At 38.7% G+C, this 46,415-nt stretch carries 40 protein-coding genes; 34 read left to right on the forward strand and 6 right to left on the reverse strand.

The window, feature by feature from the left end:
- Window positions 1-31: 31 nt before the first annotated feature.
- The 3 genes from HMPREF2961_RS15505 to rpmB all read right to left on the reverse strand — a co-directional run bounded on the left by HMPREF2961_RS15505 (window position 32) and on the right by rpmB (window position 3,276).
- A complete protein-coding gene (locus tag HMPREF2961_RS15505) occupies window positions 32-172 on the reverse strand; it encodes a hypothetical protein (protein ID WP_016628843.1) in 141 nt (46 codons plus the stop codon).
- Between the two features lie 7 nt (window positions 173-179).
- Window positions 180-2,849 (reverse strand): YfhO family protein, encoded by a 2,670-nt coding sequence (locus tag HMPREF2961_RS02875; RefSeq protein ID WP_002315507.1) that lies wholly within the window; start codon window positions 2,847-2,849, stop codon window positions 180-182.
- 238 nt (window positions 2,850-3,087) lie between these two features.
- Window positions 3,088-3,276 (reverse strand): 50S ribosomal protein L28, encoded by a 189-nt coding sequence (gene rpmB, locus HMPREF2961_RS02880; protein WP_002290463.1) that lies wholly within the window; start codon window positions 3,274-3,276, stop codon window positions 3,088-3,090.
- Between the two features lie 269 nt (window positions 3,277-3,545).
- Here rpmB and HMPREF2961_RS02885 point away from each other — a divergent pair, with 269 nt between their 5' ends.
- The 17 genes from HMPREF2961_RS02885 to gshAB all read left to right on the forward strand — a co-directional run bounded on the left by HMPREF2961_RS02885 (window position 3,546) and on the right by gshAB (window position 27,356).
- The gene (locus HMPREF2961_RS02885) at window positions 3,546-3,908 is read left to right on the forward strand and encodes an Asp23/Gls24 family envelope stress response protein (protein ID WP_002290464.1); all 363 of its coding nucleotides are present in this window, start codon (window positions 3,546-3,548) and stop codon (window positions 3,906-3,908) included.
- Between the two features lie 51 nt (window positions 3,909-3,959).
- The gene (locus HMPREF2961_RS02890; RefSeq protein ID WP_002290465.1) at window positions 3,960-5,642 is read left to right on the forward strand and encodes a DAK2 domain-containing protein; all 1,683 of its coding nucleotides are present in this window, start codon (window positions 3,960-3,962) and stop codon (window positions 5,640-5,642) included.
- 117 nt (window positions 5,643-5,759) lie between these two features.
- Window positions 5,760-7,796 (forward strand): ATP-dependent DNA helicase RecG, encoded by a 2,037-nt coding sequence (recG, locus tag HMPREF2961_RS02895; protein WP_002315509.1) that lies wholly within the window; start codon window positions 5,760-5,762, stop codon window positions 7,794-7,796.
- 48 nt (window positions 7,797-7,844) lie between these two features.
- Window positions 7,845-8,846: a phosphate acyltransferase PlsX gene (gene plsX, locus HMPREF2961_RS02900; RefSeq protein ID WP_002315510.1), complete on the forward strand. Its 1,002-nt coding sequence runs from the start codon at window positions 7,845-7,847 to the stop codon at window positions 8,844-8,846.
- A 120-nt stretch (window positions 8,847-8,966) separates the two neighbouring features.
- Window positions 8,967-9,209 (forward strand): acyl carrier protein, encoded by a 243-nt coding sequence (acpP, locus tag HMPREF2961_RS02905; protein ID WP_002294295.1) that lies wholly within the window; start codon window positions 8,967-8,969, stop codon window positions 9,207-9,209.
- A 267-nt stretch (window positions 9,210-9,476) separates the two neighbouring features.
- Window positions 9,477-10,481 (forward strand): ABC transporter ATP-binding protein, encoded by a 1,005-nt coding sequence (locus HMPREF2961_RS02910; protein WP_002309832.1) that lies wholly within the window; start codon window positions 9,477-9,479, stop codon window positions 10,479-10,481.
- Window positions 10,482-11,426 carry an ABC transporter ATP-binding protein gene (locus tag HMPREF2961_RS02915; protein WP_002315511.1) on the forward strand — a complete coding sequence of 315 codons (945 nt, stop codon included), beginning with the start codon at window positions 10,482-10,484 and terminating at the stop codon, window positions 11,424-11,426.
- Window positions 11,426-12,388, forward strand: coding sequence for an oligopeptide ABC transporter permease (gene opp4B / locus HMPREF2961_RS02920; RefSeq protein WP_002290474.1), 963 nt, complete (start codon window positions 11,426-11,428; stop codon window positions 12,386-12,388). The genes HMPREF2961_RS02915 and opp4B overlap by 1 nt, the downstream gene beginning before the upstream one ends.
- Before the next feature lie 26 nt (window positions 12,389-12,414).
- A complete protein-coding gene (locus tag HMPREF2961_RS02925) occupies window positions 12,415-13,329 on the forward strand; it encodes an ABC transporter permease (protein WP_002290475.1) in 915 nt (304 codons plus the stop codon).
- Window positions 13,330-13,355: 26 nt separating this feature from the next.
- The gene (locus tag HMPREF2961_RS02930; RefSeq protein ID WP_002315512.1) at window positions 13,356-15,137 is read left to right on the forward strand and encodes an oligopeptide ABC transporter substrate-binding protein; all 1,782 of its coding nucleotides are present in this window, start codon (window positions 13,356-13,358) and stop codon (window positions 15,135-15,137) included.
- A gap of 511 nt (window positions 15,138-15,648) precedes the next feature.
- Complete coding sequence (locus HMPREF2961_RS02935; protein WP_070703931.1) at window positions 15,649-17,631, forward strand: DUF1430 domain-containing protein; 1,983 nt, start codon at window positions 15,649-15,651, stop codon at window positions 17,629-17,631.
- Complete coding sequence (locus tag HMPREF2961_RS02940; protein ID WP_002315514.1) at window positions 17,624-18,244, forward strand: ABC transporter ATP-binding protein; 621 nt, start codon at window positions 17,624-17,626, stop codon at window positions 18,242-18,244. The genes HMPREF2961_RS02935 and HMPREF2961_RS02940 overlap by 8 nt, the downstream gene beginning before the upstream one ends.
- Before the next feature lie 542 nt (window positions 18,245-18,786).
- Entirely contained in the window at window positions 18,787-19,473 is a 687-nt protein-coding gene (rnc, locus tag HMPREF2961_RS02945; protein WP_002287896.1) for a ribonuclease III, read from the forward strand.
- Window positions 19,474-19,492: 19 nt separating this feature from the next.
- On the forward strand, window positions 19,493-23,074 hold the full coding sequence (gene smc, locus HMPREF2961_RS02950; protein WP_070703933.1) for a chromosome segregation protein SMC: 3,582 nt from the start codon (window positions 19,493-19,495) through the stop codon (window positions 23,072-23,074).
- A gap of 8 nt (window positions 23,075-23,082) precedes the next feature.
- Entirely contained in the window at window positions 23,083-23,892 is an 810-nt protein-coding gene (locus HMPREF2961_RS02955; protein ID WP_002287898.1) for a Cof-type HAD-IIB family hydrolase, read from the forward strand.
- A gap of 11 nt (window positions 23,893-23,903) precedes the next feature.
- Window positions 23,904-24,902 carry a signal recognition particle-docking protein FtsY gene (ftsY, locus tag HMPREF2961_RS02960; protein WP_002287900.1) on the forward strand — a complete coding sequence of 333 codons (999 nt, stop codon included), beginning with the start codon at window positions 23,904-23,906 and terminating at the stop codon, window positions 24,900-24,902.
- Between the two features lie 186 nt (window positions 24,903-25,088).
- Window positions 25,089-27,356, forward strand: a complete 2,268-nt coding sequence (gshAB, locus tag HMPREF2961_RS02965; RefSeq protein WP_002315516.1) for a bifunctional glutamate--cysteine ligase GshA/glutathione synthetase GshB — start codon at window positions 25,089-25,091, stop codon at window positions 27,354-27,356.
- An 87-nt stretch (window positions 27,357-27,443) separates the two neighbouring features.
- On the opposite strand, the gene HMPREF2961_RS02970 is transcribed toward gshAB, so the two are convergent.
- On the reverse strand, window positions 27,444-27,896 hold the full coding sequence (locus tag HMPREF2961_RS02970; protein ID WP_002315517.1) for a YueI family protein: 453 nt from the start codon (window positions 27,894-27,896) through the stop codon (window positions 27,444-27,446).
- A 149-nt stretch (window positions 27,897-28,045) separates the two neighbouring features.
- On the opposite strand from HMPREF2961_RS02970, the gene HMPREF2961_RS02975 reads away from it, so the two are divergent.
- Genes HMPREF2961_RS02975 through HMPREF2961_RS02990 form a run of 4 tightly spaced genes read left to right on the forward strand, consistent with a single transcriptional unit; the run spans window position 28,046 to window position 31,670 of the window.
- Window positions 28,046-28,996, forward strand: coding sequence for an ABC transporter permease (locus HMPREF2961_RS02975; RefSeq protein WP_002315518.1), 951 nt, complete (start codon window positions 28,046-28,048; stop codon window positions 28,994-28,996).
- Window positions 28,989-29,945: an iron chelate uptake ABC transporter family permease subunit gene (locus HMPREF2961_RS02980; RefSeq protein WP_070703935.1), complete on the forward strand. Its 957-nt coding sequence runs from the start codon at window positions 28,989-28,991 to the stop codon at window positions 29,943-29,945. The genes HMPREF2961_RS02975 and HMPREF2961_RS02980 overlap by 8 nt, the downstream gene beginning before the upstream one ends.
- Window positions 29,942-30,697: an iron ABC transporter ATP-binding protein gene (locus HMPREF2961_RS02985; RefSeq protein ID WP_002315520.1), complete on the forward strand. Its 756-nt coding sequence runs from the start codon at window positions 29,942-29,944 to the stop codon at window positions 30,695-30,697. The genes HMPREF2961_RS02980 and HMPREF2961_RS02985 overlap by 4 nt, the downstream gene beginning before the upstream one ends.
- A gap of 22 nt (window positions 30,698-30,719) precedes the next feature.
- Window positions 30,720-31,670, forward strand: a complete 951-nt coding sequence (locus HMPREF2961_RS02990) for a siderophore ABC transporter substrate-binding protein (protein ID WP_002315521.1) — start codon at window positions 30,720-30,722, stop codon at window positions 31,668-31,670.
- Window positions 31,671-31,809: 139 nt separating this feature from the next.
- On the opposite strand, the gene HMPREF2961_RS02995 is transcribed toward HMPREF2961_RS02990, so the two are convergent.
- Entirely contained in the window at window positions 31,810-32,106 is a 297-nt protein-coding gene (locus tag HMPREF2961_RS02995) for a hypothetical protein (RefSeq protein ID WP_002315522.1), read from the reverse strand.
- 229 nt (window positions 32,107-32,335) lie between these two features.
- Between HMPREF2961_RS02995 and HMPREF2961_RS03000 the strand changes: the two genes are divergently transcribed.
- The 3 genes from HMPREF2961_RS03000 to HMPREF2961_RS03010 all read left to right on the forward strand — a co-directional run bounded on the left by HMPREF2961_RS03000 (window position 32,336) and on the right by HMPREF2961_RS03010 (window position 34,246).
- A complete protein-coding gene (locus HMPREF2961_RS03000; protein ID WP_002315523.1) occupies window positions 32,336-32,917 on the forward strand; it encodes a GNAT family N-acetyltransferase in 582 nt (193 codons plus the stop codon).
- Window positions 32,918-32,980: 63 nt separating this feature from the next.
- A complete protein-coding gene (locus HMPREF2961_RS03005) occupies window positions 32,981-33,337 on the forward strand; it encodes an iron-sulfur cluster biosynthesis family protein (protein WP_002315524.1) in 357 nt (118 codons plus the stop codon).
- Window positions 33,338-33,346: 9 nt separating this feature from the next.
- Entirely contained in the window at window positions 33,347-34,246 is a 900-nt protein-coding gene (locus HMPREF2961_RS03010; RefSeq protein WP_002315525.1) for a metallophosphoesterase, read from the forward strand.
- Window positions 34,247-34,398: 152 nt separating this feature from the next.
- Here HMPREF2961_RS03010 and HMPREF2961_RS03015 read toward each other — a convergent pair whose 3' ends face one another.
- Window positions 34,399-35,184: a DeoR/GlpR family DNA-binding transcription regulator gene (locus tag HMPREF2961_RS03015; RefSeq protein WP_070703937.1), complete on the reverse strand. Its 786-nt coding sequence runs from the start codon at window positions 35,182-35,184 to the stop codon at window positions 34,399-34,401.
- Between the two features lie 172 nt (window positions 35,185-35,356).
- Between HMPREF2961_RS03015 and HMPREF2961_RS03020 the strand changes: the two genes are divergently transcribed.
- The 10 genes from HMPREF2961_RS03020 to HMPREF2961_RS03065 all read left to right on the forward strand — a co-directional run bounded on the left by HMPREF2961_RS03020 (window position 35,357) and on the right by HMPREF2961_RS03065 (window position 46,321).
- The gene (locus tag HMPREF2961_RS03020; RefSeq protein ID WP_002315527.1) at window positions 35,357-35,668 is read left to right on the forward strand and encodes a PTS sugar transporter subunit IIA; all 312 of its coding nucleotides are present in this window, start codon (window positions 35,357-35,359) and stop codon (window positions 35,666-35,668) included.
- A 15-nt stretch (window positions 35,669-35,683) separates the two neighbouring features.
- Window positions 35,684-37,345: a lactose-specific PTS transporter subunit EIIC gene (locus tag HMPREF2961_RS03025; RefSeq protein WP_002315528.1), complete on the forward strand. Its 1,662-nt coding sequence runs from the start codon at window positions 35,684-35,686 to the stop codon at window positions 37,343-37,345.
- 11 nt (window positions 37,346-37,356) lie between these two features.
- Window positions 37,357-38,760, forward strand: coding sequence for a 6-phospho-beta-galactosidase (gene lacG, locus HMPREF2961_RS03030; RefSeq protein ID WP_070703939.1), 1,404 nt, complete (start codon window positions 37,357-37,359; stop codon window positions 38,758-38,760).
- Between the two features lie 17 nt (window positions 38,761-38,777).
- Window positions 38,778-39,206: a galactose-6-phosphate isomerase subunit LacA gene (lacA, locus tag HMPREF2961_RS03035; RefSeq protein ID WP_002315530.1), complete on the forward strand. Its 429-nt coding sequence runs from the start codon at window positions 38,778-38,780 to the stop codon at window positions 39,204-39,206.
- Between the two features lie 13 nt (window positions 39,207-39,219).
- Window positions 39,220-39,750: a galactose-6-phosphate isomerase subunit LacB gene (lacB, locus tag HMPREF2961_RS03040; protein ID WP_002315531.1), complete on the forward strand. Its 531-nt coding sequence runs from the start codon at window positions 39,220-39,222 to the stop codon at window positions 39,748-39,750.
- Window positions 39,747-40,673, forward strand: coding sequence for a tagatose-6-phosphate kinase (gene lacC / locus HMPREF2961_RS03045; protein WP_002315532.1), 927 nt, complete (start codon window positions 39,747-39,749; stop codon window positions 40,671-40,673). The genes lacB and lacC overlap by 4 nt, the downstream gene beginning before the upstream one ends.
- A 12-nt stretch (window positions 40,674-40,685) precedes the next feature.
- Window positions 40,686-41,663, forward strand: a complete 978-nt coding sequence (lacD, locus tag HMPREF2961_RS03050) for a tagatose-bisphosphate aldolase (RefSeq protein ID WP_002315533.1) — start codon at window positions 40,686-40,688, stop codon at window positions 41,661-41,663.
- 537 nt (window positions 41,664-42,200) lie between these two features.
- Entirely contained in the window at window positions 42,201-42,929 is a 729-nt protein-coding gene (locus HMPREF2961_RS03055; RefSeq protein WP_033705012.1) for a WxL domain-containing protein, read from the forward strand.
- 146 nt (window positions 42,930-43,075) lie between these two features.
- Window positions 43,076-45,103 (forward strand): lectin-like domain-containing protein, encoded by a 2,028-nt coding sequence (locus HMPREF2961_RS03060; protein WP_025477287.1) that lies wholly within the window; start codon window positions 43,076-43,078, stop codon window positions 45,101-45,103.
- Window positions 45,104-45,223: 120 nt separating this feature from the next.
- Complete coding sequence (locus tag HMPREF2961_RS03065; protein WP_002315536.1) at window positions 45,224-46,321, forward strand: WxLIP family cell surface protein; 1,098 nt, start codon at window positions 45,224-45,226, stop codon at window positions 46,319-46,321.
- Window positions 46,322-46,415: the final 94 nt, after the last annotated feature.

A 46,415-nucleotide genomic window follows, 5' to 3' on the forward strand; every position in this document is an offset into this window, starting at 1 on the left:
GTCACAAGGAGCAATTTCAAAAAACAGCTTCTCACGTTTGATGAATATCGCGACTTGTGAACGAAGCATGGATAAGTGAACCTTCTTTTTGCCACACTACTTTTTTGTAACCAAAAAACGATGGAACGTTGTTTTGATTGCCCTTGATGCGGACAGTCTGAACAGGTTCCATCGTTTCTTTATTTTCTTCGTCTTCTTCTGTGTGTATTTCGCGGTTTTTCTTCTATTGTTGGATCAATCGTGCCATAAAAGGGACGATTGCGGTCAAGGTACCAGACATAAAGAATAAACAATGCAATACATAGTACAAAAAGGATTGCACCTATCATAAATCCTTCAGGCAAGTAGCTGAAAGTAACCGTGTGTTTACCTGCTGGAACTTTTAGCATCAAGAATGCGTTTTTGAAGTTGCTGACTTTGACTGGCTTCCCATCGATCTCGGCTTTCCATCCTTTGTCGTAAGGAATAGTTGTCACCAACATAGAATCTTCTGCGGTATCTACAGTTCCAGAAGCTTTTCTGCCAGAGGCTTCCATTTCGACACCTTTTTCTTTGATCTGATTCATTGCGGCTTGATAGGCTACAACATCTAGACCAACGACTTTCGGCTCCATGAAACTTACTTCTTTCGTCCCATAAAAACTTGCAGTAAATGTCACCGTTGTCTCTTGGGGGTAATAGCCAAGATCATAGTATTGTCCAGAAATATTGATTTGCGTTTTCCTTGATGTACCATTGACAGTGATCGTTGCACTAGAACTTTCTAATTGTGCAAAATTGGTTGGGAATAAGCTTAAGTAAGCTTGTGTATTTGCAGGTACATGGACTTCCCATGTGAGCTCTTTTGGTTGATTATCTGCCGTCTCTGAATAAGTCACACCAGTCGTTGTTTTTGTGATCGTCGTATTTAACTGATTCTTCAAAGTAGGCGTATAGAATGTAAAATACTGTTCATTTAGACCAGATAATGTATTGATCAAATTTGTCTGACTAGTTAAATTATCTGTTACGGGCTGCTCAATATCATTAACGGATAACGGTGCGGTAAATGCCAGTGGCAATGCATTGACATTCTGATACAGTGTATAGTCGCCGCTTTGACCAGCTTGGCGGAAGCCATATTTGCTGAACGTGCTTTCGTTCTTAGAAATGTTGTATTTGATTCCTGTAAAGCCATCCATCAGCAAAGTATTATTATTGTAGCGGATATTCAAATTTGTTCCTCTTGAACGGAACCCTAATGTATCCAGATAAGAGGAAGAATTACGATTTCTTATAGAAGAAAACAAGCTGATGCCGCTGTAACCGTAGTTGATCGAATCATTTGACGATACCGGATCCAGATTTTCCAAGCGGTAAAACGAGTCAGAATCTTCTTTTGTTTCATTTACAAGAGCTTTCAAGTCAGGATAAGGATCCGTATACAAACTGCGGGAAGCATAATTCCAATCATCAAGGATACCATGGATCATGCTGTTCGTATTGACTAATGCCTCAGCGGACATGATCAATAACAACAATATACTTAGATGGTTGAAGGAAAGTTTTTTATGCTGATAAAATCCCACAGCAAAAGCATAGATCCCTAAGAAAACAACTGTCAATACAAAGGAAGTCATCGTCACATAGGTGTAGCTTCCTTCAGGTTTGATGCCCCATGCCACCGCAAAGAGAGCAGCTACGACCAAAATGATTCCTAACAACAGCCCACGATCGTCTTGTTCTATCCTTTCCCATCCTTTTCCTGCAAGCAGGAGAACTAAGAAAGAGAACAGATAGGCATAACGGAATAAAAACATATTCGGTGCATGCATACCATGCCAAAACAAATTCAATGGAACAAGATAAAAACTTGCGATAAGTATGGCGAAAAGACCACCGTACAAAAACTTATTTTTCAACGGTACTTTCCGACTGGCAAAATAAAACAAGCAAAGGACCAGCGGAAGCAGACCTGCGTAAATGAACGGAATCGAACCGTATTTTGTGGTGTCATAAACACCAATCATGTTTTTCATGATCAGATCCAGATAAGAAGTCGCTTCTGTTTTCAACGTAGTGATTTGACTCAATGCTTCGCCATTTGACCGAAGATCCAGTACTGCTGGCAATACAATGATCATTGAAGCGCCGCCTGCCAGTAAAGAAGTGATCCCATAAGGAACAATCGATTTTTTGTATTCTGACCAGTTTGTCAATAGACGGGCAATAAAATATAAGAAAGAAAAGACACCAATCATGAAGCCCATATAAAAACTGGATAGAAACAAGAGCAAATAGCTGATGAATAAAAGTTTCGGCCGTTTCAGATCCATGACACGATGAATCCCCAAAATCACTAATGGAAGATAAACAAAAGCATCCAGCCACATGATGATCTCCGAATGTGCAGTAATGAATGAGATCAATGCGTAACTGACGCTAAGTGCAACATGCCCCCAGCGAGGAATCTTGAACGTGCGTGCAAGAAACCAAAAAGCTAATCCGGCGCAGCCGACTTTAAGCAAAGTCAGAACATAAAGTGCATCTGGCATCATCTGGTTTGGAAAGAAGAAAACCAGTGGCGTGAAGATCCCGCCGAGATAATAAGAAATCAAAGACAGATAATTCAAGCCCAGAGAAGCATTCCATGTATAGAAAATACTTTGCTTTCCAAGAAGGACATTTCGGAAGCTTGCATGAAAATTAGAAAATTGTGAAAAGGCATCACTTGCCAAAATACTTCTGCTGCTCCCGGGATAGATCCCGATACTTAGATAAACAAGTGCTAAAATCAAAAACGGAATCAGGAAACTAGCTGCTGCGTAGCGTCCGTTTTCTCTAAAAAATGACTTTAATTTTTTTTTCATATTTATTTTCCACCAAATTTCTATGAAGTTGTATTTAGTTTATCATATCCTTGTTTTTCTCTGCTTAAAAAGAGTCTAGTTTTCATAAAAAAATAAAATTTGGGAATAAATAACTTCATAATTTGTTCGTATAACAAAAATAAACACAAAAAAAGGGGAGGAATCAAAAATTCCACCCGCCAAAATTTTTATTAAATAAAAAACCGTTCACTATCTGAACGGTCCAAGTATCATTCAATTAAACGCGTTCAACTTTTCCTGATTTCAAAGCACGAGTTGACACCCAAACTTTTTTAGGTTTTCCGTCGACCATAACGCGAACTTTTTGTAAGTTAGGTTTAACAGTACGTTTTGTTGAGTTCATAGCGTGTGAACGGTTGTTTCCACTTTTTGTCTTGCGACCTGTAAAGTAACAAACTTTTGCCATGGTAATTTCCTCCTTTGCCTTGATTTGGAGCAATAGAATAATTCAGCTCATACCAGACTAACATATCATATAGATTGGAAATTTGCAAGTACATTTTCATGGATACAATTGACATTTGTGAAGAATAATTGTAAATTAAACAGGGTTATACCTGAAATTTTGCAAGGTTTTTGAGTACTTTGGGTAACTGCCTTTTATTTCAAGTTGCGCTATGATAAAATATGATAGAAGAAAAATGGGAGTATTTTACCCGTTAAGGAGGCTCATTCATGGCTGTAAAAATTCAAACGTCAGCTGGAACCATTGAAATTACCAATGATGTAATTGCAACAGTTGTTGGTGGCGCCGCGACAGATGTGTTCGGTGTTGTAGGAATGGCCAGCAAAAATCAAATTAAAGATAATATTACTGAGATTTTGCGTAAAGAAAATTACTCAAGAGGAGTAGTTGTCCGCCAAGAAGATAATGGTATTGCTGTAGATGTTTATACGATTATCAGCTATGGTACGAAAATCTCTGAAGTTTCTCGCAACGTCCAAGAAAAAGTGAAATACAATCTAGAGGCATTATTAGGCGTAGCTGCCAATTCAGTTAATGTCTTTGTACAAGGTGTTCGTGTACTGCCAGACTAGGCAGGAGACTGGCTGATAACTCAGCAGTCGATCTGAAGGAGGATTATCTAGGTGAGTGTAACAGAAATAAGTGCAAGCCAGTTCCAGGAAATGGTGCAGGCTGGTGCGAATCGTCTGCAAGTAAATGCAGAATACGTCAATTCATTAAATGTATTCCCTGTGCCAGATGGCGATACGGGAACAAATATGAATCTATCTATGACTAGTGGAGCGAAGGCAGTAGTAGATTCAACCTCAGAAAAAGTAGGAGAATTAGCAGCAATGCTTTCAAAAGGATTGCTGATGGGTGCGCGCGGAAATTCCGGCGTTATTTTGTCTCAATTGTTCCGAGGATTTTCTAAGCAAATTCCAGATGTTGTCTCATTAAATGCTTCTGATCTTGCTGCAGCATTCACTCATGGTGTTGAAACTGCGTATAAAGCAGTAATGAAACCAGTAGAAGGAACGATTTTGACAGTAGCTAGAGAAGCAGCAAAAGCTGGAGAAAAGAAAGCGAAGAGTACAGACGATGTCGTTGAAGTGATGACAGCTGTTGTAAAAGGAGCAAAACGTGCTTTAGCTAAAACCCCAGACTTGCTTCCAGTCCTAAAAGAAGTCGGTGTTGTAGACAGTGGAGGACAAGGATTACTGTTTGTTTATGAGGGCTTTTTAAGCGCATTGAATGGAGAATTCCAAGCGGATGAAACATATGAACCTTCTCCAGCAGAAATGGATGATATGGTCAATGCAGAGCACCATCGCAGTGTCCAAGGACAAATGGCGACAGAAGATATCCATTTTGGTTATTGTACAGAGATCATGGTGAAAATCGGTGAAGGGCCTACTGTTGATAGCACGTTCGACTACGAAGAATTCCGTAACTATTTAGATGGTATTGGAGATTCTTTACTTGTGGTCAATGATGACGAGATCATCAAAGTCCACGTGCATACAGAAAACCCAGGAGAAGTCTTGAACTATGGACAAAAATTCGGTTCATTAGTCAAAATCAAAGTCGACAACATGCGCTTGCAGCATGAGACGATTTTGGAACACGATGAAGAAGTGAACGAGTTTGCGAAAAAAGAAACACCACGTATCCCGTATGGTATCGTAGCAATCGCTGCTGGTAAAGGCGTCCAAGAGCTGTTTGAAAGTTTAGGCGCTAATTATGTTATCAGTGGTGGGCAAACAATGAACCCAAGTACGGAAGACATCGTTAAAGCGATCCAAGAAGTGAACGCAGATAAAGTGATTGTCTTACCGAACAACAAAAACATCTTCATGGCAGCTGATCAAGCGGCAGAAGTAGCAGATATCCCAGTAGCAGTTGTTCCTTCAAGAACGATTTCTCAAGGATTGACGGCTATGCTTTCATTCAATGATCAAGCTTCTTTAGAAGAAAACAAAGAAACGATGACAGAAATGTTGTCTAGCGTCGTAAGTGGTCAAGTCACTCACGCAATCAGAGATACCTCAATCGACGGTGTAGAGATCAAAGAAGGCGACTTTTTAGGCATGATCGATGGAAAAATCATGATCTCTAACCCAGATATCACAGCAACAGCGTTAAGCACACTAGAACAAATGATCAATGAGGACACAGAGATCGTAACGATCTTAGCAGGTGATGAAGGAACAGTTGAACAAGCAAATGAATTTGCTGAGAAACTAACAGAAAAACATCCTGATTTGGAAATCGAGATCCACCAAGGAGATCAGCCTGTCTATCCTTATCTATTTTCTGCTGAATAATTCCTGTGACAGAATATCTTTCTAACACAGTATTCATTCATAAAAGGCCTTCGGTTAGTGATCAGGTATGATCACTGACCAAGTCCTTTTTTTGTTAAAGGAGGGAGGAAAAAATATATGCGTTCTTTAGATGATCCAATCACTATGCTGGCAGGAGTCGGAGAAAAAAGAGCGGCTAGTCTTGCCAGCTTGGGCATCCAAACGATTGAAGACTTACTGACTTATTATCCTTTTCGCTACGAAGATATTCAGGAAAGAAATCTAAACGAGATCCAAGATCAAGAAAAGGTTACTTTGAAAGGAATCGTAGTCTCTCCTCCTGTGATGAATCGATTTGGTTATAAAAAAAGCCGATTGCAATTTCGAATGATGCAAGAACATGATGTGTTCAACGTTTCTTTTTTTAATCAACCTTATCTAAAAGAAAAAGTCATTTTATCGGAGGAAATCGCTGTATACGGTAAATGGGATGCAAAGCGTAAAGCCTTGAACGGGATGAAGATATTAGGTTCTCAAACAATGGATGACTTTTCGCCGATATATCACGTCAACAAATCGATTCGTCAAACGACATTAGTTGATCTAATCAAAAAAGGGTTTCAAGAATACGGCACATTGATCGAAGAAAACCTGCCGAACAACCTTGTGGAGAAATATCGACTACTTGACCGAGCTTCTGCTGTAAGAAGTATGCACTTTCCGAAAAACCACGAAGAAAATCACCAAGCCAAACGACGTGTCGTTTTTGAAGAATTCTTTTTATTTCAAATGCGTCTTCAAGGATTGAAAAAAGCAGAAAAAGCAGAAACGAATGGCTTGGAGATCCTTTATGATGTCCAAAAATTAAAAGAATTTACTCAAAAGTTGCCTTTTGAACTGACAAATGCCCAAAAACGGGTAACGAATGAAATCTGTCGGGATCTTCGCAGTCCTCAACATATGCAGCGACTTTTGCAGGGAGATGTAGGTAGCGGAAAAACAGTGGTTGCCGCAATCGCATTATATGCCACCGTTATAGCGGGTTTCCAAGGTGCGTTGATGGTGCCTACCGAAATCTTGGCACAACAGCACATGGAAAGTTTGCAACAGCTGTTTGATCCCAATGAAGTAACGGTCGCATTGCTTACAGGGTCAACGAAAACAAAAGAACGACGGGAACTCCTTGAAAAACTAGAACGAGGAGAAATCAACGTCGTGATCGGTACACATGCATTGATCCAAGATGGAGTTGAATTTCAGAATTTAGGTCTAGTTATTACGGATGAACAGCACCGTTTTGGTGTGAATCAGCGGAAAGTCCTTCGTGAAAAAGGCTGGCGACCTGATGTCTTGTTTATGACAGCCACTCCGATCCCTAGAACGCTAGCTATCACAGCGTACGGTGAAATGGATGTATCGATCATTGATGAACTTCCAGCTGGACGTATCCCGATTGAAACACGCTGGGTAAGAACACCTCAATTAGACAGTGTACTGGATTGGACAAGGAAAGAACTGGCAAGAGGACATCAAATGTATGTCATCTGTCCACTGATCGAAGAATCAGAAGCATTAGACGTAAAAAACGCAGTGGAAATCTATGAAAAACTTCGTGAATTATTTGCACCAAAATATGAAGTTGGCTTGTTACATGGTAAAATGAAGAATCAGGAAAAAGAAGTGATCATGGAAGCTTTCAAAGATAACCAGATGCAGATATTAGTTTCTACTACGGTAATAGAAGTAGGGGTAAACGTGCCAAACGCAACCGTCATGCTGATTATGGATGCGGATCGATTTGGTTTGGCACAGCTGCATCAGCTTCGTGGACGTGTTGGACGCGGAAGTGATGCTTCCTACTGTATCTTAGTTGCTAATCCCAAAAATGAACTAGGCGTGGAGCGGATGAAAATCATGACAGAGACCACCAATGGTTTTGTACTAAGTGAAAAAGATCTGGAATTACGCGGTCCCGGTGAAGTATTCGGCTTCCGACAATCTGGTTTACCTCAATTTGCGATTGCTGACTTGGTGACAGATGGAAATGTTTTGGAGGTAGCCAGAGAAGAGGCTGCAGCTCTTTGGCAGATAAAGAATTGGCAGATGCTGCCTGAGTATCAGCCTCTAGCACAAAGCCTCCAGATAGAAAATCAGGATAATCGTTATTTCGATTAGCAGACTATGCTATACTTTATAATGATGATGGAAAAAGGAGTGGGAACAATGAAAATTGCCGTAGATGCAATGGGCGGAGATCACGCACCTCAAGCAATTGTAGAAGGCGTGGCTTTAGCGCAGCAAGATTTTCCAGAAGTAGAATTCTTACTTTACGGAAAAGAAGCAGAAATCAAGAAATACTTAATAAATGAAAAAAACATCACGATTATCCATACAGACGAAAAAATCAATAGTGATGATGAGCCAGTAAAAGCGATCCGACGGAAAAAGACTGCTTCAATGGTCCTTGCTGCACAAGCAGTGAAAAACGGCGAAGCGGATGCTATATTTTCAGCAGGGAATACAGGTGCGCTGCTAGCAGCGGGTTTGTTCATCGTAGGACGTATCAAAAATATCGAACGCCCTGGCTTGATGTCTACTTTGCCAGTAGTAGGAAAAGAAGGTGCCGGTTTCGATATGCTGGATCTTGGCGCTAACGCAGAAAACAAACCAGAACATTTGTTGCAATACGGTATTTTAGGTTCTTTCTATGCACGTAAAGTCCGAGGGATCGGACGTCCCCGCGTTGCTCTTTTAAACAACGGAACAGAAGCCACAAAAGGTAGTGAAGTGACGAAAAAAGCCTATGAACTTCTTCAGAATGAAACAAGTTTGAATTTCATTGGAAATGTAGAAGCGCGCGAGTTGCTCAATGGTGTGGCTGACGTAGTAGTCACAGATGGATTTACAGGCAATGCTGTTTTGAAATCCATTGAAGGAACGGCAATGAATATGATGGATCTATTAAAATCCGCTATTCTAAACGAAGGGATCAAAGGGAAAATGGGCGCCATGCTTTTAAAAGACGGCTTGCGTTCTTTGAAATCTGAAATGGATTATTCCAAACATGGCGGAGCTGTTTTGTTTGGCTTGAAAGCACCAGTCATTAAAACCCACGGAGCAACAGGTCCTGATGCTGTCCGCTATACGATCCGCCAAATCCACACGATGCTTGAAACAAATGTAGTAGGACAGTTAGTCGAACAATTTGAAAAAAGCGAAGAATAATATTCAGATAGCTGAGGCAATCCGATTCGTTAAAAAAAGGTGGACATTCCTGAAAAATGTCAGTAAAATTAGCCATGGTGTAGGTAATTGACAAGTGTATGATTCTTGGAGGTGAAAAAGTTGACTCGCGAAGAAGTATTTAACAAAGTAGCGAAAATTATTTCAAATCATTTTGAGATAGATACCGATAAAGTGACGGATGAATTGAACATCAAAGATGATTTAAAAGCTGATTCAATTAGTATTATGGAGTTCGTTTTAGAACTTGAAGATGAATTCGGTACAGAAATTTCAGATGAAGACGCTGAACAAATTGAAACAGTTGGCGGCGCAGTAGATTATATCAGCAGCCATCTCAAATAATTTCAATAAAAGCAAAGAAGGATAAAAAGTTGTATGCAACTTTTTATCCTTCTTTTTTTAATCTTTTTGACACGGAAAAGACATTTTTCTGATAATTCTGGCGATAATTAGAAATTATGTTGCAAAGTAAAGTGGTTTTCTATATAATTATTAATAATTCATTACACAAAGATAAGAATAACCTTTGTTATAAAACGCTTTATTCTGTGTAATGTTCTTTTTTTACTAAGAAAAACTTCCGTTTAGGAAGCAGAGAGGGGTATTCGATTGTCAGATAATCAATTATTAGAAGTTCAGAACCTACATACAGGCTTCCGACTCAAAGATGACTATTACGATGCAGTAGATGATGTTTCATTTACTTTAGACAAAAACGAGATCTTAGCAATCGTTGGGGAATCTGGGTGCGGGAAAAGTACATTAGCTACTACGATTATGGGATTACTTGATCCTAATAACACAAAAATTACAGGTGAAATTTTATATAACGATCTGAATTTAATCGAACTGAACGAAACGCTTTATAATAAAATCCGCGGAAATGATATCGGAATGATTTTCCAAGATCCGTTGTCTGCATTAAATCCTCTCATGAGAATCGAAGACCAGATCAAAGAAGGACTTTCCTATCACACAAAGATGAATGCAGAACAGCGTCAAGCTCGCGCACTGGAATTACTAGAACAAGTAGGGATTCCTAATCCAGCAAGAGTTGGACGTCAATATCCCCATGAATTATCAGGCGGTATGAGACAACGTGTCATCATCGCAATCGCAATCGCCTGCAAACCTCCAATCGTCATTGCAGATGAACCGACGACAGCCCTAGATGTAACCATCCAAGCCCAGATTCTTGATTTACTGAAAGATCTTCAGGAAGAAACAAAAACAGGGATCATCCTGATCACTCATGACTTAGGAGTCGTAGCAGAAATGGCTGATCGAGTGGCAGTGATGTACGGCGGACAGTTTGTTGAAGTAGCGGGTGTAAAAGAACTGTTTGATCATCCGAAACATCCTTATACGCGCTCTTTATTGAACTCTATACCTCAAGAAGGAAATCATGATGCAGAACTCCATGTGATCGAAGGTGTCGTTCCTTCTCTGAAAAACATGCCTCGTAAAGGGTGCCGATTTGCTCCACGTATTCCGTGGATACCAGCAAGTGATCACGAAGAAGATCCTATCCTTCATGAAGTCGCTCCGAACCATTTGGTACGTTGCTCTTGCTACAAGCATTTCCACTTTAGAGACGAAAAAGGAGAGGTGTAGATGACAGAATTAATCACAATCAAAGACCTGAAAGTTCATTACCCTATTCGCAGTGGATTCTTCAATCGAGTAACGGATCATGTATATGCTGTAGATGGTGTGGATTTTATCATCGAAAAAGGAAAGACATATGGTTTGGTGGGAGAGTCCGGTTCCGGAAAATCCACTACAGGAAAAGCAGTCGTTGGTTTAGAAAAGACGACAGCTGGACAAATCATGTATGAAGGAAAAGATGTAACGAAGCGAAGCAACCGAAAAAAAATGGGTTATAACAAAGACGTACAAATGATCTTCCAAGATTCAATGTCTAGTTTGAATCCTAAAAAACGAGTATTGGACATCATTGCAGAACCTATCCGAAATTTTGAACGGTTAAGCGATCAAGAAGAAAAGAAGAAGGTAAAAGGATTGCTAGATATCGTTGGGATGCCGGAAGATACACTTTACAAATATCCTCATGAATTTTCAGGGGGACAACGCCAACGTCTAGGAGTAGCCCGCGCTGTTGCTACTAATCCAAAATTAATCGTGGCCGATGAACCGGTATCTGCTCTGGATCTATCTGTTCAAGCGCAAGTATTGAATTTCATGAAACGGATCCAGCAAGAATACGGTCTCAGCTATTTATTTATTTCTCATGATTTAGGTGTAGTAAAACATATGTGCGACAACATCGCAATTATGTACAAAGGTCGATTTGTAGAAATCGGTACAAGAGAGGACATTTATAATGACCCGCGCCACATCTATACGAAACGTCTGCTTTCAGCAATTCCGAAAATCGATGTAGAAAATCGGGAAAGCCACAAAGAAAATCGCCGAAAAGTAGAACAAGAGTATATCCAAAACCAAAGAGAATACTATGATGCGACTGGCCGAGTCTACGATTTGCGTACGATCACAACTACACATAAAGTGGCGTTGAAAGATGGAGGTGCGAGCTAATGTGGAAAACGATTCTGCGACGTGTTTTATTGATGATCCCGCAAGTTATTATTTTAAGTGTTCTGATCTTCTTATTAGCCCAAGCGATGCCAGGGGATCCATTTACTGGTTTGATCAACCCAAACCAAGATCCGGCAGTGATCGAACAAATGCGACAATCAGCTGGATTGAATGACCCATGGTATGTCCAGTACTTCCGTTGGATCGGAAATGCTTTGCAAGGCGATTTTGGTCAAAGTTTCTTATACAAACGCTCTGTTGCTGACCTAATCGGTGAACGGATCATCAACACGTTATATCTATCGATCTTGACAGTTGTCCTTACTTATTTGATTGCTGTGCCTCTAGGGATGCTAGCAGGCCGGTATCAAAATTCGATCTTGGATAAGATCGTCGTGATTTATAACTTCTTTAGTTTTGCTGTTCCGTTATTTATCTTCGGCTTGATCATGCTGTTTGTTTTTGGTTATCGTTTAGGCTGGTTCCCAACCAGCGGTTCTCAAACACTAGGTTTGCAAGGGGGATTTATCACTCAGTGGATAGATCGCTTGAAATATATTCTGCTACCATCGATTACCCAAGCATTTCTGGCGACTGCCGTTACGATCCAATATCTGCGAAGCGAAGTAATCGATTCGAAGTCGCTTGATTTTGTCAGAACAGCCCGTTCCAAAGGGGTACCGACGAATAAAGTATTCAGTAGACATATCTTCCGGAATGCAGCGTTGCCGATGGCTTCGCAAATGGGGTATGAAATCACTTCGTTGATTGCTGGTTCTGTAGTTATCGAAAAGATTTTTGGCTATCCAGGAGTCGGGAAACTATTTATTGACTCTATTGGTCAACGAGACTACACCGTGATCACATCCTTAGTATTGATTTTAGGAATCGCGACGCTAGTGGGGACATTACTGTCAGATATCATTATGAGTATCGTTGACCCGCGTATTCGGATTCAATAAAACCAATCAGAAAGGAGAATGGATCGATGAGTGAAAAAAACAATACAGCAGTTCAAGAAAGTATCCCTCCTATGGGGATACGAATGATTGCTCGAGAATTTAAAAAAGATAAGATCGCTATTTTTTCATTAGGTTTGCTAGTGGTTTTATTATTAGTGATTTTTATCGGTGCGATGCTGACCGATCAAGATAAAGTGATGTATGTTAGTATTTTTGACAAATATGCTGCCCCAGGAGCAGTTTCGACACAAGGACAAAAGTTCATTCTGGGAGCAGATGAAGGCGGACGTGATGTATTAGGTCAATTGATCATAGGTGCTAGAAACTCTGTTACGATCGGATTTGCGATCACGATCCTTACTTCGATCATCGGGGTTGGATTAGGGATCATCTCTGGCTACTACGGAGGGATCATTGACAACATCTTGATGCGAATCGTTGATTTTATCATGATTCTACCGATCATGTTGATCATCATCGTCTTCGTATCGATTATTTCCAGATACAATGTCTGGTCCTTTATTTTCATCATGAGTGCATTTTATTGGGTAGCTAAAGCCCGATTATTCCGAAGCAAGACATTATCTGAAGCAAGAAGAGATTATGTCAGTGCCTCAAAAACAATGGGAACAAGTGATTTTAAAATCATGTTCCGCGAAATCATGCCGAATCTAAGTTCATTGATCATTACGAACTTGACAATGAACTTTGCGGCAAACATCGGTATCGAGACAACTTTGACTTTCTTAGGTTTCGGTTTGCCGGCAAATGTACCTAGTTTAGGTACACTGATCGGTTATGCAAGTAATGGAGAAGTCTTAGTGAATCGGCAATGGATCTGGTTACCCGCATCAATCCTCATTTTAGTTTTGATGTTGAGTATCAATTATGTTGGACAGGCATTCAAGCGTTCTGCAGATGCACGCCAACGGTTAGGCTAGTTATAGAAGCGAAGGGGGAAATAGGAATGAAGAAAACGATTTTTGGATTTGCAACGCTGATGTCTGCGGTCGTTCTTGCAGCATGCGGGGGCGGAGGTACAGATACTTCTGGAAATAACTCTGGAGGCAACAGCAATAACAAAGAGGAATTAACTTTTCCAATCGCAACAAAAAACAATGATGATGCAATCGAAGACGGTGAATTAGAAGCTGCGGTCGCAACGGACAGTCAGTTCAAAGGATTGTTCCAGTGGGAGTTTTATCAAGATTCATATGATGCAGCGTTTATGGCACCCTCTCACGAACCATTGTTTGCAAACGATGATGATTTTAGAATCACAGATGACGGAGCTGCAACACTTGATCTAGACGAAGATACGAAAAAAGCGACAATCAAAGTAAAAGACAATGTTAAATGGTCAGATGGTGAAGATGTAACGGCGGACGATGTGATTTTCCCTTACGAAATCATTGGGAATAAAGATTACACTGGTATTCGTTATGACGATACTTTCCGTAACATCGTAGGTATGGAAGAATATCATGATGGAAGTGCCGATACGATCTCTGGAATCAAAAAGATAGACGACAAAACAGTTGAAATCGAATATAAAGAAGTAAATCCAAGCATGCTTCAATCGGGTGGCGGTATCTGGACATATGCAGCACCGAAACATACGTTAGAAGGTGTAGCAATCAAAGACATGGAATCAAGCGATCAAGTACGTAAAAATCCAGTGACTTTCGGCCCTTATTACATGAGTAATATTGTTGCAGGAGAATCAGTAGAGTACTTACCAAACGAGCACTACTGGAACGGTACACCTAAATTGAAAAAGATCACGATGAAATCTGTACCGATGGCTAGTGCAACTGAAGCATTGAACTCTAAGCTATATGACATGATTTTCCAAATGCCAACAGATACTTATGATACGTATAAAGAAATTGCTGGCTATACAAACTTAGGACGTGAACAAACTTCTTATACTTATCTAGGATTCAAGTTAGGTAAATGGAATTCAGATACAAAGAGTGTGGAATACAATCCAGATTCAAAAATGGCTGATAAATCATTACGTCAAGCCATGGGCTATGCATTAGATAACAATGCAGTAGGTGAACGTTTCTACGCAGGTTTGAGAAGCAATGCGACTTCATTGATCCCACCAGTATTCCAGTCATATCACGATGATGAAATGAAAGGATTCACACAAGATTTAGACAAAGCGAAAAAACTATTGGATGATGCTGGCTACAAAGATGTGGACGACGATGGTTTAAGAGAAGACAAAGATGGAAACAAATTAACCATCAACTTTGCTTCGATGTCCGGTGGAGAAACAGCGCAACCATTGGCAGATTACTATATCCAACAATGGAAAGAAATCGGTTTGGATGTCCAATACACAACAGGTCGTCTGATTGAATTCAACTCTTTCTACGATAAATTAGAAAACGATGATCCTGAAATCGATGTTTACCAAGCTGCTTGGAATACAGGAACTGATCCAAATCCAAGTGGACTATGGGGACCAAATGCAGCATTCAACTACACTCGTTATGAATCAGAAGAAAATACAAAATTGATCAACGATATCAGTTCAAGCAAAGCATTTGATGAAGACTATTTGAAAGAAGCCTATCAAAAATGGCAACAATATGCGTTTGAAGAAGCATTTGCGATTCCAACGTTGTTCCGTAACGAAGTATTGCCAGTCAACGACCGTGTCAAAGACTGGGATTGGTCCTATGATGTACCAAACCCATGGGCAAATGTTTCTGTTACAGCAGATTCACGTTCATAATCAAAAAAAATGACCGAAAAAGGACGATGTCCTTTTTCGGTTTTTTATTTACTGTTATTTTTGTATAGCGAATAAAAATAAAGTAGTTTTTTAAAATTTTATTTTAAAAACGCGTTGAACATAAATGTGTTATTATATATAATTTAAATAGATTTTAAAAAAGAAGATTGAATGAAATATATGTTATTTAATTTAAGTCAAATAAAAATAATTGTTATTTTAAACTGATGAAAATCTTTCGCGTAGTTAATAAAAGAGAAGGTTCACACTTATCTCTTTTTAAAATAAAAAAAGGGGGACCGAACGACTGTCGCCTTGTTGCTTGTTCAAGTATGTTTCAATAGTCACTCGTGAGACACTTTAGGCACTCAAAAAAGGGAGCGGATACAAAATGAAGAGAAATGTGAAAAAGATGATAGCAAGTTCATGTACACTTATTGCCTTGAGCAACTGGATCGCACCAATCAATGCCGTTAGTGCGGCTGATCCAGCCGCTTCTTTCTTCTAAACGATGAAAAAAATCTATCGCTTCTTTTTTCTATTCACAGTCACCAGTTTTTTATATGCTATTTCTTTTGCTGGAACCGAAATGATCAAATCAGCGATTCCAGAAATCCATTCATCGATCATCATCGAAGCAGCGAGTGGTGAAGAAAATCAGCAGGAAATGTACCAGACGATTGCGAAATATGCTAGAGAAAAGCAATTGGATCTCCATAAGATCCTCTTTCGAATCGGCAAAGATGGGGAAACGTATAAAGATATCTATACGTTTGGTAAAGAAGGGTATTCGACCTATAGCTTTTCCCCTATAGCATCCGATTATCCTATCAATTTTTATGATTCTTCGAAACTATCTACTGAAGAAGTACTTGGCGGTTATATGATCACAGAGGAACCGCCTGCCAATATGATCGAAGAATTTTATGATATGGGGATGGAAATAACGATTGAAAGGGCACAATGGCCGCTTTATCTAGCTTCAGGTTTGCTATTAAGTATCGGTCAATTGTTCTGTATGCTTTTCTTGTGCTTATTCTTAGCTCTATTATTCTATAAGTCCTCTATGAGAAAGAAAGTCGGGATTCTCGAAACACTTGGACGAAGCAAAGCAAAACTAGTGTGTAAAGATAGTTTGATAGATGCGGCCATCTTCACGGTTATTTTAGCTGGCTTTGCATGGTTTTATCCCTATCTGCACTTTCTTTATCCCCAGATTCTGTTATGGGGGATCGTTGGAATCATCATCATGCACATATCAAGCAGCTGGGTGATTTATTCATGGGGATCGATTGCTGATAAAATAAAGGGACAGAAACCGTATAGATGGCTGTCCTACACGAATCACCTTATCAAGGCCGCCTTGCTTGTATTTATCGTAGTAAGCGGGAATATGATCTTGTCTAGTATGGATGAGAACAAACAACTAGAACAGCAATTAGCTTATTGGAATGACATTCCTGATTATTATCACTTGAGATTTAGTAATATCACGACCAAATTACCAGATAATTCTAGAAATTTTACGAGAGAAGAAAGAAAAAAAGAAGCGAAAAGGATCAATCAGGACATGCTTCCTTTATTAGAACGAGCAGAACAATCAGGTGGGATCCTTTTGAGGGATAATGAATTTGGCCATACGAGTGACGTTCTTACCTACATTCAAAATGATGCTTATTGGTTAGTCAACCATAATGCCGTACACGAATTGAAAGTCAAAGATATACACGGAAAACCAATCTATCCATTAGAAGATGCCTTCTTCTATGTGTTGATCCCAGAAAATAAAAAGCAATACACGGATCTGATCGTTAAAATGGCAGAAGATGAAATCACTTTTTACCAAAATTCCTTCGAGTATGAACAAGACGAGTATCAGGGGGAATTAAAGGTGATCTATACCCAATCGAATCAAACCATCTTTAATTATAATTTTGATTTACTTGAGAATATCTTTTCTTTCAATCCGATCATTGTGTCCATTTCTTTGCCTTTGATCCAACCTAATATAGAGATATGGATAAGTGAGGTATCGAACGGCTCCTATTTGTTTCGAAATGGTCGAGAAGTTCAAGTGTTTATTGAAGAGAATGGCATTGAAGATGATTTTTACGGCCTAACATCTGTGAAAGACAGAATCAGCGAAGTAATTGCAAAAGCGCGTTCAGAATTTTACACAGCGCTAGTCGTCTTCTTACTGATTCTTATCAGTTTTGTTGCTATTGAACTATATGCGAGCATGATTTATGCAGAAGTAAATAAGAAAAAATCATTTTTAGCGTACATTACTGGTAAACCGCTGTTCCAGCGTCACAAAACTTACTATTTCATGACGGCGGGGATATCTTCAGGTGTTTTAGGGATCTTACTCATATGGCAGAAGGACTTATGGCCGATTGCACTGGCTGTATTCAGCTTTGAGCTGTTTTTGCTACTCCCAACGACTTATCTATCTGAGAAAAAGCAACGGCTGGAGGTGATCAAAAATGATTGATGTTAGAAAAATCACAAAAAAATACAAAGAGAAAACGATTTTTGAACACCTTTCTTTTTCTGTGCCCGCGGGTTCTATGCTTGCCATCACAGGAGAAAGTGGGATAGGTAAAACGACTTTATTGAATTGTTTAGGCCAGTTGGAAACGATAAATGAAGGGGAAATCTTGATCAATGGCCAAAAAATCAGCCGAAAAAACAGAAAAACATTTTTTCGGGAACAAGCTGGTTTTTTATTTCAAAACTATGCACTGATCGACAACGAAACAGTGAAGCAAAACTTGACCTTGGTCTCAAAAGAGGAGCAGAAAATCAAAGAATCCCTCGAAAAATTTCAGGTAGACCATTTGATAGACAAAAAAATATTTCTCTTAAGCGGAGGCGAACAGCAGCGAGTAGCTCTTGCTCGTTTATTTTTGAAAGAACCAAAGATCATCTTTGCAGATGAGCCAACAGCCTCTCTTGATCAAAAGAACAAAGAAATCGTTCTTCATGCACTACAAGAACTGAATGCAAAAGGAGCTACGGTCCTTGTGGTCACCCATGATCCAACATTGGCAGCAGAATTCGATCATGTGTTGGACATGAATGAATGGAAGAAATCAATCCAATAAACCTTATTTATGTGTTTATTCTGTTGGTTTTGTCTGATAGTTTACCAGTGATTGGAAGTGATTGGACTGTTTTTTTCAATCGTTTTATTGAAAAGTCATCAGCCAAAGATTCACCCACGATGGATAAAATGGTGTGTTCATTTTGCTCCTTTTTCAAGTGTTACTAACGGTGATTCTTCTATTGAGCATTCATGTTTCAGAGGTTCAGCTAGTACCCGCCCAAGAAGTCATTGAAAACATACGAGAATAAGGGATTGTACAAAAAAAGGAATGTGACAATAGTCGTGTCACATCCTTTTTTTGTATGAACAGTATTCAATCAGCTATTCCACGGTATTCGTTCAAGAAACGGCAAAATATGAGAAGCTGTCTTTCTGTTTATTTCTCTAATACTCCAAACTAAACGGCTTTTTCACAACCTCTCGTCAATCACTAGGATTATTAAAGCTTTACTTACCTTTTACCCGAACCATTTCAAATTTAACAAAAAACCAGTATAATAAGGAAGTATCGAAAAAATATCCATAAAAGGAATGTGGAAAATGGACAACCAGCTGACAAAAGAACTAAAAGAAAATTATAACATCGTTTTTCACGATCTAAATTTGCTTGAACAAGCTTTTACCCATTCATCCTATGTGAATGAGCATCGCAATCTGCAATTATCGGATAATGAACGACTTGAATTTTTAGGAGATGCCGTTTTAGAATTGATGGTTTCTCAGTATTTATTCCGTTTATATCCTCATTTGCCAGAAGGAAAATTGACAAAAACACGAGCAGCGATCGTTCGCGAAGACAGCTTATCGAAATTTGCCAAAGAATGTCACTTTGATCAATATGTTCTGTTGGGCAAGGGAGAAGAGAATTCAGGAGGACGTACGCGACCAGCATTGCTTTGCGACCTATTCGAAGCTTTTTTAGGCGCGTTATATCTTGACCAAGGATTCGACACGACCCATGCGTTCATCGAAAAAGTGATTTTTCCTAAAGTCAAAGCAGGTGCTTTTTCACATGAGATGGATCATAAAACAAAATTGCAAGAAGTCTTGCAAAAATCAGGTGATGTATCGATCGAATACCGATTGATCAATGAAGAAGGTCCAGCTCATGAACGAGTATTTTGGATCGAAGTTTACGTAGATGATCAATTGATTGGCACTGGACAAGGAAAATCGAAAAAATTAGCAGAACAAGCTGCGGCGGAAAATGCATTGGCAGCACTGTAAAAGTAAGTGAGGGAAAGCTTTGTATTTGAAACGAATTGAAATAGCCGGTTTTAAATCATTTGCAGACAAGACAGTCATTGATTTTGAAAACAGCGTCACAGCAGTGGTTGGACCAAATGGCAGCGGAAAAAGCAATATTACAGAAGCTATCCGCTGGGTATTAGGAGAACAATCTGCTAAAAGTTTGCGAGGCGGAAAAATGCCGGATATCATCTTTGCCGGTTCCGATACCCGTAAGCAGCTGAATATTGCAGAAGTCACAGTGATTTTAGACAATAGTGATCATTATCTGCCATTGGAGTACAATGAGATCAGTGTAACCCGCCGTTATCGACGGACTGGGGAAAGCGAGTTTTTCATCAATAAACAAAGCTGCAGATTAAAAGATATCCAAGAATTGTTCTTAGATTCTGGATTAGGAAAAGAATCGTTCTCAATCATTTCTCAAGGAAAAGTAGAAGCGATTTTCAGTAGTAAACCGGAAGACCGTCGTGGGATCTTTGAAGAAGCAGCTGGTGTGTTGAAATACAAGCAGCGGAAAAAGAAAGCAGAACAAAAGCTTTTTGAAACAGAAGACAACCTCAGCCGCGTCCAAGACATCATCCATGAATTGGAAGAACAGTTAACTCCTTTGGCCGCCCAGAGTGAGGCAGCAAAGGAGTTTTTACGGCTAAAAGAAACACTGACTCAAACCGATGTTTCTTTGATGGTTGCTGAAATCAAGACAGCAAAAAAAGATTGGGACAACAAACAAGCACAGCTTGCGAAATTCAATCTAGAATTAGGCAAACTATCTGAGTCGATCCAAGAACAAGAATCCATTTTGGCGAAGCAGCGTAAAGAAAATGCGCAAGCCGACCGTCTGATCGAAAAAAATCAGCAAGTATTATTAGATCTTTCGGAAAAACTGAAGCAGACAGAAGGACAAAAAGATGTTTTGCAGGAGCGGACAAAGCATACACAAAAAAGCTCGCAAGAATATCAAACTTCATTAGCAGAAGCACAAAAAAAGGTTAAACATTTTGAAAAGCTTCAAGAAAGCTTGATGAAAGAAGCAGCAGAAAAAGAAACAGAGATCCAAAAAGCTGAAGCAAATCTCATAAAAACACAGCAAGAATTAGAAAAATACCAAAAATCAACGAAAGAATTATTGGCAGAACTAAGAGATCAATATGTTGATTTGATGCAAGAACAAGCAGCTGTAGGAAACGAACTGAAGTATCTGGAACGTCAATATGTACAAGAAACAGCAAAAAGCAAGCAGACGTTAGCCAAGCAATCGGAAGTAGAAGCATCAGTAGATCGATTGATCTTACAAAAAGAAGAATTGACACAAAAGCAGGCGCAGCTAAAATCATCTTTAACTGAAACAAAAGAGAAGTTAGAACTGATCCAACGAAACGGGAAAAAGTTCCAAGAAGCATTAGCAAAAGAACAGCCTAAAATGTATCAATTGATGAATCAAGTCCAGCAGCTGCGTGCTCGTCAGAAAAGCCTTCAAGAGATCCAAGAAAACTATTTTGGTTTTTACCAAGGCGTTCGATTGGTCTTGCAGCATAAACAGCAGCTTTCCGGTATTGTCGGAGCAGTGGCTGAACTGATCGACGTCCCTGCAGATTTCACGTTAGCCATTGAAACAGCTTTAGGTGGAGCAGCTCAACATGTCATCGTTGAAAATGAAAAAGATGCTCGGCAAGCCATCACGTATTTGAAACAGCAAAGAGGAGGAAGAGCAACATTCCTTCCGCTGACGACAATCAAACCAAGACAGTTACCAGCTCATATATTGACACAAGCAGCAGCTATAGAAGGGTTTATAGGGATTGCCAGTGAACAAGTTGCTTATCCTGATCAAATCCAAACAGTGGTTCAAAACCTGTTAGGAACGATTCTTTTAGCAAAAGACTTAACTAGTGCCAATGCGATCGCGCAAACGATCCGCTATCAATACCGAGTGGTTTCCTTAGAAGGTGACGTGATGAATGCCGGAGGATCCATGACAGGTGGAGCGAACAAACGAGGAAACCAAGGCAGTTTGTTTGTACAAAACCAAGAATTGAAACAGTTGACTAGTGAATTCGAAGAAGCAGATAAACAACTTCAAGTGCAAGAAAAGAAAGTTCAGGAGCTGCAACAAGAAACAGCTCGTTTAGCCGAAGAACAAGAAATTTTGCGTACACGAGGCGAACAATTACGTTTCGAAGAACAAGAAGCGACAAATCAGTTGCAAAACATCATAAACGAACTTGAACGTTTTGAAAAAGAAAAGCAAATCTCAACTTTTGAGACACGTGAGCTACAGCAGTTTATCGAAGATTACGAAAAACAAACGAACGAGTTGAAAGACAAACAAACAGATCTTGAAACGCAACGTCAACAAATCGACGAAGAGATCAAATCTTTAAGTCAAGAAAGTGACCAGATGGAAGCCAGAAGAGCACAAGTGCAAAGTCAAAAAGCACAAGAACAAGCAGATCTTGCTGTCTTGAAAGAGCAGTTTAATCATCTGCAGATCCAGCTCCGCGGTGCCCGGGTCCAAAAAGCAGAGGCAATCGAACGTCAAGAAGCGATAGAAAAACAGTTGGCGACATTGACAGCAGACTTTTCTGATCATGAAGTCACAGAAGAAAGTTTGGAAAAACAAATTAACGAATTATCTGCTCAGCGAGAAACATTGAAAGCTGAGTTGGCAAAAGCCAAAGAGCAGCGAGATAGAAGGCAGAGGGAAATCGATGAGCTTGAAGCAGTCTTGGCAGAGCGTAATCGTGAGCAAAAAGCACGACTGTCGGAACAATCCAAATTAGAAGTCCAAAAAGACCGAGCTGAAATGATTTTAGATAATCATTTGACCTATCTGCAGTCAGAATATCAGCTGACATTTGAGAAAGCTTCCCATGACTATCAAGAAACAACCGATATCGAAGACAGCAGAATAAAGGTTGCCTCCTTAAAAGAACAAATTGAAAAGCTAGGACCAGTAAACTTAAATTCAATCGAACAATACGAACAAGTCAGTGAAAGACATACCTTCTTAGCAACACAGCGAGATGATCTGTTAGCAGCGAAAAACCAGTTGTTTGAAACGATGGATGAGATGGATGATGAAGTGCGGACAAGATTCAAAGAAGTATTTGAAGCTATCCGTCAAGAATTCAAAATTGTCTTTCCTAATATGTTTGGCGGCGGTAAAGCTGAATTAGTATTGACAGAACCAACGGATCTGCTGAAAACAGGTATTGAGATTGAAGTACAACCTCCTGGCAAGAAACTGCAAAGTTTAAGTTTGCTTTCCGGAGGAGAACGAGCACTTACAGCCATTGCGCTGCTCTTTTCTATTATCCGTGTCTGTCCTGTTCCGTTTTGTATCTTAGATGAGGTAGAAGCAGCGTTAGATGAAGCAAATGTGAAACGTTTTGGTCGTTACTTAAGCGACTTCCAAGATGACACACAATTTATCGTAGTCACACACCGCAAAGGAACGATGGTCGCAGCAGATGTACTGTACGGAGTGACGATGCAGGAATCCGGTGTATCAAAAATCGTTTCTGTACGGATGGAAGATATCAATGAAGAGGCGAAAATCAACGAAACGAAAGTGTAGGAACGAAAATGATCAAATTAGTAGCAATCGATTTGGATGGTACATTATTAAATGAACAAAAGCTGATTTCAGATGAGAATAAACAAGCATTAGCACAAGCAAAACAGCAAGGGGTCAAGATCGTTCTATGTACAGGACGCCCCTTAGCTGCAATGGCGCATTATCTGCAAGAATTAGGGCTGGTAGATGAGGGTGATTACAGCATCACTTTCAACGGCGGTTTGGTACAAAAAAACGATACTGGTGAAATCATGGAAAAGAAAGTGATGGAAGTATCAGATATCCAACGCTTATACAAATTGGCTCAGCAATTGGATCTGCCACTAGATGTTTTGTCTGACAATGTGGTTTTACAGCTGCCTAGTGCCCCAAGAAAGCAATCCTTGTACAATGTGTTGAATAAGCTGCTGCAATTCCAACCAGCGGATATAAGCGATATTACAGATGAATTTGTGCTTAATAAGGCAGTAATCGCTTATGACCAAGAAGAATTAGATCCTAAAATCAAAGAAATACCAGCAGAATTCCATGAAATGTATGAGATCATCAAAACGAGAAGTATGCTTTTGGAATTTATGCCAAAAGGTGTCACAAAAGCTTATGGTATTTCTTTATTGGCAAAAGATCTTGGTTTGAAACAAGAAGAAATCATGGCAATCGGTGATGAAGAAAATGATTTACCGATGATCCAATACGCTGGTCTAGGCGTAGCGATGGAGAATGCTGTGCCTTTCGTCAAAGAAGCAGCAGATTTTGTGACAGCCAGCAATGAAGAAAATGGCGTAGCCAAAGTGATCCAAAAATTTGTATTAGAGTAGGGGGGAGTCAAATGGGATTTTTTGATAAAATCAAGCGTGCTTTTACTGGCGAAGAGAAAACGGAAGAAGTTGAAGTACAGGAGAAGTACGACAAGGGTTTAGAAAAGACGCGTAAAACATTTGGTGAACGGATGAATGAGCTGTTTGCCAATTTTCGAACAGTCGATGAAGACTTTTTTGAAGAATTAGAAGAAACACTTATCGGGGCAGATGTAGGTTTTGAAACAGCGATACGAATCACCGAAGCGTTACGTCAAGAAGTGAAACTCAGAAATGCGAAAAAATCGGCAGAAGTTCAAAATGCGATCATCGAGAAACTTGTGGATCTCTATGAAGCGGAAGGAATCAATGAAGTAAATGAACTAAATATCCAAGAAGACGGACTAACAGTTATTTTGTTTGTCGGCGTCAATGGTGTAGGGAAAACAACAAGTATTGGTAAACTTGCCCATCAGTTCAAAAACGAAGGTAAAAAAGTGTTGATGGCAGCAGCAGATACCTTCCGTGCTGGAGCAATCGACCAATTAGTTGTCTGGGGCGAACGCGCTGGTGTTGAAGTTGTTCGTGGCAATGCAGGCGGCGATCCAGCAGCTGTCGTATTCGATGCTTTGGAAAGAGCAAAGACAGAACAGGCAGATGTTTTACTAGTTGATACTGCAGGCCGACTGCAAAATAAAGTGAACTTGATGAACGAATTGGAAAAAATAAAACGAGTAATCCAGCGGGAATTACCAGAAGCACCCCAAGAAACACTACTTGTATTAGATGCAACAACTGGTCAAAACGCGATGGTTCAAGCAAAACAATTCAAAGAAACAACAGATGTGACCGGTCTTGTTTTGACAAAATTAGATGGTACAGCAAAAGGCGGTATCGTACTTGCTATCCGTAATGAATTGCATTTACCAGTGAAATTGGTTGGGTTGGGTGAAGGAATCGATGACTTGGAGCCGTTTGATCCAAACGATTTTGTCGTTGGATTATTCAAAGGATTGCTAAAAGAAGAATAACCCATGTCTAAAAAGCAGGAGCTGTGACAAAAGTTGCAGCTCCTTGTTTGAATGATTATTTTTAACATAGCTGTGTTTTTGATGCCTTCATTTTTATACTTATTTGTAAGCGGTTCTCAAACAATTTCGTTCTTTTTCTTAGACTTTTTGATTATAATTAGATTCATATGAATTGGAGGTCACTTAATGATGAATTTTAAGCAATTATTATTGCATGACAATGCGCGCCCTTTTATCGACCAAGCTCGATTTGGTATAGAACGGGAAGGACAGCGGGTTGATCTTGCAGGAAATCTAGCAAAAACCGATCATCCAGCAATCTTTGGCGATCGATCTTATCACCCCTATATCCAAACAGATTTTAGCGAAACACAAACAGAGATGATCACCCCTGTTACCGATTCTATTCCCGAATTATTTCAGTATCTGGCTGCTGTTTATGATGTGACTGCTCGTTCTATACCGAAAGAAGAGATGATCTGGCCATTAAGTTTGCCACCTGCCTTACCGGAAAAAGACGAAGAAATCATTATTGCAAAATTAAAAAATTTCGAAGATGTTTTGTATCGACGTTATTTAGCAAAAGAATACGGGAAGCGAAAACAAATGGTAAGCGGCATCCATTTCAATTTTGAATTTGGTGACGAATTGTTAAGAACATTGTTCAGCCATCAGGAAGAATTTCAGGATTTTTCTGAATTCAAAACAGAACTTTATTTGAAAACAGCGAGAAATTTTTTACGCTATCGCTGGATGATCACTTATTTATTTGGTGCTTCACCGATGAGTGAGAAAAACTATTTTATAAATGAATCGCATCCGCAAGAACCTGTTCGCAGTATTCGAAACAGTGCGCTAGGCTACACGAATCATCCAAATGTGAAAGTTTCCTATGCTTCCATGAAACAGTATTTAGCAGATATTGAGCGAATGATCGAAGAAGGGAAACTTTCGGAGGAGAAAGAATTTTATACACCGCTTCGTTTCCGAGGCGGAAAGAAAGTCGCAGATCTGGCAAAAACAGGCGTTCGTTATATTGAATTGCGGAATATCGATCTGAACCCTTACGCAAGGCTGGGAATCAATCCGGAACAAGTTCGTTTCTTACAATTATTCCTGATGTATATGCTATGGACAGAAGAAAAAGAAGACAGTGACCAATGGGTGGCAGAAGGTACGACTCGAAATAACAAAGTAGCACTAGAACAACCATCACATCAGACTGAATTTCATCAAGAAGGTAAAGAAATCCTTGAAGGGATGAAGCAAATGCTGGTTGAATTGGATTGGTTGGATTCTCTTTATTTAGTGGAGGAAGCATTGACTCAAATGGATCATCCCGAACAAACGTTAGCAGCGAAACTCTATCAAGAAGCACAGCTATCGAGCCAGCAAGAAGTTGCTGTGGCATTGGGGCATCAATATTATAAAGAAAGTCATGAACGTCCCTATCAGTTGGCCGGTTTTCGCGAAATGGAACTTTCTACTCAGATATTTATGTTCGATGCCATCCAAAAAGGTGTCCAAGTCAAAGTATTAGATGAGTCGGATCAATTTTTGCGTCTGCAATACCAAGACCATGTAGAATATGTGAAAAATGCAAACATGACAAGTAAGGACAGCTATATCGTTCCACTTATCATGGAAAACAAAACAGTAACGAAAAAAGTTTTAAAAGAAACTGGGTTCCGAGTACCAGGAGGCGCAGAATTTTCATCCATGGAAGAAGCCGTAAAAGCTTATCCAAGATTTGCCGATCAGGCCTTTGTGATCAAACCTAAGTCCACAAATTACGGGTTAGGTATCACGATTTTCAAGGAAGGGGCTGATCTGGAGGATTATCAAGCAGGATTGGCGATTGCTTTTCGTGAAGACAGCTCGGTTTTAGTAGAAGAATTTATGCCGGGAACGGAATATCGTTTCTTTGTAATTGATGGAGAAGTCCAAGCCATCATGTTGCGAGTCCCTGCTAATGTTATTGGTGACGGTATCCGAACAGTGAAAGAACTTGTTGAAGAAAAAAATAGTGACCCTTTGCGTGGAACGAATCATCGTGCACCGTTGGAATTGATCCAATTAGGCGAATTAGAACAATTGATGTTGAAAGAACAAGGGTTAACGATCGAATCAGTTCCTCAAGCCAATCAAATTGTTTATCTAAGGGAGAACTCAAATATCAGTACGGGCGGTGATTCGATCGATATGACGGATGAATTTTCTGAAGCTTACAAAAAAATCGCCGTTTCTGCGGTAGAAGCACTAGGAGCTAAAATCAGTGGTATTGATTTGATCATACCAGATAAAGAAATCGATCCTACAACCGATAAAAAAGCATACGGGATCATCGAAGCAAATTTCAATCCAGCGATGCATATGCATGTTTATCCTTTTGCAGGAAAAGGCAGAAGATTGACGATGAATGTATTGAAATTGTTATATCCTGAAATATTTTAAACGAAAAAGCTTTTGACAGATTGTCCTATTTGTTGTCAATCTGTTCAAAAGCTTTTTTGCATGTAAAAATTTATGTGTTTTTTCGTTTTAAAATAAACGATCCCAGAAGCTTTTTTTCTTTTTTGGTTTTTCTTTTTCAGCTGGCGAAGAGTTTTCTTCTGGGTATTTTTTTTCGATATCGATCACAGGTTCATTTACTGCTTCTTTTGCTGTTAAGAGCAATCCGAATTCCTCAGGATTTGCAGTGACGTGATCGTTGACTACAGTGAAACGGCTATTGTTTTTCGTTGCTAGCTGGATATATTGGTTTTGGACAGAAAGGGGTAGAGCCCCATTCAAGAGTATGGAAGCATCTGGATGTTTTTTGAGTTCTTTTAAAAAGTTTTCTTTGTTTTTCGGTTGGATCATTTCAGCAACAGTCATACTAAGATAGCAACGTTCCCTGAATGTCCCTAAATATTTATGCTGTTCTTCAGGGTTCACTAAAGGTGTACCATAAAGTCCCTTATCCAAATGGCTTTTTACATCATCTTGTGCCATAAAAAATACCCTCCTTCTTCTCTTTGTCTTTCTTACGATTATAGCATATTCCCAATAATACCTAAAACATATGAAAAAGCGGTTGCTTTTGTTCAACGATTCACTTAAAATAAGAATGAAAATCATTCTCAATTAGAAAGGTGGATTGGATGCGCTACGGACGACTAGTAGCATTATTAGTTATTTTAAGTAGTATTTCATTGTTCATTGGAGTATCGAATGTACAATTGTCAGAATTGCTCCAGTTAAATGGGCAAAGTTTACAAATCTTGCTAGCGACTCGTTTGCCGCGAACGATTTGTTTGATCCTTGTGGGAGCGACTAGTAGCATTTGTGGGTTGATCATGCAACATTTGACCCAAAATAAATTTGTTTCACCGACGACTGCGGGCACGATGGATAGTGCGCGTTTAGGTATTTTAGTGGCCATGATTTTCCTACCTGGGGCATCCTTGATTGTCCGATCCTTGACTGCATTTTGCTTTGCTTTCGCAGGAACATTGCTTTTTTTATCCCTTACGCGATTGTTCCCCCAGAAAAATCAATTGATGCTTCCGTTGATTGGGGTCATGTTAGGGAATATCATTGGTTCAGTTGCTACTTTTTTTGCTTATCAATTCCAGTTGGTACAAAATATGACTTCGTGGCTTCAAGGGAATTTTGCGACTGTGATACGTGGAAATTATGAGTTACTGTATGCTGTTGTTCCATTGCTGCTCTTGGTTTGGCTATTTGCTTACCGATTTATGATCATTGGTCTGGGCGAATCATTTGCAGTAAATTTGGGAATAGATTACCAGAAGATGCAGCTTTTAGGTATTGGCTTGGTTTCATTGGCTAGTGCAGTCATGTTGATCATGGTAGGAAGCATTCCTTTTATCGGAGTGATCATTCCGAATCTTGTCTCTAAAATATATGGAGATCAAGTGCACAAAACCATTGGCGTAACTGCTTTAGCAGGTAGTTTGTTCTTAGTATTTTGCGATCTTGTCGCTCGCGTGTTGATTTTTCCTTATGAAATACCAGTCAGTGTGATCGTTGGAATCATCGGTGGGGCTATCTTCCTTTATCTTCTGATAAGGGGGCGACGATATGCTTAAAAAGCCGTCTATTTTTATTGGTATGCTTGTTCTAGTTCTATTTGTTACAGGAGTGTACTTGACGATCCATACATATGGAAACTGGCATTTTGCGTGGGCATTGAGGAGTAAGAAAATTTTTGCATTTATCCTTGTCTCGCTAGCTGTCAGTAGTGCTACGATCAGCTTTCAGACAATTACGCATAACCAGTTTTTGACTCCTTCCGTATTGGGACTTGAGTCGTTATATGTCCTTGTCCAAACGGTCCTTTTCTTCTTTATCGGAGGAGTGACGATGCTTCAGCAGACAGGTACAGGTTTTTTCTTATTGAACGTTGGGCTGATGGTCGGGTTGAGTCTGTTGTTATTTTTCTTTCTTTTGAAAAAAATGAAAGCAAATCTTTTTTTGTTACTGATGTCAGGGATGATTTTAGGCACGCTTTTTGGTAGTGTCAGTACCTTTTTACAAGTCATCATGGATCCGAATGAATATGATTTGCTTCAAGGGAGATTATTTGCAAGTTTTGGCAATATCCAAAGCCAGTATCTTTTGCCTGCTTCTTTGATCATTATCGGCTGCTGGTTCCTGTTATTTCGATATCGACATGTGCTAGACGTTTTCCATCTTGGGAATGAACAAGCTGTAAACCTTGGGATAGACACAGATCGATTTGAATTTTTGATTTTGTGTTGTGTCAGTCTTTTGACAGGAACATCAACGGCTCTTGTGGGTCCAGTTACTTTTTTAGGGTTTATTGTCGCAAATGTCAGTTACCGTGTATTTTCTACTTATCGTCATGGTCAGCTATTTATCGGAAGTTTTCTGGTAGCTATGCTGTTTCTGACAGGCGGACAGCTCGCAGTAGAGCAGGTTTTCGGCTGGAATACAACAGTGAGTGTCGTCGTTGAATTTGTCGGAGGAATTTATTTTGTCACAAAATTGATTCGCGAAAGGAAGAGTATCCTATGATCGATTTACAAAAGGTCAATAAACTGTACCATGGAAAATCAGTGGTCAAAGATGTACAGTTAACGATTCCTGAAAAGAAGTTGACTGCTTTTATCGGTCCAAATGGTGCTGGAAAGTCAACGGTGTTGTCGATGATCAGTCGTTTGATACCAAAAGATACAGGTGAAATCTATTTAGACCATAACGAAGTAAAGGCTTGGAAATCCAATGAATTAGCCAAAAAATTATCGATCCTACGACAATCGAATGAAATAAATGTCCAAATCACCGTGAAAGAATTAGTAGAATTTGGACGATTTCCTTATACGAAAGGAAAATTGACGACAAGAGATCAAAAAATCGTTCAGGAATCACTGGAACACCTCGGGTTAGAAGAAATAGCAGATCAATCGATTGACACTCTTTCAGGAGGTCAACTCCAACGTGCGTATATTGCAATGGTACTAGCGCAAGACACGGATTATATTTTACTGGATGAACCTTTGAACAATCTAGATATGAATTTTGCTGTTCAAATCATGCAGATTTTGAAAAAGTTAGTACAAGAAATTGGGAAAACGATTGTTATCGTTCTTCATGATATCAACTTTGCTGCAAGTTATGCAGACGAGATTGTTGCAATGAAAGAGGGGCGGTTATTTACGCAAGGAACGACCCAAGAAATGATAAAAAAAGATGTATTGGATGAATTGTACGAAATGGACATACGGATTTGTGAGATTGAAGGCCGCAGATTCTGTCTTTATTTCTAAAACTAACATTAGGAGAGAAGAGATGAAAAAATTAGTAGTAGGTATCTTGATTCTAGCATCATTTGGTTTAGCAGCATGTGGAAATAGTAACAACACCAGTCAGGCAGATACAAAGAAAAGTACGCAAGCTGAAACAGCATTAACGATAAAAGACAGTAATGGCGATCAAATCGAGGTGCCAAAGAATCCTGAAAAAGTCGTCGTATTCGACAATGGTTCTTTAGATACGATGGATGCTCTTGGTGTTGGAGATAAGGTAGTTGGAGCAGCTACGAGCAGCCTTCCTGAGTATCTTTCCTCCTATAAAAAAGTAGAATCAGCAGGTGGGATCAAAGAACCAGACTTAGAAAAAATCAATCAGCTTCAGCCAGATCTGATCATCATTTCTGGCCGGCAAAGAGAGTTTCAAAAAGATCTAAGTCAAATCGCTCCGACTATTTTCCTTTCTTTAGATGCGAAAAAGCCATGGGAATCTTTCCAGCAAAATGTCACTACTTTAGGGGAAATCTTTGGGAAGCAAGAAGAAGCCAAAACTCAATTAGAGGAATTATCCAATGCAATCGATCAGACGAAAAAGAAAGCAGAAGCGTCTGATAAAAAAGCACTAGTCACACTTGTGAATGAAGGGCAATTGTCAGCCTACGGATCAGGTTCTAGATTTGGTTTCATCCATGATTTATTTGGCTTTGAACAAACGGATGATCAAATCGAAGCATCCACTCACGGTCAAAGTGTTTCTTATGAATATGTGCTAGAAAAAAATCCGGATATCTTATTTGTGGTAGACCGAACAAAAGCTATTGGTGGAGACGACAGCAAAGATGATATTTCTGCCAATGAACTGGTAGCACAAACGAATGCTGGTAAAAATCAGCAGATCATCTCTCTTGAACCAGATGTCTGGTATTTAAGCGGGGGCGGTTTAGAGTCAATGAAACTGATGATCGAAGATGTGGATCAAGCATTTAAGTAGAATCAAAAATAATCGAAAAAATTGAACCTACCTCTAAAAGTTAGATTTTCCAGCTAACTTTTAGCGGTAGGTTTTTATGTGTTTGGGAAATCTTTTTTCTTTAATACACAGGTTAAAGTGCTGATTTCACAACCTTTATTCACGCATGTGTCTCAGCAAGCGGTTGATAGTTGATGATCTGCATTTTTCGATAAAAATCGGCAGGAAGCTTACTCCAACGTTTTAATAATTGATAGAAATAACTTTCTTCTGCTTTGATCTTATACTCGCTTAATATCAATCCGAAACTATTCGTTTGTTTTGCAGCTAATTTTTTATAGATATCCAATGCTTTTGTTTTATCTTCATTGACAAAAAGTGTTTTTACTTCAATATAAGAACCCTCGATGTTTTGTGTTTCTTTGATAAAATAGATACTTTTTATATATTCTTTCATAGTGATTCCTCCAAAGAAGTCTTTTTATTTGATAAGTTTACTTTACCGAAGAGTTGTTAATAATCCGTGAACAAAAAGTTATTCTTTTTCCAATAGTTATTAAGGGATGTTTATTTTTTAGAATATACTTTGTTATTTAAGGAATGGATAAGGTTGGACAAATAACAGGTTGCTTTTTGGAGCCTGCTTCGCTATAGTAGAGAAAAAATAACGAAAGAAGCGGATTTAGATGGGAGAAGAAATTAAAACAGACCTTGTACTGGCAGAAAATCAATGGATAGAAACAGAACGACTTATTTTACGACCCGTCACTTTAGCAGATACAGAGGATGTATATGAATATGCAAGTGATGAGGTAACGACACGGTTCCTCTTTCCCGCAAACCAATCATTAGCAGAAACAAGAGCAACTATTGCTACATCCTTTATAAAGGACCCTTTAGGAAAATATGGTATAGAACTAAAAAAATCAGGTAAACTGATCGGAACGACAGATATTCGTGTGAATGACCATAACGGGACTGCCGAAATCGGATATGCGCTCAATTCTGCCTATTGGGGAAATGGCTATATGCCTGAAGCTACTGCTGCTTTGCTGAAACTAGGTTTCGAAAAATTAGATCTTGTAAGGATCTTTGCTACCCATGACGTGAGAAATTCCAATTCGGGACGGGTAATGGAGAAGTTACATATGAAAAAAGAAGGATTGATCCCAGATGCTGAGCGAAGAAATGGCGAAGTGGTTTCTTTAGTGATAAGAGGAATCACAAAATCCGAATGGTTGGCTCTCCAACAAACAAGAAACAGCTAAAACCAGACAAATTAGTTGCATCTGATGAATAAAGTGATTATTCTATGACGTGAGGTGATACAGATGAAATTAGAAGTGACAAAAGAAGCGCAAGAAGTATTGAAAAATAAATTAGAAGCAGATGATCAACTTTTATTAGATATCGAAAACGGCGACGGTCCATTTGCAGAAAGCCAAGTCAGTTGCCAATTAGACACGGCATTTCGATTGATCATTGTTAAAAAAGATACACAAAAAGATCTAAGTCTTTATTCTGTAGTGGCTGATACACCAGTTGGACCAATCAAAATCAAAGACAGTGCAATACTTTACATGGATGATCCATCAACACTTGCTTTAGAACCAACTTACAATAGTTTACAATTAAAAGGACCAAGCGGTTTGAGAAAAGGCAACTTGCAAGTTGTTCGAAAAGACTAGAGGGATAAAATGGGAAAATTGGCGATCATCAGCGACTTACATGTGGACATCAATAAATTCGGCGAATCAGAGCTGATGCAGCTTTGGCAAGTTTTGCAAAAGCACAAGATCACTCGGCTTCATCTAGCCGGAGATACGGCCAATAAAGTAGATCGATGCCTAGCTGTTGTCGAATTTTTCGTCAATAAAGGATTATCTACGACCTTTCATTTCGGCAATCACGAGTTGGCAGATGTGCCCAATGAACAGATGATGGACCATTTTCCAGACCCACATTTTTTAAATGAACGGTATATTGCTTTAAATGAGCAGACCGTTCTTTTAGGGATGAATGGCTGGTACGACTATCAGTTTTCCGAATTGAAAGATTACGATGCAATCGTACGAATGAAACGTTTGTATTGGTATGATCGGTTCATCCAGCGTGGGAAAACAGATCTCGAGGTCAATGCAGAAATGCTTGCAGCTGCAAAAAATTTGCTAGACCAGTTGGAAGCAAAAAAGCTTGAGGTCATTCTATCCACTCATTTCGTTCCTAAACGAGCATTTATCGTGTATCAATCTGCTCCTTATGAGCGTTGGAATAAATTAAATGCGTTTTTAGGATCAGAATCATTCGGGAAATTATTAGACCATTACTCAAATATCAAGCAAGTAGTTTTTGGTCATACGCATCGGCGGTTCGAAGATCAGTTGATCCATGGAGCAATTTATAGTTGTCGACCATTCGGTTATTATTATGAATGGCAACTGACTCGTGATTTTGTTTTGAAAGAACAGTTGTTAGACAGCTATGATCCTATGAAATTACGTGTACTCTTGCGTGCCCATCATCCAGCTTTCCAGCACTATCAAACACAACATTTGCAAGAGGAATTTGAACAAGCGATGACGATCATTTCGTATTGAAAGAAACAGTTATACCTATGTATGTTTAATTGATTAATAAACACATTCCATAAAAACAAAAAAACTTGGTACAACATTCGTGTACCAAGTTTTTTTGTTTTTCTATATCTGTGGCATCATGAGAGAAAGCAATAACGGAAAATTCATTCTATTCAAGATAAATCAAGTCGTCCCTTAGAAGATAATATAGGGATTTTCTTTCCAAATATTTCTTGATCTTCCGCAGTAATCATTGAGTCAGTGATTAGGTAGTCAGCGTCTTTTATAGAATAAAAACTGTAAAAATCTTTTTTATTTATTTTGTGGTGATCAGCAACAATAAATCTCTGTTCAGCAATATTCAACGCACATTTTTGAGTTAATCCTTCGTCTTCATTTGAAGTATAGATAGCAGTTGTATCTAATCCATTTACTCCGATAAAGCTTTTCATCACATGGATTCCTGAAATAAAATCATTTGCAATCGTCCCCACAAATGCACCTGTTTTACTCCGATAAGAACCGCCAATCAAAATCAATTCAAATCTTGGATCATGTTTGAATTTGTCAAATACATGTATGGAATTCGTGATGATCTTGGCATGGTTCACGGTTAAAAACTCATAGACTAGTTCGATGGTTGTACCTGCACCCAAAAAAACAGTCTCGTCTTCGAATATATTCTCAGCAATGATCCTTGCAATCTCCAATTTTTTATTGAGATGGATATGTTGTTTTTCTCGATGGCTTAGCTCAGTAAGTATATCGTTCTTATTGTCTTCAATGATTCTTGCACCGCCATGTACACGAATGATCAGTCCTTTATCTTCTAATTCTTGAAAGTCTCTACGAACAGTCATGTCAGTTATATTAAGTTCATTGACGATGTCTCTTACTTTTAAGAATTTATATTGGCTCAATAAATCCATCAAATACTTTTGACGTTCTTCTTTTATCATTTTTTTCTTGCCCCTCGTTCAAGTCCTTCTTTTATGTCCGAATTAAACATATTATATTTTGAAAATAAAGTCAATTTTAAACAGTAACTCTGCTTTGACAGGAATGGCTTCTTCTTTTATGATATGTTTGGAAGAAACAAAAGCAAACAAAAACAAACAAAGGGAGAAGTCGATGAATAAAGAAGAAGCAGCAATGATTGGATTTGAAGTAGTTGCATTTGCAGGAGAAGCACGATCCAAATTAATGAAAGCGATTGAAGAAGCAGAAAAGAAAAATTTTGAGCAAGCAGAGCGGCTAGTAGAAGAAGCTCATACCAGTTTGATGGAGGCACATAAATCTCAAACACAAATGTTAGCAGCTGAGGCAAACGGTGAATCAATCGAAATCGGTTTTATCATGGTCCATGCACAAGATCACTTGATGACGACGATGTTGTTGAAAGATACGATCAGACATTTATTCAATATCTACAAAAAAGCGTAAGGGGGCAGAAGCAGTATGAAACAGCTGATACAAACAATCGAAAAGATGAAACCTCATTTTGAAAAGATTTCGAATAATCCTTACTTGAGAGCGATTAGAGATGGCTTTATCAGCCTTATACCAGTGATTCTTTTTTCAAGTTTCTTTTTGTTAGCTGCCTATGTTCCAAACGCCTTCGGTTTCCATTGGGATACATCAATCGAAACGATTCTAATGAAGGCTTACAACGGATCAATGGGTATTCTAGGTTTGCTTATGGCCGCTACCGTGACAAAAAGTTTGACGGAGACTTTTAATAATAAACTACCCAAAACCAATCAAATCAATCCAACTTCAACGATGATTGCAGCATTTATCGGATTTGTGATTATTGGCGTGGATGCGATTGAAGGCGGTTTCTCTTCTGATTTTATGGGAACAAAAGGATTGTTGACAGCTTTTGTAGTCGGATTTATTGTCCCAAACATCTATCGTTTCTGTGTCAAAAACAATATCACTGTAAAAATGCCTGAAGAAGTTCCAGGGAATATTTCGCAGACATTCAAAGATCTTATCCCAATCACGTTAGCAACTGTCTTTTTTTGGTTATTCGACTTAGGGTTCAGGCATTTAGCAGGAACAGGATTCTCAGAAAAGATTATTGAATTGTTCCAGCCAATTTTTAGTGCTGCAGATGGATATTTAGGACTGGCATTGATTTTTGGTGCAATGGCTTTTTTCTGGTTTGTCGGTATCCACGGACCTTCTATCGTAGAACCTGCAGTTGCGGCAATCTATATTACAAATGTTGAAGCGAATCTTCAGCTCTATCAAAGTGGTGAACATGCACCACGGATTCTTTCTCAAGGGATCCAATATTTTGTCGCTACTTTAGGTGGTACAGGAGCTACGCTTATCCTAACATTCATGTTTGCTTTTTTGGCAAAGTCGAAGCAAATGAAAACGATTGGCCGTGCTTCTGCTATCCCTGTGTTATTTGGTGTGAATGAACCGATCCTGTTTGGTGCACCAGTTGTTTTGAACCCGATTTTCTTTATTCCTTTTGTGACTGCGCCAATCTTAAATGTGTGGATTTTTAAGTTTTTCGTCGATACTTTAGGGATGGATGGATTTATTTATAATTTGCCATGGACAACGCCTGGACCAATTGGTTTGATTTTAGGAACAGGATTTGCTGGATTAGCAGTTTTATTAGTCATACTATTACTGATCGTTGATTTTTTAATATATTTTCCATTTTTCAAAGCATATGACAATGAATTAGTGGCAAAAGAAAACCTTGAGGAAGTAAAGACTGAACCAATCTTTACAGAAGAACCTCCTATAGCTGAACAAATGATTACAGGGTTAATGGAAGAAGGTGGTCAAAAAAATGTATTGGTTCTATGTGCAAATGGTGCAACAAGTTCTATGTTGGCTAATGCAATCAAAAAAGGTGCTAAAGCTCGAGCTATCGATATTGAATCTACAGCAATGGCTTATGGGCAACATAAAGATTTAATCAATGAATTTGATTTGATCGTTTTAGCTCCACAAATGGCTTCAATGTTTAAAGAATTGGAAGAAGATGTAAAAAATTACAAAACAAAAGCTGTTTCTACTAGTGGAGCGGAGTATGTGGCTTTAGCGAAAGCGCCGAATCAAGCAGTAGATTTTGTTTTTAAAAATTTAATTTAAGGAGGTAGAGAATGAATAAGTTTCCGGAACATTTTGTTTTTGGTGCTGCGACAGCTGCTTTTCAAGCAGAAGGTGCACTATTAGAAGGAAATCGAGGGAAGAATTATTGGGATGATTATTTAAAAGAGCAAGGTATGTTTGATCCAAGTCTAGCAAGTGATTTTTATCATAAATACCCAGAAGATCTAGAATTCTGCCGTGCATTCGGTATCAATGGTCTTCGTATTTCTATTGCTTGGTCACGGATATTTCCTTCAGGTGTCGGAAAATTTGATCCATCCGGTGTTCAGTTTTATCACAAATTGATTGATGAATGTATAGCTAATGGAGTGGAACCCTTTGTCACCTTGCATCACTTTGACACCCCTTTATCTTTGTTCGAAAAGGGCGATTGGCTTTCTCAAGAAACGATTATTGCTTATGTTGATTTTGCGGAGTTTTGTTTCAAAGAATATGGGAACAAAGTAAATTATTGGATCACGTTCAATGAGCCTTGGTCTGTAGTAGCTGGTCAATACATTATTGGTCATTTTCCACCGAATATAAAATACGATCTTCCAAAAGCCATCCAAGCCATGCACAACATGATGGTTGCCCATGCAAAAGTAGTTGAAAAGTATAAAAAGGCGGAGTGCCTAGGGGAAATCGGTATTGTCCACATCTTGGAATCAAAATATGGTATTACCAATCATCTTGAAGATACACGTTCTGCAAGAAAAGAACATATTTTAGCAAATCAATTTTTATTAGACGCTACTTATAGGGGACATTACGCTGAAGATACTTTGGAAAGCATCGAAGAGATTCTTCACGAAAACGAAGGAGTGTTGAAAACTACACGTGAAGAATTTGAGATATTAGCTTATGCAGCTGATCAAATTGATTTTATTGGAGTCAATTATTATGCTAGCCATTTCGTAAAAGCTTATATTGGTGAATCTGCTATCCATCACAACGGTACGGGAGAAAAAGGAAGTAGTCGTTTTGCATTGAAAGGGGTCGGAGAAAGAGTCAATAACCCTGAAGTTCCAACAACAGACTGGGATTGGCCAATTTATCCGCAAGGGCTAGAGGATATGTTGGTCTTTATCAAGGAACGGTATCCAAACTATAAAAAAATCTATGTAACAGAAAATGGAATGGGCGAAAAAGATGTGTTATGTGACAAGCAAGTGCAAGATGATTCTCGAATCGCTTATATTTTCGTACACTTGAAAGCCATTTTAAAAGCTATTGAGCGCGGGGTAAATGTAGAAGGTTACTTTGTATGGTCATTGATGGACGTGTTTTCATGGACAAATGGCTATAAGAAACGCTATGGCTTATTTTATGTCGATTTTAAAAATCAAAATCGATATGCGAAAAAAAGTGCCTATTGGTATAAGAAAATCAGCAACAGCAAATTGCTTGAATAAGGAAGAGAGGTAAGAAGATGCGTATAGTAATCGGTTCGGATAAAGATGGAATGCAACTGAAAGAAGTGATCAAGAAAGATCTAATCGAAAAAGGATTTATGATAGCAGATAAAAGTGAGATACCTTCGGAAGATTTTGTAGCATCTGCTTTAGCCGTCGCGAATGATCTAATGAAGAATGAAGGAAGTTTAGGTATTACAGTAGACAGCTACGGAGTAGGGAGCTTCATCACAGCAACAAAAGTCAAAGGAATGATTGCAGCAGTAGTTTCAGACGAACGTAGCGCTTATATGACTAGAGAGCACAATAATTCTCGCATGATTGCTCTTGGATCGAAGATCATAGGAGAAGAGTTAGCGTTATCGATCGTAAAGGAATTTTTACAAGCAACTTATGTAGGTGGTCGACATCAAGTTCGTGTAGATATGTTGAATAAAATGGCATAAAAAAGGAGAAAGTATGAAAATCGCAATTGGTTGTGACCACATCGTCACAGATACTAAAATGGCTCTATCAGATTTTTTGAAAGCAAAAGGACATGAAGTATTAGACATGGGAACCTATGATTTCACACGGACTCATTATCCCATTTATGGAAAAAAAGTAGGAGAAGCAGTAGTGATGGGAAAAGCAGATCTAGGGGTCTGTTTATGTGGGACCGGGGTAGGAATCAATAATGCAGTAAACAAAGTTCCAGGTATTCGGAGCGCATTAGTGCGTGATATGACAACAGCTATCTATGCAAAAGAACAATTGGATGCAAATGTGATCGGGTTTGGCGCTCGAATTACTGGAGAATTTTTGATTTGTGATATTCTTGATGCTTTCATTCAGGCAAAATATCAAGAAACGGATGAGAACAAGCAATTGATTGCTAAAATCAAACAAATCGAAAAAGCTAGTGAGTATCAAATTGATCCGAATTTTTTTGATGAATTTATCGAAAAATGGAATCGCGATGAATACCAAGATTGTGAGGCTAATCAATGATTCTAACGATTACGATGAATCCTTCAATCGATGTTTCTTATCCATTAACAGAATTTAGTTTAGATGCAGTCAATCGTGTGAAAAATGTGAAAAAAACAGTCGGTGGGAAAGGATTGAATGTCACACGCATCTTGAAGCAATTAGATGCAGAAGTGATGGCGAGTGGATTAATTGGTGGGGTTTTAGGGAAAGAAATCAAAGAGAGGTTAACGCAAGATAATATCCTTCATGAATTTTTGTCTATCAAAGGCGAAACACGAAATTGCATCGCTATTTTACATGAAGGTCAGCAGACGGAAATCTTAGAAAGTGGACCAATTGTTTCTACACAAGAGGCTTCTGACTTTCTCAATCATTTAGGAAAATTGGCAGTAAAAGCTGATGTTATTTGTTTTTCTGGTAGTTTGCCTCAAGGACTTCCGATAGATTTTTACCAGCAAATGATACAAGTCTGCAGACCCAAGCCGGTCATGTTAGATTGTTCTGGTGAAGCATTGATGACAGTACTTAAAGGAGAGTCTAAACCGTATTTGATTAAGCCAAACATACAAGAATTAGCGGAGTTATTAGATCAGCCTATCACTACGGATGTGAAGAAACTGAAAGTAGCTTTATCGGATCCGTTGTTTGCTGGTATTGACTGGGTTGTAGTCTCGATGGGTAGAAAAGGTGCATTTGCTAAACATTCGAATCGATTCTATCATGTGATGATCCCTTCAATCAAAGCCTTAAACCCTGTAGGTTCTGGTGATGCAATGTTAGCTGGTTTAGCGATTGCTATTGAAAAAGAGAAATCAGTTGATGTGGTGCTGAAGCAAGGAAATGCTCTGGGAATACTAAATGCACAAGAAGAAACCACGGGTTATATTGAGTTAGTAAATTATCATACATTAATTAAGCAGATACAAATAAAAGAAGTCTAGGAGGATATCGATTTGAATGAAGAAAAACGACGATTTATCAATCGCTTATGTAGTAGCGAGGGGATAATTGGTGCTTTAGCAATCGACCAACGTGGTGCATGGAAGAAAATGATTGCTCAATTCAAGGGAAGTGAAGCAGAAGACACAGAGATTGTAGAATTTAAGAAAATCGTTGCCTCTGAATTAACGGAATATGCATCATCTATTTTATTAGATCCAGACTACGGGCTACCTGCTGCTGATGTAAAGAACGAAAATTCAGGATTGTTGTTAGCTTATGAGAAAACCGGCTATGATCTCTCCACTCCTGGACGCCTTCCAGATTTGTTAACTGCTTGGTCAGTCAAGCGCTTGAAAGAAGCTGGTGCGGATGCATGCAAAACACTGCTATATTATGATATTGATGAATCTGAAGAAATCAATCATCAAAAGCACGCCTTTATTGAACGAATTGGTTTGGAGTGTCAAGCAGAGAAGTTACCATTCTTTCTAGAATTGCTGTCTTATGATGCAACCATTCCTGATTCAACATCGAAAAAATATGCACGCGAAAAACCCCATAAAGTGATTGGAATGATGAAAGAATTCTCTAAAACACGTTACGGGGTGGATGCACTAAAAGTAGAAGTGCCAGTCAATATGAAATATGTCGAAGGGTATGGGATAGATGAAGCCATTTATACAAAATCAGAAGCAGCAGCTTTTTTCAAAGAACAAGCTGAATCTACTCCTCTGCCTTACGTTTTTTTGAGTGCTGGTGTAACCTCTGAATTATTCCAAGAAACCTTACATTTTGCAAAACATGCCGGTTCTACTTTCAACGGTGTTCTTTGTGGTCGTGCCACTTGGGCTGATGGAATCAAACATTATGTCCTTGATGGAAAAGAGGCAGCAATTGAATGGATGAATACACAAGGACGAGCAAATATCGAAAGCTTAAATACCGTATTGAAGGAAACCGCGACACCTATTGATTTTAATAAGTTCTAATATTTTTTCTATTATTACTACGGCAGTGATGGAATATCATCAACGACAAAGAAAATCCCTGTTAAATATAAGGATAAGTAAGAGCAGTAGATCCATTTATCGTGGATCTGCTGCTTTTTTGCTGTGGAGAATAGTTAGCGAATGTTTATTTGATCAATTGGTTCATAACATAGGGAGTACTAGATGCAAGCGTTTATTCTTTTTTTATCTGATACTGTCAAAAAATAATATAATATGTATTTTTTATTTACTTATAATAACTATTGATTGCAGTCTTGACAGTCAAGTCATATTTTGATGGATGGGGGTGTGAGACGTACAAATGATTTTAAAGACTATGACAGCTATAGTTCTAATTTTAATTGCATCAAGCGGCAATAGAAAAATAAGAATCAAAACGGACTGATGATCACCTAACAACTAATCGACATATATGAGCAGACACGGGACGATATTCTTCTCTCTCATAAGTTCCGTAAAGCAAACATGTGCTATGGATCGATTGTATATTTATTAAAAAAAGAAAGAGGAATGGCAATGATGAAAAAAGAAACTATATTAGTAGCAACGATGTTATTCAGTATGGCAGTAAGTGCGACTTTTGTCTCTGCAGCTGAAGTATACCCAAAGGAATATAACACAGACGGAACGATCACATTTGAAGCAGGAGATGAGGGAATAACTCCTCCAGTTGATCCGGAAGATCCTGATCCCAACGTCCCTGTCGATCCAGTAGACCCTCCAAGTCCTGGAACAGGAGGAGCATTATCGATTGATTATGGATCAAAATTCAAATTTGGGACTAAAAAAATTTCTACTGCAGATAAAACGTATTATGCATCTGCTGATGAAATGACTGATGGTTCTAAAAAACCGACATATGTCCAAGTGACAGATAAAAGAGGAACACTATCTGGGTGGAAATTAAGTGTAGCACAACCAGAACAATTTAAAACTGCCAGTGGGGACGAACTAGTTGGAGCACAGCTGAAGTTTACGAAAGGACAGGCTGTTTCTTTGGTTGATCCAACATATACACCTGAAACGGTTAATTCTGAATTAACGCTGACACCAGGAGGAAATAATACGTTAGCAATCAATGCTAAATCAGGAACAGGTGTGGGGACTTGGGTCTATCGATTTGGTGCGAATGAAAATGAAAATAAAGATGCGGTACAGCTTTCGGTACCTGGTACATCTGTCAAGTTAGCGCAACAATATTCTACTAAATTAGTTTGGACATTAGAAGATACACCCAATAACTAGTTTACTTGCAAGAACAATTGAAAATAAGCATGCAGTCAAACGGTTTTGTGAAGACAATCTAAACAAAGGTTGGTAAAGGCCAAGCTATATTAGTTTGGACAGGAACAGTTCATCTGGGAATTCAACGATCAGGAGGAAAAGATATAGTGAAAAAGAGAAGGATCGCGCTCATTTTAAGCAGTCTATTAGCGACTAATATCTTTCCGATTATAGGGTATTCTTTGGAATCGAATCAGTTGGTGAATGATAATAGAAGAGTCGAAGAAAGCAAAGAGGCTTCGACATTCGATCGTTTAACAGAATCCAGCCAGATCCAAGAAAGCAGTGAGAATTCAAGTACTACTGACAGTAAAGAGACCACTGACAAAGAAGAATCTGAAGAGTTAATCAAACAGCCATTGGAGAATGCCCCGACTTATCGAGTGGGGCTGCCTAATGATCCCAATATTATTTCTATTGATAAGATTTTTCAACAACCTATCGGTACCAGCACGTCCATATTGGAAAACGGGAAGCTATTGCAATTGAATCCAGCAGAGAGGTCTCAAAGAGGAGCTATTTGGTCAAACAATAAAATCGATTTACGCTCAGATTTTACATTTAAATGTTATTTATATTTAGGAAATCAACGAGATAAAGCAGGAGATGGTATGACTTTTACATTGACTGGTGATTCTAGAATGGCTAATGATCCCAGTCAAGTTATCGGTTCCCCAGGTATGGGAATTGGTTCTTATTCGACTCGATCAGGACAGCCTTATGTCGCAAATGCACTCTCGATTGAGTTCGACACATATAAAAATAGTGGCTCTTCTGATCGAATGGATCGTGAAATAACTGCCGATAATAAGGGACATGGACATGTCGCCTTTGTCACTCCTAAACCAAATAACAACAATTATTCCGGAGAGCATACTGGCGTAACAGTAGCACCTACTTTTCTCTCTGATGGTACATGGCGTACATTAATCATTCAATGGGACGCGTCTCAAAGAAGTCTCACCTATGATCTGGAAGGTGTCGGTCGCTCTTCTCACATTGTACCTGATCTCATCAGTCAATTCGGTTCTACAGAAGTAAATTGGGGATTTACTTCTTCAACAGGTACATTTTTTCAAGAAAACGCTATCGCGATGACGCAACTTCCATCTAATGTGTCATCATCAGCTGATGTAAAAGTCAATGATAGTGATTATGGGGCCATCGCTGAAGTTGAAAGAAACGATAAGATAACTATCAGAAATACATTGAAAGTTACTGGGAATTTTCTTGAAGATAAGAAATTGGAGACTAGTATAGACCTACCACAAGAATTAAATATTCCTGAGCGTATCTTGATCAACGGAAATCAAGTTGATGCCAAAGATATCCTGATAACAGGAAACCGAGTCACACTCAATCTAGGAGATTATTTTGTTCTTGGAGATACATTGATTATTGAGTTGGAAACAGACTTGCAAGAAGTCATTCCCGAAAAGGTACTGACTATGCACTTTGAATATCTTGAGAATGCAAAGTTAATTGAGCAGTCAAATGATATAAGTCTGACGATTGCGAAGCTGAAGGAAATAGATGTCCATGTTTATTATAAAGAGAAAGAGAGTCAAAATGAACTCGCAGAAATGAAAACAATCACTGGAAAAATCGGAGAGAGTTATAAAGAAGTTCCTATTGATATTGAGGGATATGTTTTTGACTCTGATTCAGCGAATACAGAAGGTGTCTTTTCCGAAAATACAGCGGATATCTATTTTTATTACAGAAAAGGAAAGCTTTATCTTTCAGCGGCTCCTCAGTATGTAGATTTTGGGCAACATAAAATATCCAATAAACCATTAAGTGTATTTGGGCAGTTCTCAGGTGGATTGAAAATCATGGATGAACGGGCTTCTGGAGGTTGGATATTACAATTGAAACAAGAAAAAGTTCTTACAAATGGAACGTTTGAACTCCCGGAAGCTCTTTCGTTTGTTACTTCTGAAGAGACAACGGTTATAGGGTCATCTGCTGTTACGATTTTTGAAAGTGACCAAAAAGGCGAAAGTGATTTGTCTGCTATTTTAGATTCTACATCTCAACATGGAATCAGAATAGATATTCCTGTAGAAAATCAAAGGATTGGAACATTTGAGGGGAAACTATCCTGGATTCTTGCAGATGTTCCAGAAAATTAATAAAAAGAGAAGATGAGGACAAAAGCATGGATCACCAAGGACAACAGGAACCATAAATACTTATTTCCTGCACAGCTTAAAATGGCAGAGACACGCTTTTGTTCCCATCTTTTCTTACATATGATGAAAGGAGCGATTTTCTTGAAACCAAAACAGCAATTATTTATAACACTCCTAGTTATTATAGGGACACTTTTTAACCAGTTACCAGTGACAGCTAGTGCATTCAATTTTTCGGTGACGCCAATAACTTCAGAGAATCAGATCGATAAAAGAAAAACTTATTTCGATCTCCAACTTGTTCCAGATCAGGAAGTAGAATTAAAAGCAGAATTGAGAAATGATACGGAAAAAGAAGTGAAAATCGACATTTCTGTGAATAGCGCAACGACTAATTCAAACGTAATGGTTGAATATGGAAAAAATGAGATTGAAAAAGACGAAAGTCTAATCTTTGATCTGATCGACTATGTGAGTTACCCAGAGACAGTGACACTGGAACCTAAAAGCGTTCAAACCGTGGTTTTTCATGCCAAGATGCCAAAAGATCGATTCGATGGCGTATTGGCTGGTGGAATCACATTCAAAGAAATTGTGACGGAAAAGGATCAAACAGAAAACAAGGATCAAAGCTTATCGATTGAGAATGAATACGCCTATACTGTTGCCTTGTTAATGCGACAGACACTGAATGAAGTTGCTCCTAACCTAGTACTCCATGAAGTTAAACCTGATCAAATCAATGCAAGAAATGTCATTTTAGCAAACGTCCAAAATGATCAAAAAACCTATATCAATCAAGTAGTTATTGAAACAAAAATTACAAAAAAAGGACATTCTGAAGTTTTATATCAGGAGGAAAAAGAAGGATTGCAGATTGCGCCGAATACAAACTTTTCTTTTCCAACAGCTTTGAATGGTCAGCCACTAACTCCAGGCGAATATCATCTCACAATGACCATTCTAGGAAATGAAAATGAAAACGGAAAATTCTCAAGAAAAAAAGAAAATACCACCATCAACTATACCGACCAATGGATATTTGAAAAAGTGTTTATGATAGACGGGAAAGAAGCCAAGGAATTGAATACGAAAGATGTGACGATTAAAAAGGCCAATAATTGGATCTACATCTTGGAAGCGCTAATTTTCTTGTTGTTCGTTTTAATACTTATCCTTTGGTTTATTTTGAGAAAGAAAGAAGAGAAAGAAAAGTAAAATCAAAATAACAAATAATAGTTTTTCCTTATTGCGTGATATTTAAGTCCTTTTTCGATAGGAGAGTGTAAAATATTTTGTGTAAATAGAAAAA

Source organism: Enterococcus sp. HMSC076E04 (genome assembly GCF_001814285.1).
Classification (GTDB): domain Bacteria; phylum Bacillota; class Bacilli; order Lactobacillales; family Enterococcaceae; genus Enterococcus_B; species Enterococcus_B lactis.

Coding starts and splice junctions, on each gene's coding strand:
- HMPREF2961_RS02875 (WP_002315507.1), bottom strand. CDS start 2,849: ATGAAAAAAAAATTAAAGTCATTTTTTAGAGAAAACGGACGCTACGCA.
- HMPREF2961_RS03005 (WP_002315524.1), top strand. CDS start 32,981: ATGAAATTAGAAGTGACAAAAGAAGCGCAAGAAGTATTGAAAAATAAA.
- lacA (WP_002315530.1), top strand. CDS start 38,778: ATGCGTATAGTAATCGGTTCGGATAAAGATGGAATGCAACTGAAAGAA.
- HMPREF2961_RS02970 (WP_002315517.1), bottom strand. CDS start 27,896: ATGGCACAAGATGATGTAAAAAGCCATTTGGATAAGGGACTTTATGGT.
- HMPREF2961_RS03020 (WP_002315527.1), top strand. CDS start 35,357: ATGAATAAAGAAGAAGCAGCAATGATTGGATTTGAAGTAGTTGCATTT.
- HMPREF2961_RS02955 (WP_002287898.1), top strand. CDS start 23,083: ATGATCAAATTAGTAGCAATCGATTTGGATGGTACATTATTAAATGAA.
- HMPREF2961_RS03015 (WP_070703937.1), bottom strand. CDS start 35,184: ATGATAAAAGAAGAACGTCAAAAGTATTTGATGGATTTATTGAGCCAA.
- lacC (WP_002315532.1), top strand. CDS start 39,747: ATGATTCTAACGATTACGATGAATCCTTCAATCGATGTTTCTTATCCA.
- HMPREF2961_RS02915 (WP_002315511.1), top strand. CDS start 10,482: ATGACAGAATTAATCACAATCAAAGACCTGAAAGTTCATTACCCTATT.
- HMPREF2961_RS02935 (WP_070703931.1), top strand. CDS start 15,649: ATGAAAAAAATCTATCGCTTCTTTTTTCTATTCACAGTCACCAGTTTT.
- rnc (WP_002287896.1), top strand. CDS start 18,787: ATGGACAACCAGCTGACAAAAGAACTAAAAGAAAATTATAACATCGTT.
- HMPREF2961_RS03000 (WP_002315523.1), top strand. CDS start 32,336: ATGGGAGAAGAAATTAAAACAGACCTTGTACTGGCAGAAAATCAATGG.
- lacB (WP_002315531.1), top strand. CDS start 39,220: ATGAAAATCGCAATTGGTTGTGACCACATCGTCACAGATACTAAAATG.
- HMPREF2961_RS02885 (WP_002290464.1), top strand. CDS start 3,546: ATGGCTGTAAAAATTCAAACGTCAGCTGGAACCATTGAAATTACCAAT.
- recG (WP_002315509.1), top strand. CDS start 5,760: ATGCGTTCTTTAGATGATCCAATCACTATGCTGGCAGGAGTCGGAGAA.
- HMPREF2961_RS02985 (WP_002315520.1), top strand. CDS start 29,942: ATGATCGATTTACAAAAGGTCAATAAACTGTACCATGGAAAATCAGTG.
- HMPREF2961_RS03055 (WP_033705012.1), top strand. CDS start 42,201: ATGATGAAAAAAGAAACTATATTAGTAGCAACGATGTTATTCAGTATG.
- HMPREF2961_RS03010 (WP_002315525.1), top strand. CDS start 33,347: ATGGGAAAATTGGCGATCATCAGCGACTTACATGTGGACATCAATAAA.
- HMPREF2961_RS03065 (WP_002315536.1), top strand. CDS start 45,224: ATGATGAAAGGAGCGATTTTCTTGAAACCAAAACAGCAATTATTTATA.
- HMPREF2961_RS02940 (WP_002315514.1), top strand. CDS start 17,624: ATGATTGATGTTAGAAAAATCACAAAAAAATACAAAGAGAAAACGATT.
- HMPREF2961_RS02990 (WP_002315521.1), top strand. CDS start 30,720: ATGAAAAAATTAGTAGTAGGTATCTTGATTCTAGCATCATTTGGTTTA.
- HMPREF2961_RS02980 (WP_070703935.1), top strand. CDS start 28,989: ATGCTTAAAAAGCCGTCTATTTTTATTGGTATGCTTGTTCTAGTTCTA.
- lacG (WP_070703939.1), top strand. CDS start 37,357: ATGAATAAGTTTCCGGAACATTTTGTTTTTGGTGCTGCGACAGCTGCT.
- HMPREF2961_RS02925 (WP_002290475.1), top strand. CDS start 12,415: ATGAGTGAAAAAAACAATACAGCAGTTCAAGAAAGTATCCCTCCTATG.
- HMPREF2961_RS02930 (WP_002315512.1), top strand. CDS start 13,356: ATGAAGAAAACGATTTTTGGATTTGCAACGCTGATGTCTGCGGTCGTT.
- HMPREF2961_RS15505 (WP_016628843.1), bottom strand. CDS start 172: ATGGAACCTGTTCAGACTGTCCGCATCAAGGGCAATCAAAACAACGTT.
- ftsY (WP_002287900.1), top strand. CDS start 23,904: ATGGGATTTTTTGATAAAATCAAGCGTGCTTTTACTGGCGAAGAGAAA.
- HMPREF2961_RS02975 (WP_002315518.1), top strand. CDS start 28,046: ATGCGCTACGGACGACTAGTAGCATTATTAGTTATTTTAAGTAGTATT.
- HMPREF2961_RS03025 (WP_002315528.1), top strand. CDS start 35,684: ATGAAACAGCTGATACAAACAATCGAAAAGATGAAACCTCATTTTGAA.
- rpmB (WP_002290463.1), bottom strand. CDS start 3,276: ATGGCAAAAGTTTGTTACTTTACAGGTCGCAAGACAAAAAGTGGAAAC.
- opp4B (WP_002290474.1), top strand. CDS start 11,426: ATGTGGAAAACGATTCTGCGACGTGTTTTATTGATGATCCCGCAAGTT.
- gshAB (WP_002315516.1), top strand. CDS start 25,089: ATGATGAATTTTAAGCAATTATTATTGCATGACAATGCGCGCCCTTTT.
- HMPREF2961_RS02995 (WP_002315522.1), bottom strand. CDS start 32,106: ATGAAAGAATATATAAAAAGTATCTATTTTATCAAAGAAACACAAAAC.
- plsX (WP_002315510.1), top strand. CDS start 7,845: ATGAAAATTGCCGTAGATGCAATGGGCGGAGATCACGCACCTCAAGCA.